Annotated in this window: 59 protein-coding genes and 1 tRNA gene (1 of these 60 running past the window's edge); 44 read left to right on the plus strand and 16 right to left on the minus strand. The window is 65.5% G+C overall.

What is annotated here, in order from left to right; translation table 11 throughout:
* Positions 1–348: 348 nt before the first annotated feature.
* Positions 349–1,251, minus strand: a complete 903-nt coding sequence (locus HMPREF1316_RS11380; protein ID WP_021727188.1) for a hypothetical protein — start codon at positions 1,249–1,251, stop codon at positions 349–351.
* Positions 1,252–1,871: 620 nt separating this feature from the next.
* Here HMPREF1316_RS11380 and HMPREF1316_RS11385 point away from each other — a divergent pair.
* The 12 genes from HMPREF1316_RS11385 (at position 1,872) to HMPREF1316_RS11435 (ending at position 10,540) form a co-directional block, all read left to right on the plus strand.
* A complete protein-coding gene (locus tag HMPREF1316_RS11385; RefSeq protein WP_021727285.1) occupies positions 1,872–3,617 on the plus strand; it encodes an LXG domain-containing protein in 1,746 nt (581 codons plus the stop codon).
* A gap of 57 nt (positions 3,618–3,674) precedes the next feature.
* The gene (locus HMPREF1316_RS11390) at positions 3,675–4,475 is read left to right on the plus strand and encodes a hypothetical protein (RefSeq protein WP_021727204.1); all 801 of its coding nucleotides are present in this window, start codon (positions 3,675–3,677) and stop codon (positions 4,473–4,475) included.
* Positions 4,472–4,897 (plus strand): hypothetical protein, encoded by a 426-nt coding sequence (locus HMPREF1316_RS11395; RefSeq protein WP_021727211.1) that lies wholly within the window; start codon positions 4,472–4,474, stop codon positions 4,895–4,897. Before HMPREF1316_RS11390 ends, HMPREF1316_RS11395 begins: the two co-directional genes overlap by 4 nt.
* Positions 4,890–5,423: a hypothetical protein gene (locus tag HMPREF1316_RS11400; RefSeq protein WP_156901070.1), complete on the plus strand. Its 534-nt coding sequence runs from the start codon at positions 4,890–4,892 to the stop codon at positions 5,421–5,423. The genes HMPREF1316_RS11395 and HMPREF1316_RS11400 overlap by 8 nt, the downstream gene beginning before the upstream one ends.
* A 201-nt stretch (positions 5,424–5,624) precedes the next feature.
* Positions 5,625–5,885, plus strand: a complete 261-nt coding sequence (locus HMPREF1316_RS11405; RefSeq protein ID WP_051333014.1) for a hypothetical protein — start codon at positions 5,625–5,627, stop codon at positions 5,883–5,885.
* 222 nt (positions 5,886–6,107) lie between these two features.
* On the plus strand, positions 6,108–6,701 hold the full coding sequence (locus HMPREF1316_RS11410) for a nucleotidyl transferase AbiEii/AbiGii toxin family protein (RefSeq protein ID WP_021727177.1): 594 nt from the start codon (positions 6,108–6,110) through the stop codon (positions 6,699–6,701).
* 12 nt (positions 6,702–6,713) lie between these two features.
* On the plus strand, positions 6,714–6,884 hold the full coding sequence (locus HMPREF1316_RS13865) for a GH-E family nuclease (protein ID WP_021727321.1): 171 nt from the start codon (positions 6,714–6,716) through the stop codon (positions 6,882–6,884).
* Positions 6,885–6,888: 4 nt separating this feature from the next.
* Positions 6,889–7,431, plus strand: a complete 543-nt coding sequence (locus HMPREF1316_RS11415; RefSeq protein ID WP_021727264.1) for an ankyrin repeat domain-containing protein — start codon at positions 6,889–6,891, stop codon at positions 7,429–7,431.
* A complete protein-coding gene (locus HMPREF1316_RS11420) occupies positions 7,421–7,774 on the plus strand; it encodes an immunity protein Imm33 domain-containing protein (protein ID WP_021727199.1) in 354 nt (117 codons plus the stop codon). Before HMPREF1316_RS11415 ends, HMPREF1316_RS11420 begins: the two co-directional genes overlap by 11 nt.
* 625 nt (positions 7,775–8,399) lie before the next feature.
* The gene (locus tag HMPREF1316_RS14185; RefSeq protein ID WP_156901072.1) at positions 8,400–8,945 is read left to right on the plus strand and encodes a hypothetical protein; all 546 of its coding nucleotides are present in this window, start codon (positions 8,400–8,402) and stop codon (positions 8,943–8,945) included.
* A gap of 186 nt (positions 8,946–9,131) precedes the next feature.
* Positions 9,132–9,554 carry a hypothetical protein gene (locus HMPREF1316_RS14190; RefSeq protein ID WP_156901073.1) on the plus strand — a complete coding sequence of 141 codons (423 nt, stop codon included), beginning with the start codon at positions 9,132–9,134 and terminating at the stop codon, positions 9,552–9,554.
* Positions 9,555–10,327: 773 nt separating this feature from the next.
* Complete coding sequence (locus tag HMPREF1316_RS11435; RefSeq protein WP_021727308.1) at positions 10,328–10,540, plus strand: hypothetical protein; 213 nt, start codon at positions 10,328–10,330, stop codon at positions 10,538–10,540.
* Between the two features lie 367 nt (positions 10,541–10,907).
* On the opposite strand, the gene HMPREF1316_RS14960 is transcribed toward HMPREF1316_RS11435, so the two are convergent.
* Complete coding sequence (locus tag HMPREF1316_RS14960) at positions 10,908–11,324, minus strand: MerR family DNA-binding protein (RefSeq protein ID WP_198009673.1); 417 nt, start codon at positions 11,322–11,324, stop codon at positions 10,908–10,910.
* Positions 11,209–11,496, minus strand: coding sequence for a MerR family DNA-binding transcriptional regulator (locus HMPREF1316_RS14555; RefSeq protein ID WP_051333016.1), 288 nt, complete (start codon positions 11,494–11,496; stop codon positions 11,209–11,211). Before HMPREF1316_RS14555 ends, HMPREF1316_RS14960 begins: the two co-directional genes overlap by 116 nt.
* Between HMPREF1316_RS14555 and HMPREF1316_RS14800 the strand changes: the two genes are divergently transcribed.
* From HMPREF1316_RS14800 to HMPREF1316_RS11460, 3 genes are all read left to right on the plus strand, one after another.
* Positions 11,495–11,947, plus strand: coding sequence for an ORF6N domain-containing protein (locus HMPREF1316_RS14800; RefSeq protein ID WP_084620975.1), 453 nt, complete (start codon positions 11,495–11,497; stop codon positions 11,945–11,947). The two genes, HMPREF1316_RS14555 and HMPREF1316_RS14800, sit on opposite strands and share 2 nt — an antisense overlap.
* Positions 11,948–12,056: 109 nt before the next feature.
* On the plus strand, positions 12,057–12,257 hold the full coding sequence (locus HMPREF1316_RS14805; protein ID WP_232204531.1) for a hypothetical protein: 201 nt from the start codon (positions 12,057–12,059) through the stop codon (positions 12,255–12,257).
* Between the two features lie 191 nt (positions 12,258–12,448).
* A complete protein-coding gene (locus HMPREF1316_RS11460; RefSeq protein WP_021727309.1) occupies positions 12,449–12,994 on the plus strand; it encodes a hypothetical protein in 546 nt (181 codons plus the stop codon).
* Positions 12,995–13,176: 182 nt separating this feature from the next.
* Here HMPREF1316_RS11460 and HMPREF1316_RS14565 read toward each other — a convergent pair whose 3' ends face one another.
* Complete coding sequence (locus tag HMPREF1316_RS14565) at positions 13,177–13,374, minus strand: 4Fe-4S binding protein (RefSeq protein ID WP_021727267.1); 198 nt, start codon at positions 13,372–13,374, stop codon at positions 13,177–13,179.
* Between the two features lie 166 nt (positions 13,375–13,540).
* Between HMPREF1316_RS14565 and HMPREF1316_RS11470 the strand changes: the two genes are divergently transcribed.
* The 5 genes from HMPREF1316_RS11470 (at position 13,541) to HMPREF1316_RS11490 (ending at position 17,309) form a co-directional block, all read left to right on the plus strand.
* Positions 13,541–14,701 carry a hypothetical protein gene (locus tag HMPREF1316_RS11470; RefSeq protein ID WP_198009679.1) on the plus strand — a complete coding sequence of 387 codons (1,161 nt, stop codon included), beginning with the start codon at positions 13,541–13,543 and terminating at the stop codon, positions 14,699–14,701.
* Positions 14,702–14,873: 172 nt separating this feature from the next.
* Entirely contained in the window at positions 14,874–16,040 is a 1,167-nt protein-coding gene (locus tag HMPREF1316_RS11475) for a hypothetical protein (protein WP_156901075.1), read from the plus strand.
* A gap of 49 nt (positions 16,041–16,089) precedes the next feature.
* Positions 16,090–16,272 (plus strand): hypothetical protein, encoded by a 183-nt coding sequence (locus HMPREF1316_RS11480; RefSeq protein WP_198009681.1) that lies wholly within the window; start codon positions 16,090–16,092, stop codon positions 16,270–16,272.
* Between the two features lie 189 nt (positions 16,273–16,461).
* Positions 16,462–16,644 carry a hypothetical protein gene (locus HMPREF1316_RS11485; protein ID WP_156901077.1) on the plus strand — a complete coding sequence of 61 codons (183 nt, stop codon included), beginning with the start codon at positions 16,462–16,464 and terminating at the stop codon, positions 16,642–16,644.
* Positions 16,645–16,721: 77 nt separating this feature from the next.
* Positions 16,722–17,309, plus strand: coding sequence for a hypothetical protein (locus tag HMPREF1316_RS11490; RefSeq protein WP_021727237.1), 588 nt, complete (start codon positions 16,722–16,724; stop codon positions 17,307–17,309).
* A gap of 161 nt (positions 17,310–17,470) precedes the next feature.
* Here the strand turns inward: HMPREF1316_RS11490 and HMPREF1316_RS11495 are convergent, their stop codons facing one another.
* Positions 17,471–18,655: an ATP-binding protein gene (locus HMPREF1316_RS11495; protein WP_021727269.1), complete on the minus strand. Its 1,185-nt coding sequence runs from the start codon at positions 18,653–18,655 to the stop codon at positions 17,471–17,473.
* 934 nt (positions 18,656–19,589) lie between these two features.
* Here HMPREF1316_RS11495 and HMPREF1316_RS11500 point away from each other — a divergent pair.
* The 3 genes from HMPREF1316_RS11500 to HMPREF1316_RS11510 are packed head-to-tail and all read left to right on the plus strand — an operon-like array spanning position 19,590 to position 21,042.
* Positions 19,590–19,895, plus strand: a complete 306-nt coding sequence (locus HMPREF1316_RS11500; RefSeq protein ID WP_021727181.1) for a PoNe immunity protein domain-containing protein — start codon at positions 19,590–19,592, stop codon at positions 19,893–19,895.
* On the plus strand, positions 19,888–20,733 hold the full coding sequence (locus tag HMPREF1316_RS11505) for a hypothetical protein (RefSeq protein WP_021727238.1): 846 nt from the start codon (positions 19,888–19,890) through the stop codon (positions 20,731–20,733). The genes HMPREF1316_RS11500 and HMPREF1316_RS11505 overlap by 8 nt, the downstream gene beginning before the upstream one ends.
* Positions 20,734–20,736: 3 nt before the next feature.
* Positions 20,737–21,042 (plus strand): DUF4176 domain-containing protein, encoded by a 306-nt coding sequence (locus HMPREF1316_RS11510; protein ID WP_040652443.1) that lies wholly within the window; start codon positions 20,737–20,739, stop codon positions 21,040–21,042.
* 102 nt (positions 21,043–21,144) lie between these two features.
* Here the strand turns inward: HMPREF1316_RS11510 and HMPREF1316_RS11515 are convergent, their stop codons facing one another.
* The 4 genes from HMPREF1316_RS11515 to HMPREF1316_RS13430 all read right to left on the minus strand — a co-directional run bounded on the left by HMPREF1316_RS11515 (position 21,145) and on the right by HMPREF1316_RS13430 (position 24,857).
* A complete protein-coding gene (locus HMPREF1316_RS11515) occupies positions 21,145–21,504 on the minus strand; it encodes a hypothetical protein (protein WP_021727197.1) in 360 nt (119 codons plus the stop codon).
* 79 nt (positions 21,505–21,583) lie between these two features.
* Positions 21,584–22,786, minus strand: coding sequence for an MFS transporter (locus tag HMPREF1316_RS11520; RefSeq protein ID WP_021727189.1), 1,203 nt, complete (start codon positions 22,784–22,786; stop codon positions 21,584–21,586).
* Positions 22,779–23,312: a hypothetical protein gene (locus tag HMPREF1316_RS11525; RefSeq protein WP_040652446.1), complete on the minus strand. Its 534-nt coding sequence runs from the start codon at positions 23,310–23,312 to the stop codon at positions 22,779–22,781. Before HMPREF1316_RS11525 ends, HMPREF1316_RS11520 begins: the two co-directional genes overlap by 8 nt.
* Positions 23,313–23,669: 357 nt before the next feature.
* Positions 23,670–24,857 (minus strand): helix-turn-helix domain-containing protein, encoded by a 1,188-nt coding sequence (locus HMPREF1316_RS13430; RefSeq protein WP_021727290.1) that lies wholly within the window; start codon positions 24,855–24,857, stop codon positions 23,670–23,672.
* 144 nt (positions 24,858–25,001) lie between these two features.
* Between HMPREF1316_RS13430 and HMPREF1316_RS11535 the strand changes: the two genes are divergently transcribed.
* From HMPREF1316_RS11535 to HMPREF1316_RS14570, 9 genes are all read left to right on the plus strand, one after another.
* Positions 25,002–26,015 carry an NAD-dependent epimerase/dehydratase family protein gene (locus HMPREF1316_RS11535; protein WP_021727233.1) on the plus strand — a complete coding sequence of 338 codons (1,014 nt, stop codon included), beginning with the start codon at positions 25,002–25,004 and terminating at the stop codon, positions 26,013–26,015.
* A 2-nt stretch (positions 26,016–26,017) separates the two neighbouring features.
* Positions 26,018–27,553, plus strand: coding sequence for an NAD-dependent epimerase/dehydratase family protein (locus tag HMPREF1316_RS11540; RefSeq protein ID WP_021727229.1), 1,536 nt, complete (start codon positions 26,018–26,020; stop codon positions 27,551–27,553).
* A 203-nt stretch (positions 27,554–27,756) separates the two neighbouring features.
* Positions 27,757–29,061 carry an MFS transporter gene (locus HMPREF1316_RS11545; RefSeq protein WP_232204532.1) on the plus strand — a complete coding sequence of 435 codons (1,305 nt, stop codon included), beginning with the start codon at positions 27,757–27,759 and terminating at the stop codon, positions 29,059–29,061.
* Positions 29,054–29,206 carry a hypothetical protein gene (locus tag HMPREF1316_RS14195; protein WP_021727283.1) on the plus strand — a complete coding sequence of 51 codons (153 nt, stop codon included), beginning with the start codon at positions 29,054–29,056 and terminating at the stop codon, positions 29,204–29,206. Before HMPREF1316_RS11545 ends, HMPREF1316_RS14195 begins: the two co-directional genes overlap by 8 nt.
* A 2-nt stretch (positions 29,207–29,208) precedes the next feature.
* A complete protein-coding gene (locus HMPREF1316_RS11550) occupies positions 29,209–31,881 on the plus strand; it encodes a family 78 glycoside hydrolase catalytic domain (protein ID WP_021727193.1) in 2,673 nt (890 codons plus the stop codon).
* 3 nt (positions 31,882–31,884) lie between these two features.
* On the plus strand, positions 31,885–34,245 hold the full coding sequence (locus tag HMPREF1316_RS11555) for a glycoside hydrolase family 3 C-terminal domain-containing protein (RefSeq protein WP_021727286.1): 2,361 nt from the start codon (positions 31,885–31,887) through the stop codon (positions 34,243–34,245).
* 2 nt (positions 34,246–34,247) lie between these two features.
* Entirely contained in the window at positions 34,248–35,150 is a 903-nt protein-coding gene (locus tag HMPREF1316_RS13435) for an alpha/beta hydrolase fold domain-containing protein (RefSeq protein ID WP_021727224.1), read from the plus strand.
* Entirely contained in the window at positions 35,147–36,673 is a 1,527-nt protein-coding gene (locus HMPREF1316_RS11565; protein ID WP_084620979.1) for a family 43 glycosylhydrolase, read from the plus strand. The genes HMPREF1316_RS13435 and HMPREF1316_RS11565 overlap by 4 nt, the downstream gene beginning before the upstream one ends.
* Positions 36,674–37,247: 574 nt before the next feature.
* Positions 37,248–37,394, plus strand: coding sequence for a hypothetical protein (locus tag HMPREF1316_RS14570; RefSeq protein WP_198009683.1), 147 nt, complete (start codon positions 37,248–37,250; stop codon positions 37,392–37,394).
* Between the two features lie 271 nt (positions 37,395–37,665).
* On the opposite strand, the gene HMPREF1316_RS11575 is transcribed toward HMPREF1316_RS14570, so the two are convergent.
* The 4 genes from HMPREF1316_RS11575 to HMPREF1316_RS11590 all read right to left on the minus strand — a co-directional run bounded on the left by HMPREF1316_RS11575 (position 37,666) and on the right by HMPREF1316_RS11590 (position 42,153).
* On the minus strand, positions 37,666–39,570 hold the full coding sequence (locus HMPREF1316_RS11575; protein ID WP_021727179.1) for an ABC transporter permease: 1,905 nt from the start codon (positions 39,568–39,570) through the stop codon (positions 37,666–37,668).
* Position 39,571: 1 nt separating this feature from the next.
* Entirely contained in the window at positions 39,572–40,315 is a 744-nt protein-coding gene (locus HMPREF1316_RS11580) for an ABC transporter ATP-binding protein (protein ID WP_021727284.1), read from the minus strand.
* 165 nt (positions 40,316–40,480) lie between these two features.
* Positions 40,481–41,455 carry a sensor histidine kinase gene (locus tag HMPREF1316_RS11585; RefSeq protein WP_021727245.1) on the minus strand — a complete coding sequence of 325 codons (975 nt, stop codon included), beginning with the start codon at positions 41,453–41,455 and terminating at the stop codon, positions 40,481–40,483.
* A complete protein-coding gene (locus HMPREF1316_RS11590; RefSeq protein WP_021727216.1) occupies positions 41,452–42,153 on the minus strand; it encodes a response regulator transcription factor in 702 nt (233 codons plus the stop codon). The genes HMPREF1316_RS11585 and HMPREF1316_RS11590 overlap by 4 nt, the downstream gene beginning before the upstream one ends.
* Before the next feature lie 445 nt (positions 42,154–42,598).
* Here HMPREF1316_RS11590 and HMPREF1316_RS11595 point away from each other — a divergent pair, with 445 nt between their 5' ends.
* From HMPREF1316_RS11595 to HMPREF1316_RS11610, 4 genes are all read left to right on the plus strand, one after another.
* On the plus strand, positions 42,599–42,982 hold the full coding sequence (locus tag HMPREF1316_RS11595; protein WP_040652448.1) for a hypothetical protein: 384 nt from the start codon (positions 42,599–42,601) through the stop codon (positions 42,980–42,982).
* 145 nt (positions 42,983–43,127) lie between these two features.
* Positions 43,128–43,412 (plus strand): hypothetical protein, encoded by a 285-nt coding sequence (locus HMPREF1316_RS11600; protein WP_198009685.1) that lies wholly within the window; start codon positions 43,128–43,130, stop codon positions 43,410–43,412.
* Positions 43,413–43,489: 77 nt separating this feature from the next.
* The gene (locus tag HMPREF1316_RS11605) at positions 43,490–45,376 is read left to right on the plus strand and encodes a hypothetical protein (RefSeq protein ID WP_021727263.1); all 1,887 of its coding nucleotides are present in this window, start codon (positions 43,490–43,492) and stop codon (positions 45,374–45,376) included.
* Positions 45,377–45,682: 306 nt separating this feature from the next.
* Positions 45,683–46,189: a hypothetical protein gene (locus HMPREF1316_RS11610; protein ID WP_021727206.1), complete on the plus strand. Its 507-nt coding sequence runs from the start codon at positions 45,683–45,685 to the stop codon at positions 46,187–46,189.
* Between the two features lie 250 nt (positions 46,190–46,439).
* Here the strand turns inward: HMPREF1316_RS11610 and HMPREF1316_RS11615 are convergent, their stop codons facing one another.
* Together HMPREF1316_RS11615 and HMPREF1316_RS11620 are read right to left on the minus strand one after the other, a co-directional pair.
* Positions 46,440–48,017 (minus strand): Mur ligase family protein, encoded by a 1,578-nt coding sequence (locus HMPREF1316_RS11615; protein WP_021727260.1) that lies wholly within the window; start codon positions 48,015–48,017, stop codon positions 46,440–46,442.
* Positions 48,018–48,031: 14 nt separating this feature from the next.
* Entirely contained in the window at positions 48,032–48,961 is a 930-nt protein-coding gene (locus tag HMPREF1316_RS11620; RefSeq protein WP_021727207.1) for an HAD hydrolase family protein, read from the minus strand.
* Positions 48,962–49,093: 132 nt separating this feature from the next.
* Here HMPREF1316_RS11620 and HMPREF1316_RS11625 point away from each other — a divergent pair.
* The 8 genes from HMPREF1316_RS11625 (at position 49,094) to HMPREF1316_RS11660 (ending at position 53,426) form a co-directional block, all read left to right on the plus strand.
* Positions 49,094–49,169: transfer RNA gene (locus HMPREF1316_RS11625), tRNA-Val, on the plus strand.
* A 56-nt stretch (positions 49,170–49,225) separates the two neighbouring features.
* Positions 49,226–49,996 (plus strand): ribonuclease PH, encoded by a 771-nt coding sequence (gene rph / locus HMPREF1316_RS11630; RefSeq protein WP_021727288.1) that lies wholly within the window; start codon positions 49,226–49,228, stop codon positions 49,994–49,996.
* A gap of 22 nt (positions 49,997–50,018) precedes the next feature.
* Positions 50,019–50,654, plus strand: a complete 636-nt coding sequence (gene rdgB / locus HMPREF1316_RS11635) for an RdgB/HAM1 family non-canonical purine NTP pyrophosphatase (RefSeq protein WP_021727244.1) — start codon at positions 50,019–50,021, stop codon at positions 50,652–50,654.
* A 155-nt stretch (positions 50,655–50,809) separates the two neighbouring features.
* The gene (locus tag HMPREF1316_RS11645) at positions 50,810–51,436 is read left to right on the plus strand and encodes a 1-deoxy-D-xylulose-5-phosphate synthase N-terminal domain-containing protein (protein ID WP_415752651.1); all 627 of its coding nucleotides are present in this window, start codon (positions 50,810–50,812) and stop codon (positions 51,434–51,436) included.
* A gap of 111 nt (positions 51,437–51,547) precedes the next feature.
* On the plus strand, positions 51,548–52,483 hold the full coding sequence (locus HMPREF1316_RS11650) for an aldo/keto reductase (RefSeq protein WP_021727252.1): 936 nt from the start codon (positions 51,548–51,550) through the stop codon (positions 52,481–52,483).
* Positions 52,484–52,534: 51 nt separating this feature from the next.
* Entirely contained in the window at positions 52,535–52,885 is a 351-nt protein-coding gene (locus HMPREF1316_RS14575; protein ID WP_021727295.1) for an HD domain-containing protein, read from the plus strand.
* 78 nt (positions 52,886–52,963) lie between these two features.
* On the plus strand, positions 52,964–53,116 hold the full coding sequence (locus HMPREF1316_RS14580; RefSeq protein WP_021727270.1) for an HD domain-containing protein: 153 nt from the start codon (positions 52,964–52,966) through the stop codon (positions 53,114–53,116).
* A 37-nt stretch (positions 53,117–53,153) separates the two neighbouring features.
* Positions 53,154–53,426: an NAD(P)-dependent oxidoreductase gene (locus tag HMPREF1316_RS11660; protein WP_198009686.1), complete on the plus strand. Its 273-nt coding sequence runs from the start codon at positions 53,154–53,156 to the stop codon at positions 53,424–53,426.
* 27 nt (positions 53,427–53,453) lie between these two features.
* Here HMPREF1316_RS11660 and HMPREF1316_RS11665 read toward each other — a convergent pair whose 3' ends face one another.
* Positions 53,454–54,590, minus strand: partial view of a cation diffusion facilitator family transporter gene (locus HMPREF1316_RS11665; protein ID WP_084620980.1) — the 3' portion only. 60 nt of this gene lie beyond the right edge of the window; 1,137 of the gene's 1,197 nt are visible here — the last part of the coding sequence; its start codon lies off the right edge, out of view; the stop codon is at positions 53,454–53,456.

Here is a 54,590-nt window from a genome sequence, read left to right on the forward strand (position 1 = left end):
AAAGCTGGCGGCGCGCCGCCTGGGGCGCCCCGCGGACGGCGGCGCGGGCGCGGCGGAGTACGGGTCGCTGCGCCTGGACGCCGCGGTCGACGCGCACGCGCCCGTCACGAAGGAGTACGGGGGAGCGCGGTCGGCGCATCCCTAGGCGTGTGGGTGCCATTTGCGCCGTGTGGGTGCGATTCTCCCGGCCCGGCCCGGCCCCCCGCGACCTGCGGCCCCGTGGGCCGGTCACGGGAGAATGGCACCCACATGTAGCGAATCGCACCCACACGGGTGGGGAACCGCGCCCACGGCGGGATCCCGCGCCGATGGGGCCTCCAGCCTGGCGTGACCGCGCGGCACGCCAGGCTATGCCCGTCCCGCCGCGGCTGCGGGCTCCCGAGCCTGGGCGGGGTGCGCCGCGAGCCAGGCCGCGGCGTCGCGCGCGGCCCGAATGCCCCCTCCCCGGGCCGCCACGGAGGCGAAGCGCTCGCGCGCGAGCGTCAGGTCGCCCTGGGCCGCGGCGAGGCGGGCGGCTTCGACGTCGGGCGACAGCCTCTGGATCGGCGTGATCGCAGTTTCCCGCATCGTGCCGATCGCCTCGTTGCAGCGCTCCCAGTCGCCGGCCTCGAGCGCGAGGCCGAAGTCTATGCCCGCAAGCACCAGCGCGCCCGCCTTGGCCATTCTCCTGCTCGTTTGGAGAAGCGCCTCCACCTGCCCGCGTATGCGGGCGAGCTCCTCGTAGTCACCGCTGTGACGGGCGGCGTTGGCGCGCACGTTGCAGCACAGGACCCTCTGCGCCGTGCGCGGCCTGAGGTCCCGCTCGGCGTGGTCGACCCATTGGAGGGCGACGTCGTCGCGGCCGAGCTGCTGGGAGCATTGGGCACAGATTATGGCGTAGGTGGCCTGCGCCCACTTCCTGCCCTTGCGCCTCTCCATGACGATGGAGATGGCGTCGAGCATCTTCTGGGGGTCGAGGTCGGTGTGGAGTATCCCGTAGAACCCGCTGATGTCGCGGATGAGCAGGAGCGCGAACAAGGCGATGGTAGCCAGGAGGGCCACCACGAAGAAGGCGATGGCCTCGGGGTGCTCGATGTCCGGGCCCGCCCAGGCACGGCATGAGAACGCCAGCACGAACACCGCCACCACGTACGCGGCCACGGTGAGCCTGCGCCGGCCCAGGAACCTTCCCGCCGCCTGCCGCGCGGTCAGGCCGGCGTACCTCGACTCCCCGGAGGGGACCATGAGCCTGGTGAGCCAACCTGAAGCCATGCGGCCTCGCCTCCCCGGGGCCGCCCTGCGGCGGCCTTCGCTCGTCTCCTCCCGCCCGTATGGTACCACGGCCGTACCGTGGCGCTTCCCCACTGTTCGACCGCGAGCAAACGGTGAAGCCGTCCGACTGTCCAACAAAGATGTTGCATGGCTGGTCAGTAGATTTTGGGCAGTATCGTTACAGGTGGCGTCCCGCACCAGCCCGAAGGTCCGGAACGATCCGGGAGGCTCGCGATGATGGCGGACGAAGGCCTGACGAGGGCCATCGAGGGCATGCCCGTGGTCCGTTGCCGAGATGCCGGAGCTCCCGCCATCCTCTAGGCCGCGCTGCGTGACCGACCGGGGCATGTACCAGGGGCCCTCCAGTTTCGCGCGCCGGCCACGCCCAGTGCCTGCCCCGGCTCGCCGCACGTCCGCCACGTCTGCACGGGACCCTACGAGACGAACGACGAGAGGGCGGAGGGATTCCCGGCTCCTCCCGGCGTTCCTGAGCACTACAACGTTCCTGAGCACTACAATGGTGACGGGGCACGCGGTGCCTGCGGGGCCTGTCTCCCGTGTCGCGCGTGAGCGGCGCCCTGACTCTGAGCGACTGGCGTACCGGAGGGCCAAAGGAGTGCATGACGACGAGGGTGACGATAGAGGCCACGGCTTCGGCCCTGGAGGGGGAGTCAGAGTCCCTGTCGGGCAAGGTCGATGCCGCGGAGGAGCAGATCTCGAGGATGTCCAACGCCCTGCAGTCGCCGGAGCTCGCCGGCGAGGGGTACGCGGCGATCCGGAGCGTCGCCCGGGACCTCGCGGTGCCCGCCGCGAAGGCATACTACGTCGCGTTCGATGCCATGAACTCAGCGTGCACGGCCGACGTGCAGGAAATCAGGGGGCTTCCCCAGTCGTCCAGCGGCGTCTGCGACACGGACGAGCTCCAGAAGAAGATAGAGGCCGTCCAGAGCGACATAGAGGAGACCCAGAGGCGGATTGCCCAGAGTCGCGCCAACGCGGGCGGCACGTCCGCGAGCGGGTCCTCCGGCAGCTCGTCCAGCAGCGCGAGCACGTCCCAGGACACCACTGCATACGTCAACACGCAGGTCGACGAGGCCCTGCTGGAGAGCGACAAGGCGGAGAAGCAGGGCTACGAGGACGACCTCAAGAAGGCGCAGGAGTACGACGAGAACAGCGCCTCCACGTACTCCTCCGCCCAGGACGCCGTCTCCACCATGAAGTCCGCAGCCGACTCGGTGTCGTCCTACCTCGCCGGCAACGGCTACGGGGACACCTCCTGGGCCGCGGGAGTGGACGACGCCTACTCCACGGTGTTCGAGCGCAGGGTCGAGGAGTGCGCGCAGAGTATCTACCACGACGGCGGCATCGACAGGGACGCACTCTCCAAGCTCCTCGGAGGGGACGACCTCACCCCGTCCGAGGCGGAGGCCCTCGCGCGCGTGTGGGACGAGCACTCGACTGAGGACGGGGTCGCCGAGGCGTTTTCTGCCGCAGGTATGAAAGACGGGCAGCCGACCGGCGCCTTCAGCATCTTCCTGATAAATGCAACGCAGGGCATATACGACAAAGCTGGAGGCAAGGAGGAGTTTGACAACAACGCCGAAAGCCGTGGGAAAACTCTCGATGCGATTAAGCAGATGATGGAGAGGCTGTTCTCCGCCCAGGTGTCGGGGAAGGCGAACTTCTCCATCACGATCACGCTGCCTGACGGCACGACCGTGACCTGGTCGTGCGAATCGGAGATGTCTGAGGGGGCCAAGGGGCTGATTCAGAAGTTCCTCGAGGAGAACAGGGAGGGTGACGGCTCGGGCTACAGGATAGATGCCGACCTGGGCGACGGGTGGTCCCTGCTCGGGCGCATGACCGGCTCGGGTGCGTCTGTTGTGGGGATGTCGGGCGAGGTCGACCTCGGGAACGGCTGGAAGGGGTCGGGCTCTGTCTCGGAGGACGGGTGGGTGTGGCTCACCGTGACCCACACGGACGACAACACGCCGGATGGCGTGACGAGGACCGAGTCAACTTCCTCTGGCAGAAACTCCGAAACAGGGCAGACGTCCGCGAAGGAGACGTACGAGACGAGCGTGAAGACGGACTCCGCGAAGGGGACGACGACGGAAACGGTGCAGGTGACGACCACAGGGGCTCAGCCCGCGCCGCCGCAGCCGGAGGTTGTCATGGAGGGGGTGGGGGAAGTCAGCGTGACTCCTGTCACGTCTCCCTCGTACAGCAAAAATGTAGATCTAGGGAAGGTGATGGATGACGTTGCGATAGGCGCCACGCTCGCCGTGACGGCCATCGTCGGGTCGGAGATGGCCGCGGACTTCATGGCGTTCATAGAGTTCCTGCTTACCATTCTTGCTCTTTGAGTGTCAGTTGCGAGCACGGGCCCGTCCCGGGGCTCGTCCGATGGATGGGGGAGAGAAATGAGGGAGTTCATCAGGCGCCCGTGGCGGGTCGCCGCAGCCGTGTTGGCTATAGCGCTGCTTACCGGGGGCGGCGCGCTGCTCGCTGACTGGGCACGTGCCGTGCAGGGCGGCGAAACCGCTGCCCAGGGCCAGGCCCGGCCCGACGACGCCCAGGGCCAGGCCCGGCCCGACGACGCCCAGGGCCAGGACGCGGACTCCGACGAGCAGGGGCGGGACGCGGACGCCACCGGCGGGGACGCGGAGCCCGATGGGGAGGACGTGGAGGCGCAGCCCATCGTCCCGGAGTCGGGGCGCGTCGCGCCGGAGGGCACCGTCGAGGTCCTGTGCCCCCGGATGGTCGTCGCGGCGTCGGGCATGACCGCCCGAGGGTTCGCCGCCTCGGTCCGGGGTGGCGCCCGGTTCTGCGAGACGGCCTACGCCAACGAGGACGGCACGGTCACGGCCTACGCCACCCCGCGGCAGGTCGAGGACCAGCTGGCGTGGGGGAAGGAGGAGCTCCGGGGGGCCATCGACAGCGTCGGGAGGCGCGGCGTCGCCGCGGAGGTGTCGGACGACCACCGGCGCGTCACCCTCACGGCGGGCGACGGCGCCACCGCCTCGTCCCTGCACGACGCGGCCTTCAACGTGACCTTCGACGCGGCGGTCATCCAGATGGACGAGACCCACGGCGAGGGCTTCACGATGTCGGTGGACATCGTGGACGGCGCGACCGGCACGGTCATGGAGCACTTCGACCAGGACAGCTTCTCCAGCTGGCACAGCGACTTCTCGTGGCTCGGGAAGGAGGGCCAGGCATGAGCGGCAGCATCCGGATCGGCGGCATCGGCCTGACCGTCCCCGATGGGGCGAGCGCGAAGCCCCTTGCGGAAGCCATGGGCGTCGGCACGCTCATCAAAGGAGCCAACTGGTTCGTGGCGGCGACGCTCGTCGCGCCGCAAGTCAGTCCCCCGGAGCTCCTCGCGCTCATCGAGGCCAAGATGGGCTCGCAGGGGGCCGGGGTCGAGTGGGGGCAGGCGCTCGGTCCGGACGCCGACGGCATGTCGGGCGTCTCCGCGGAGTGCTCGCTGCCCGAAGGCGCGCGCGGCATAGCGCAGGTGGCGCCCGTCCCGGAGGGGCTCCTGGTCCTCTTCGGCAGGATGGGGGCCGGCTCCGGCGACGGTGCCGTCCGCGCCGTGAGGTCGGTGCTCGAGTCCGTGCTCCCGGGGGTGCGCCGTGGGTAGGCGCGCGTCGGCGTCCCTGTGCAGGGCGCTGGGGAGGATGGCCTCCGCGGCCGTCGCCGCGTGGGTGCTGTCGGGGCTCCTGCGGGCGCACGGCACCGTGGAGGGCGCGATCGTCCTCGCGGCGGTCGCCCTGTCGGCCCTGTCGCTCCCCGTGGAGGCGCTCGCCGCGTCTGGCTGGGGGCGCGACAGGGTCGCCGCGTGGGAGCGCCCCGGCGGCGAGCGCCACGAGCCGGCCCCGTCCTCCCCGGTCGCCTACACGAGCGAGAGCGGGATCCTCTCCCCGACCTCGAGGGTGAGGGTCTCCATCGGCCCGCGCCTGCCCGGCGAGACCCGGGGGGAGCTCGACCTGGGCATCCTCGACGGGGCCGACCCCTCCGCCGTGTCCGCGTCCCTGCGCGAGCTCCGGGAGTCCGGCGAGTGGACACGCAGGCTGGGGGACGGGGAGACGGAGCTCGAGATCGCATGCTCCGTCCCGCCGGTCCGCTGGGCGCGCGAGCGCGGCGAGAGGTGGGCGCGGGGAGGGTGACCTGCGGGCGGCCCCGACGCCGCCGCATGAGTTGGGAGACACGACACGAGAGGAGCGATCGGCGATGCCAATGACGATGAGCGACGGGGATCCCGGAGGGGTCGGGGGCGGGAAGATAAGGACCCTGAGCAGCGCGGCTAACCAGGAGGCATGGGAGCTGCGCAGGGGCCTCGACGACTACTCCCGACCGACCCCTCCCGGGTGTTCGTTGCGACTTCCCGGAGGGTGCGCAGGTCGCTTCCCGACGGCCTCCGCGTCGTGCGGGTGCCGGGCGGCGGGCCGGGCGCCCTCTATGACGGGATTTCCTCCCAGAGGGCCGCGGACGCGATACGCTCCGCGGAACCCGTCGTCGGCAGGACGCGCCTCGTCGAGGCGGCGCGCGAGGGACGCAGGCTCGGCTACCTGCGCGGCGGCGAGCTGGAGTCCCTGGAGGAAGAGTACGGAGATGGCGAAGAGGCCTAACAGCAGGCGCAACCTGGACATGGCGATACGGCGCGCGTTCGGGGACGACCGGTTCGTGCGCATGAGGACGCTCATCGCGAACACGGTCGTGGCCCGGATGCTGCCCGACGGGGTCGTGAGGGGCGGGAGCGCCCTCAAGATGAGGCTCGGGGACGAGGGGACCCGCTTCACGTCCGACCTCGACACCGCGACCGCGTCCCCGGTGGAGGCGTACGTCAGGGGTTGGAGGAGTCCCTCGAGGAGGGTTGGGAGGGCTTCACCGGCGTCGTCGCGCCCAGGGAGCCCGCACACCCTAGGGGCGTCCCCGCCGAGTACGTCATGTGGCCGTTCGACGTGAAGCTGAGCTACCGGGGGCGGCCGTGGTGCACGGTCCGCCTGGAGGTGGGCTACGACGAGATTGGCGACGCGGAGCAGGCCGACGTCGAGCTCGCCCCGGACGTCGCGGGCGCCTTCGCCAGGGTCGGCCTTCCCGCGCCCGGCCCCGTCCCCCTCATGGCCGGCCCGTACCAGATCGCCCAGAAGCTGCACAGGGTGAGTGCGCCGGGGAGCGACCGGGCGCGCGACCTCGTCGACCTGCAGCTCGCCGTGGGAGAGTGCATCGACTACGACGCCGCTCGCAGGGTGTGCGAGCGGCTGTTCGCGTACCGCAGGCTCCAGGGGTGGCCGCCCACCGTGGTGAAGGGCGAGGGCTGGGACAGCATCTACGCCGCCGAGTCGGAGGGGCTTGACGTGCTCCCTACGGCGGACGGGGCGGTCTCCTGGGTCAACGGCCTGATAGGGCGGATCGCCGGGGCGGGCGGCGCTCCGGGAGCGTAAGGCCCCCTGGGCGTGGTCGGCTTCGGGCATGTGCCAGGGGAGGAGTACTGGCGAGGCTTCGAGGGGCACGGATCCGGGGAGTGGTCGCTCGAGCAGCTCAGGGAGCACGAGCTCGATCCGGACAACTTCCAGCTGGAGGCACCGAGCGCCAACAGGAGCCACCGGTACGAGGCCAAGGGGTGATGACATGGGGTCAGTTGATCAGTTTGATTCCGCCAAGTATGACTCTTACGACGACTTCCTGGTGGCATATGGCGGCGACCCCAACGCCGTGCCTGTCGTTCCGAGCGTGAACCTGCTCGGGATGGCGGTGTCCCGGGGCGCCCAGGACGAGCGGGAGCGCAGGCGCATCGTCGAGCGGCTCCTGGCCGACGGCGGCGACCCCAACTTCGCCACGCGCAACGGCGAGGACGCCTATATGCTGTGTCTCAAGCAGGGGGCCCACAACTGGACGGCGGAGGGTCTGGCGTGGCTCACCGGCAGGCTCCTCGCGGCGGGCCTCGACGTCGGCCGCCGCGACGCCTGGGGCAACGACGCCCCCATGCTCTCGGTATGCAACGCCAAGAAGACGAGCGAGGAGCTGGCGCCCGTGTGGCGCGCCCTGCTCGCGGCCGGCGCCGACCCCACGGTGCCGGGCCCGCAGGGCAAGACCTCGCTCGACTGGGCACGGGAGTTCGGATGGAGACATGGATTCCTCGACGTGGCAGGGGAGTATGGCTATGGCGAATAGGGACGCCGCCTACGGCGGGTTCGTCGTGTCAGACAGGGTGCTGGAGGGCGCGCCCATAGGCTACACGTGGCGCGAGCGGAGCCGTATCCCCCAGCTCAACGGCTGGACGGTCTACTCCGTCGCGGACGATGACGACTACGTCTCCGAGCCCGCGAACTTCCAGGTCGTCTCCGCGTCCTCCCTGCTCGCGTGCTCGCCGCTCGCCGGGGCGCTGCTCGAGGTCTTCGGCGCGCCCTACGGCACGGACCTCGCCTGGGTCTACGAGGAGGGGGTCCTCACGGGCTTCTGGGACGTGGCCCGCGACCGCGCGACGACCGTCCCCGAGATCCTCGGCGGGGAGTAGGCTGGCCTGGGCGGCGCCTGTCCCGCCGCCCGCACCCGCCCCGGGCGGAGGCGTGTGTGGGTGCGGTTCTCATCCGTGTGGGTGCGATTCGCGGCGTGTGGGTGCTAATCTCCCGGGATCGGCCCACGGAGCCGCAGGTCGCCGAGGATGACTTCGGAAGAATCGCACCCACACGGAGCATATGGCACCCACACGCAGTAAATCGCACCCACATGCGGCAGTCATCGGTTTCTCCGCAGGGAAGGGCCCCCAAGCGCCCGGGACGTTCCCCGGCTCTTTTCACATGCAGGGGAGAGACCATTGCTAGTGAGCTCGGCCGCTCCCTGGACGACGTCCCCGATAGATCCGTGGACTGGCGCGGCAGCGAGTTCCCCAGGAGGTCGAAAGCCTACGATAGGGAGGGGACGAGACCTTGTCGATCGGCAGGCTGACGAGGTGCAATGCGCACGCTTCCGGGTTCACGATTACGCTCGATACGTCCGAAATAAGGAAGGCGGGGAACATGGCGCATAGATACAGCTGCTGACCCTCGGGGACGAAGGCGGCCGACAGGGAATTCCGATCGGCTCTGCGTGACATCGCAAGGGCGAGGGGCTGGAGACTGACGGGGGATGATGTGTGGAGGGTGGATGGTCCTTTCTTCGAGGACGCGTGGTTCGCTCTCGTGCCGACGCAGCCGGCCGTGGACTTTTGCGCCTACGTGAAGACCTTGCGGATGGATGACGTGCTGTGGGACATCCTGGGTATGTCGTCCAACAGCGACGAGCGCATGAGCCTGAGGGCCACAGGTGCGTTCACCGCTGGCGGTTATTCGACTGTGGACCGGGAGACGGTTCGCCTCGAGTCACCCGATGAGGCGGCGCTGCCTGGCCTTGCGGCCTCCGTGGCCGACAGGGCCCTGTCGGCCACGGAGGCCTTCCTCGGCTCCATAGGATTCGACGAGGACGAGCTCTACAGGAGGATTCTGGAGCAGGGCGTCGGCCTCACGGGCTGCATCGCGAGCATCTGCCTCGGGGACCTCCGGGGCGCGATGGGCATCGCCAAGGGCTACAGGGAGAAGTTCCCGGATAAGTACGACGGGTTCTCGTTCAGGATTGGGGAGCGGAGCGACGTCGAACTCGTGATCGACTGGTGCGAGCGGAGGCTTGCCGGCAGAGGGGAGGGCGCGTGATGGCGCTCGAGGACGCGGGCCACGTGGACGGCATGACCCTGGGCGAGGACGGCGCGCTCGACCTGCTGATGGAGGACGCCCTGGGCTGGCAGGAATGAGACGATGGCCTGTCGCGTCCCTCGGGGAGAGAGGCCATGGCGGCCATGCGGCGAGCTCGGTCGTCTGCGAGGGGCGCGCAGCCCCTGCGTGCCGGAGGAGTACGTCATGCGGCCCTTCGACGTCCGGCTCGCCTACCTCGGCAAGCCGTGGTGTACGGTCCCGCTCGAGGTGGGGCACGACGAGATCGGCGACGCGGACGCCGCGGACTGGGTCGACCTCGAGGACGCCGCCGCGGCATTCGCGGCGCTCGGCTTCTCCAGCCCGGGGAGGGGGCAGGCTGCCGCAGGAGTCCCCAGGGCAGGTTCTTGCGGAGGCAGATGGCCTCGTCGGTTCTGTTGCCCCGACGAAGCCCTGCTCGAGGAACAGCGCGATGGCGGGGTTGTCCGGGGCGATGCTGTCCCACAGCACGCGGACGCCCCTCTCCCTCGCGGACTCGCAGAGGGGCCGCGGCCCCTCCTCGACGCTATGACGATGACGCCGGCGAGGTGCATCCGCCCCGACTCGTCGTAGTGATAGGCGACCTCGCCGACGAAGTCGCCGCCCTCCGCATCCACGAGGTAGCGGTGGAAGCGATCGCCATCGTGGCGGGCCAGCCACCAGTCGTACCAGCCGTCCCACTCCTCCTCGGGGAACGGTATGGTCCCTCCCCACGCGTCGTTGTACGACATGTCTCCGGGTCGGCCATGAGAGCCTGCCGGAACCACAGGTCATCCCTCGTGGGCTCGTAGAGTTCGGTCACCTTCACCTCCGGCATGTGCGATCGGACCTTCCCCACGATTCTACTTCCCCCACGACTGCGTCGGGCTGGGGCTGTATGTGGCATACATGCTCACGGGGAAGTCGGCGATCGACCCCACGTCGGAGGCGGGCATGTGCGCCACCCTCCTCGCGTTCGGTGCGCCGCTCGCGGCGCGGGGACCTCCGCGACCGGATCGGCGGGCTCCCCGCGTGGAAGGCGACGCTCCTCGTCCTGGCGCTCCCGCGCCGCATTCTTTCTGATCATCGTGCTGCTCATGCGGTAGGACGCCCGTTCTGGCGCCCCCTGCCCAGTGCTATGTCAGCGTCACACGTGGCCTCGGGCGTCATGGCATGGTGGGTTGGACGTTCGCCCCGATCTTCTCCTGGACCTGTGCGGCTGCGCGTGCAGTGCTATCCTTCCTGCTACATGCATTCGTCGGCGAGCGAGCGCCGTCGCCAGCCTCGCAGAGGCGGGGTCATCGCTGGATTGGACTGGCCAGCTTACCCATGGCGGGTGCGCCTAAAGTAGGGAGCGCGAGGGAGCCATGCTGCTCATTTCGACAGGGGTTGTGGTCTCCATCCTGACCCTCGTGACGGTGCTGGCCCGCCGCGAGAGACAGGGCGAGTCCCCGGGGGACCCGGACAGGCCCTCCTACAGGATGCCCCGGATCTACCCAACGTCGTTCCACATCTTTGCGGTGATCTTCCTCCTCGGTGCGGCCCTTCCCTTTGCCGTCATGTTCGTTTTCTGGTGGTAGGGACAGCTCTCGGGCGAACTCCGGTTGACTCCTCCTGAAATCGAGCCAACCGGGGCTTGCGTGCAACGGTTCAGTCCTCGGGGAAAGGACCTCTTCGAAGAAGACCTCCTCTACCGACATCCGGAGCAGCCTTGCGATCTTGATCGCGAGGACGAGAGAGGGATCGTACCTGTCGTTCTCTATGGAACAGCGCGCGACGATTGCTCAACATCATATGGATTCAGGCAGGATCATCCGGACAATGCTGGCCATTGAGCATGAGAATCCATCGGGTGGGATCATCGGGTGAGTCGTTTAGACTGACCTACCCAGCGCGTACGCCCTCCCGGGGTAGCCCGACCGAGCGGTCATGCCAGGCGTGCCGTACCTACCGTGCCTCTCTGTGCCTGATGTCGTCGGGCGGCTCGTCGTAGGGCATGGTGCGTGGCGTGTCGCACGTGCCCGACTCGCGTGCCACGTCGTGGAACCAGCACTTGTACTCGATGAAGTCACGAGCCAGCTCCAACTCATTGAGCTGCCTGTCGATGGCATCGCGGCGTTCGCAGACAATGCGGCGGCACTCCTCGATGGTGGAGTCTCCAGCCATGTAGAGCCTTACGTACTCGCGAATCCCCCTTATGGGCATCCCCGACACCTTCAGCCACTCCACGAAGCGCATCCACTCAAGGTCATCCTCGTCGAACAGGCGCCTTCCGTCGCTCGAACGCCACTGGTTTGGGTATGAGCCCGTTCTTCTCGTAGAAGCGGATCGTGGATGCCGGCATCCCCAACCCTGCCGCAGCATTGCCTATCGTGTACGGCCTCTCCATGGCATACAGCTCCTCGACCAGCTCAATCACGCGCTCAGCCTGCGCTCGGCCCACCGTCGCGATGTCCTTGCGGGTGGCGTCGTCCACGCGGCTGGCGTAGGACACGCCGCAGGTGTGCTCGTACACCGTGCGTGACACGCAGGTCATGCTCGACAGCGACCTGGCGAGGCTGTATGGGGTGGAAACTAGCGCGCTGAACCGCGCGGCCAAGCGCAACGAGAACCGGTTCCCCGAGGACTTCCGCTTCCAACTCACGCGAGACGAGCACGAAGATTTGAGGTGCCAAATTGGCATCTCAAGCGATGACCTGCGGAAATTCGCGACTGGCGGTCGTCGCTACCTACCTTACGCATACACCGAGCAGGGCGTGGCCATGCTCTCGGCGGTCCTCAGGAGCGACACCGCCGTACGCGTGAGCGTGCAGATCATGAAGTCCTTCGTCGAGATGCGCCACTTCATTGCGGACAATGCCGCCATGTTCGAGCGGATCCGCGCAGTGGAGCTCCGCCAGCTGGCGTACCAGAGGACCACCGACGCTTGGAGCGTTAGGAAGACGCCCCTGTGGGGCGTCTTTAGCGACAAGGCGCGAGCGTCCTAGCGAGCGCATGCAAAAGGTCTTCGACTACATGGGGATCCATGAGTCGCCGCGGCAGAGGGTCTTCTTCGACGGCTAGGTCTGGGACGCCTTCGAGCTCCTGGTGTCCCTCGTGCGGAGGGCCAAGGGCAGCATCATCCTGGTGGACGGCTACGTTGACGCCGGCACCCTCAACATCCTGGCCAAGAAGACCGAGGGGGTGAGCGCGACCGTCTGGACCCACCCGCGCACGTGCCTCACCCGGCGCGACGTGGACGCCTTCAACGCCCAGTACCCCAGGCTCACGGTGGAGCACACGATTCGCAAGGCCTAGCAAGGCCTAGCGAGAAGGGCCCGTTGCCTCAGGGGTATGGTTCGCCCGGCTCGCTAAGGTCCTTGCACCGCCGTGCCGTCCGGTCGGTGCGGCGTGCCACCTAGGACAGGCCCCTGCCCGCCAGGCATCACGACCGACGGGCGCGTACAATGACGACACACCAGAGGCTATGAGGAGGAGGGTTGCTGGGCATGAAGAGGAATCCCAACGCGCAGCCACCGCTCAGCGCGTGGTCGATCGCTCTGTCGTTTGTCCTGTACGGTGGCATTATGGGCCTTTGCTATGGGGCCATCATGTCGAGCCTTGCGGTGGGACTTGCCACGGGCGCCCTCGCCGGCGCGCTGTTCACGGGTATCCTGACGCTGTTCACCGTGCTCATGTCGAACAAGATGGAGCGCGACATGCCGGCAGACGCCCTGTACGCGGGACCCGCCAACCATCGCGTGGGGCGCTTGAAGACGGACGGGGGGTACCTGATGCTCACGCCGGAGGTCCTCCTGTTTCGGGCCCATGGGGTGAACCTGCACCCCAACAGCAGGCTGGAGATCCCGCTGCGCTCCATCACGGACTGCCATGCTTCCGTTCGATGGCTCATCGTGCGGACGGACTCGAGCCAGGAGCGCTTCGTGGTCAGCCAGAAGGCGCGCTGGGTCGAGAGGATCGTGGCCGCCCATGACGCATGGCAGCGGACCTCCCTTCCTGGCGGGCCCTCGGAGCAGCAGCGGGTAGCCGGTTGATCCGATCGAAACGAACAGCACCGTGCAGATGAGCACCGCCCATTTGTGCAGTACCTCCCGTACGTGCCTCTGATGTGACGTGAGCCATGGCACTACCCGTTTGTGCGCACGATGTCCGTAATGCTCACGTGCTCATTGCGGAAATGGACGGTGTTCGCCTCGACTGGCAGTTGAATCGCGCCCTAAGGGCAGTTGTGCAGGCAGGCGTAGCAGACCTCGCAGTGGTCGGAGAACTCCACCGTGTCCCCTACGACGATGTTGTTCGCCGGGCAGACCCGTGCGCAGGTTCCGCACAGGATGCAGTCATCGCTCACGGTGTATTCCCATGCCGCGTCCCTCCTCAGGATCTTGGCGGCATGCGTCTCGTGCCACGTCTTCATCTGGGCTATCTTCGCAGCCGTGACCGCGACCTTCGCGACTCTGTGGGCCGTTATGTCCGCGCATACGCGCGCAAGGTGCCCCTTTTGGTAGGATGGGCGCATTGGCCTCTGGCCAGGTCGCTTTGGGCAAGGCAGGTGGACGCTCATGCTCTGGGTCGGCATAACGGTGGCAGTAGCTGCGGTCCTTCTGTACCTTTTGGTGCGCCGTGCGCCACGAATCTGGTTCGCGGGTCTCACGAGGGATGCCCCGAGCGCTCTGAGGGACCTGCTCTCCAAGGCCGGCTGCGACAGCTCGTCGAAGGACGCCAGTGGGGTCGTGAGCACACCCGAGCGTGGCCTGTGTTGCGCTGGGTCGGGCCTGCTTTGCACAGCGTTTGTATGCGGCGTGTTCTTCCTGTGCGCCTCCGTTCTCGCTATCCTGCTTGACTTTGCACTGATATCGGGGGCCCTGGTCTTTGGCGGGTTCATGGTCGCGATGGCAGTTGGCATGGGCGCCCAGGCACTCAACTATCGACTCGTCTGGGATGGGGACAAGGTCTGGTACCGCAACTCGTTTGGACAGAGCCATGAGTTCACCTGGGCGGATGCTACGGCCGTCTCGCGGTGCCCTAAGGAGCTCGCCATACGCTTTGGCAAGGTGCGGGTGGAGTGCTGGGGCCCGTTCGCACGGCGGGCCTACGAGGAGTTTGCCGCACGCAACGATGGGGACCTCGTCTTTGAGCGTCCCCATGCCTACTACACCCGTTCCGGATTGGGCTCGTACCTGCTGGCTGTCGCGATGTCCGTGGCCTTCGTTCTTGCCTTCACCCTCCCGCATCCTGTTCAGAGCCTTGACAGGCAGGGGGTGGGGCCCTACGAGGTCACGCCCACCAACGTGCACGTGGAGGATGGCACCTACCACATGACGGTCCCCGAGCATGACACCCGCGAGGAGTGGCGGTGGGACGATGTCATCATCGGCCGGGCGGACCAGGTGGACGCAGGCAGGCTCTATGAGGCCGAGCGGTCGGGCACCACGGTGCTGGTCTGGGGAAGGGCGTCGCACACGGATGGCAAGATAAGCAATTTGCTCATCTGCTGGCAGGTGCTTGACAAGGACGGAGGCGTGATCTTCTCCTATGACGACTACCTGGCGGGCCAGGAGGCCCTCATGCCGACCTTCATCGTGGTCGAGACGGGCATCATAGGGGTCATGCTCCTCATCATCGGCGTCGCATGCCTGCACGAGTACCTCAAGCAGAGGAGGCTCCCACAGACGCAGGCGCTCGAGGACTTTGTCGCTGACGTCGAGAAGGCCAAGCAGAAGCGGGCCCAAGCGAGATGGTGACGCAGCGTGGGGTGGGCGCATGCCCCTCTCGATGCGCCGGTAAGGGGGAGACCTAATGCTCTGGGCGGCGCTCTTTGTAACCGCGGCCTTGGCCGCTGTTCTTGCCTACGTGACCATGCGTGTGGTACCCAGGCTGTGGCTTGCGCGTTTTGAGAAGGATGCGCCCGAACCCTTGAGGTCCATGCTCGCCCAGCGGGATGATCTTGGCACCTCCCCGGCGGAGGCCTCCCACGATGGGGGAGGCCTCGCCTCCGTCGTCGCGAACTATCGCAGGTGGGAACGGAGGAACAACCCATTTGCGATGTCGCCCCAAGGGGTCTCCGGCATCGAGAACACCCGTCAGCGTGGGGTGCTCTGCCTGAGGCCATACTTTCTGCGCGTCGCCTTTGGCTGCGGGTCAGCCTTCCTGTGCGGGATAGTCCTCTTCAGCCTCTGGGACGTAACGCTTATGGCTCCTACGCTCGTCCTAGGCGGTGCCCTGCTCCTGCTTAGCGCTGCCTCTTGTATCGAGGTGGTCAACTACCGCCTTGTGTGGGAGGGCGACAAGGTCTGGTATCGCGGCGCGCTCGGCAAGAGCTACACATTCACCTGGGATGAGGTGACATGCGTCTCGCGGTGTCCCCAGGAGCTCGCCGTGCGCTTTGGCAAGGTGCGGGTGGAGTGTGTGGACGTCTTTGCCGATCGTGCCTATGAGGAGCTCGCCGCCCGCCATGGCGGCAAGCTCGTGTTTGAGCCGCCCCACGGCTACTACTCGCGCACCGAGCTAGTCTCCTTCCTGCTCGTTATCCCCCTCCTGCTCGCGGCCCTTGTCGCTGCCTTCCTCTTTGCTCCCTTCCGGAACATTGACAGCCTGGGATCGGGCCCCTACGAGGTCACGCCCACCAACGTGCACGTGGAGGATGATGTCTACCACATGGCGACTCTCGAGCACGGACCAGGGACCGGGTGGGTGTGGGACGATGTGCTGCTGGGCAGTGCGGACTTCGTAGACGTTACGAGGCTCCGCGAGATCGAGCGCACGGGAGGGAAGGTGCTGGTGTGGGGATACGGCACGAGCATCGGTACGGGTACGAATAACAGGTTCTCCTGTGAGCAGATACTCGACCAGGACGGCAACGTGATCCTCTCCCATGACGCGCTCGTGGCCAGCCGGAGGGAGGCGGAGTGGTTCATGGCGGCCACCGGGGGGCTCCTCATAGTGTTCCTGGCCCTCGTGGACGGCATCTACGCCCTCTACCACTACGCCAAGCAGAGGAGGTTGCCACAGGAGCAGCCACTCGAGGACTTCATCGCCAGCGCGACGGCGCAGAGCTTGTCGCCAAAGAGGCGGCTCCTCTGAGGGGGAGCCAGGGCGGGGGTCTGTCATGAGGAATGCGACGCTAGTGGTCATGAGGCACGGCGAGTCCACATGGACGGACAAGGCCGTCAACGTGCCCACCGGCGTCCCGCGCGTCTACGAGTTCGAGAGCGACGCGTTTGGTGGCCTGCGCGTGCGGGGCGTCGGCCGCTACCTCGACCCCGAGGCCGCCGCCGCGGGCATCGCCGAGACGAAGAAGCTGGGCAGGGCGTAGCCGCGGGGCCCCTGTAGGGGCAGCGGGCACAGACGGCGGCACGGGCATTTCTCTTCTGGAAGGTGGGCACATGAAGGCAAAAGAGCCCCCAGGTACATAAAACCCGTCATCGTGCTGCCCTTGGTCGTCCTTGTCCTGTTTCTGGAGGGGAGAGGCCTCCAGCTATACTTTGGCGAGGAGTTCTCGCAGATGGCAGCGCTTCCAAACGGTGACGTTGGTGGATACGCAAAGCTCTTTGGGTATCCCCTGCTTGCCGGGGGATGGTTGTTTGGTGGGATCTTGGTGCGCGTGTCCGTCCTGGTTCTTATGGCGGCGGGCGTCACGGCGTGCGCCAAGCTGGCTCGCTATGTGTGGAAGAAGAGGTTCGACTGACGGGGGCCTGACGGGCGGCTTGGTCGCCCGGATCGGGTCTGCCCTGATGGCGGCCTCGCAAGACGTGAGGGGGCTACATGATGTTTGAGAAGTGGAGAAAGAAAAAGGGCAACGCGGCGCATGACCAAACGGACGTCGCGGCGGGCTTTGACCCCCGCCCCGCGGAGAGCAGCGCGGGGCTGGGATATACCGATATGGATGGCGGGCAAATGCGCATGGTCGAGTTCGCGAAGCGAACGGCGGGGCAGCCGGAGGCGAGCTATGTCCCAAGCGATCACTCCCTCCTTGCCGATTTGCACGCTGCGGACGAATGGGCCACGGACAACCTGAACAAGACTGGATACAAGGCGGACCACACCTTGGAGTCCATGAGGGAGGTGGAGCGTTTCATTGACGAGAACCCATCCCTTTTTGCAGGCAAGAGCGGCTCCATCGTCTTTTCCCTGGGTGCCTATGTTGGGGAGACGATCAAGCATCTGTGCGGGGGCCGCTGGGTCACGGATGACCAGGACCCGCAAGGCGAGCTGTACTGTACGGTCGAATATGGGGGTACGAGCTTCTGCTGGCCGGTGATCAGGGTCATGAAGAGGGTTCATGAGGGCTGGGAGGAGGGGGACCTCTATGGCTATGTGCTCTCCATGCAGAGGCGAGAGCCCTCTGAGTGAGAGAGGCGCGTCCATGGGCTGGCCCAACAATGAGCTGCCCCATGGGCCGAAGGCCTGTGGTCGAGATGGGCGGCCGGCCCCGCCGAGGCCCAGGGGAGACCCAGGGAAGCGGTGGGAGCCGCTCTCGGCCGGCGCCAGGCGCGGAACGATCGAGGTCTGTGTCACGGGAGCAGGCCGACGTCCCCCATGAGGAAGTCCCCCACGCCGCACGCGGCGCTGCCCACCACCAGCGTGCGCGCCTCGGGATACTCGAGGCAGAAGGCCTCCAGGCCCCCGGTCGACTTCACGCGGCCGCTCTTCACCTCGATGGCGGTCACGTGGCGGCCATCGGACACCACGAAGTCCACCTCCTTGTTCCCCTCGCGCCACCAGCAGACCTCGAAGCCGTCCGTCGCGGCCCGCGTGAGCAGGTACGCCCCGACGGCGCTCTCCACGAGATGCCCCCGCTTCGAGGCATCCGTGAGCAGCCCCTCGCGCCCGCTTCCGTAGGCGGCCGTCATGAGCGCGGTGTCGTGCACGAGCAGGCGTGGTGAGCTGGCCCTGCGGCGCAGCAGCTTGGGGTCGTACTTATGGAGGCCGCTCATCAGCCCCGCGACCTCCAGCAGCCCCAGGTAGTGCGCGATGGTCGCCGTGTTGCCCCGGTCGTCGAGCTGGCCGATCAGCTTGCGGTACGAGACCTCCTGGGCGGAGTAGGGGGCGCCCAGATAGAACAGCCTCCGCAGGAGCGCCGGGTTGCGGACCTGCTCCATGGCGACGACGTCGTTGTCGATGCTGGCGTCTATGATGGCGTCCTGCAGGTAGGCGAGCCAGCGGTCCCCGTCGCCGCGCAACGACGCCGCACCAGGGTAGCCGCCGAAGAGCAGGAAGTCGTCCAACGAGTAGCCGAACGCCTCGCGGCACTCGGCGTACGTCCAGTGCGTGCAGCGGATGAGCTCGAAGCGCCCCGCCAGGGAGTCGCCCAGGCCCGTGCGCAGGAGCGTCGCGGACGAGCCGGTGAGCACCACGCGCAGGTCCACGCCATTCCAGGCGTCCTCGTCCCACAGCGCCTTGACCGTGTCCGACCAGCCCCTGACGAGCTGGACCTCGTCGATGACGAGCAACGCGGCGGCGCCCTTGGAGCGGATCAGGTTGCGTGCGCGCTGCCAGTGCGCGCGTATCCAGTCGCCCGTCTGGGCGCGGTCGGGCACCTCGGCATAGTGGTAGGGCACCTCGACGTGGCCGAGCGCCTGCCTGATGGCGGTGGTCTTGCCGGTCTGCCGCGGCCCTATCAGGATCTGCATGAAGCGCCGCGGCTCACCCATCCGCCTGGAGAGGGTCTCCACGATCTTTCGCTGATACTCTTCCAACCTGTCCTCCGACTGCCGATGACATGCCCCATTGTCTCCCAGTTCTTAGGAGGTAGCTACCAAAAATTGAGAGCTATCTCCCAAAAACTGGGAGATAGCTCTCAGATCCCGGTGGTTCCGTGCGGGTGACGGGCATGCGCCCGTCGTGAGGGGCCAGGCTTACACCGGGCGCCATGGGCTGGCGCCCGCGTATGGCGGGCCGTGCGACGGTGCCCTCTGGCGCGAGCGTGGCGGACGGGTTCCATCCAGCGTGGGGCAACCGCCTGCCGGCGGAGCCCGCGCTTCTTCCAACGGTTGCCCGGTTGGAGGCGGGTGCATCGCCGACCGACCGGTTGGCAGAAGAGCGGTGGCGCCACCGTCACGGCTGTGCACCGCCCGCCGCCCGTGTGGGTGCGATCTGTCCCGTGTGGGTGCCATATGGTTCATGTGGGTGCGATTCTCCCGGCCCGACCCCCCGCGACCTGCGGATCCGCGGGCCGATTCCGGGAGATTGACACCCACATGAGGAGAAAGGCACCCACACGGGTGGGAATCGCGCCCACACGCGAGCAGAAGGCACCCACGGCGTCGGAACGTCCGCGGCCGGTTTCCCGGCTCTTGGGGTCGGCTGTCGCGCGGCGGGCATGTACTCGGGGTGTGCCGCCCAAAGTGTACGTTTCCGTTGCCTCGCGCGGCGTTTCCTCAGTTGGCATCTTCCGCGCATGCGTCAAACGCGCACTTTTGGCGATGCCTCCGGATGTCGGCCCCCTCTGGAGGGGTTAGGGGAGGCGTCGGTTCGCCCTTCGCCCCTAGTCTCCGGGGCGTGGCCCGCGCCCGTTCGCGGCGCTAGAATGATGATGACACACCTGCGATGTTTCCGAGGTCTAGCAGAGGGGGGACCCACCATGGCGGGCAGGCCGGCCGGGGGACGGTATGGAGAGGACGGGAACGGGCGATGGTCAGGGACTGGAACAGGGACGAGGCGTACTTCGACCGCTTCATCGAGGGCAGGGGAAGGCTCGCGCGGGAGGCGGAGGGCTGGCTCGAGCGCGGCGAGGTCCGCGAGGACCGCGTCGCGTCGGTGAGCGGGGGGCTCGTGAGGGACCTCCTCGAGCTGACGCTGGCCAGCTACTCGCGGGGCGACCCCATGCCCGAGGTAGCCCGCCGCCTGCGCGTCGACGACTCGGCGCTCGAGGGGAGGAGGTACTACCCCTACGAGCTGACGCGCTGGCTGGACGGCGGGGAGGGGAGCCATGGGTAGTGAGGCTGTCTGGTCCGAGTCCTTCGACTACGACGAGGCCACGTTCTACCGCTACTTCGCCGTGCACATGGGACCGCACGCGGGGCGGATGGCGGGCGACCTGGCGAGCAACGGTGGGGCCTACCTGCTGATCGCCCTCCCGTTCCTCGTGCCCATGGGGGCCACGCTCTCCCGGGCCCGCGTGGCCACGCCCGCCGACCTCGTGGGCTTCCTCGCCTCCGACCGCGTCGCGGCGGCCGCCATGGCGATCGGCGCCCTCGAGCTCCTCGCCGCGCTCCTCTGCGCGGTCGGCGTCGCCCGCGCGCTTCGCGGCGCGCACCCGGACCCCTCCTCGCCCGCGTGGCGTGCGCGCGCGCGGCTCTCCCTCGCGTGGGTGGCGTCCGGGCGGGGCGGGTCGCCCTACGACCCAGCCATAGAGGAGCACCCCTGGTGGGCTGGCGTGCTCGCGCTCAGGGCCGGGAGGGAGAGGTGGCACGACCGCTACCTGGTCCCGGCGAGGGTGGCCCCGCCCGGCGGCGACGGCCCGGCCGCCGGGTCCGTCCCCCTCTCGGCGGCCGTGTGCGCCGACGGCGTCCGGCGGGGCCCGTCGGGGGAGCTCGTGCCCTGGTCGGAGGTTCACGACCTGCTGGAGGACGGGGACCCCGGCGGCGTGGCCGTCCTGCGCAGCGAGCGGCTGGGCGAGACCCTGCTCCTGAAGGGCGGCTTCGGCGCCCCGTGGGGGGAGGTCAGGGCCTACATCGAGGGCGCCATCAGGCGCAGCCGCCCCAGGCGGAGGATCGGAGGCGCCATCCGCAGGGCCGGCGAGGTCCTGTCCGGCAGGAGGTCGATAGGGGAGTGATTCATGATGAGTATGGTAAGGATCGGCTGGCTTCCGCTGGGCCCTATTGTGATGCCCAGGGGTGAGCGGCTCCCGCGGATGGTGGTGGCCAGGATGGCCGGGGACGCACGGGAGGGCGTCCCCCATGAGTACGCGGGCTGCCTCTACCCGCTGGGTGACGTGGACGACGAGCACCGCCGGTACTTCGACGGGGACGACGTGGAGTCGGTCGCCTTCCTGGGCTACAAGGGCGCCGCGGAGGTTGACTTCGAGAGGCGCATGGACGCCGCCATGGCCGATTATCAGGGAAAGACAAAAACGCACCACTGATTACGGCGAGGGCGATTCACAGCCTATCGTGGCTGAGACGGCTGAAGATGCCGTCTTCGAAATGCTGCGATGCCACTTCACGAGGGGTATTCAGGCTGAGCCTTAGGGGTTGAATCTCGATCGTGCAATGAGAGGTCCTACGTTGCCGCAATGCAGGCAGGATGGCTCTGGGACCCGCGGTGTTCGGTAGGGCGCCTGAATCTGCCTCGTTTTCGTTGACAGGTCCCATGCCGCCCGTGGGCGACTCTTTCCCACGTTGGCGGCCTCGAACTCGGCAGGGCTCATGAGGTCCGGCGCCGAGTGCATCCTGCGCCTGTCATAGAGGGTTCCCATGCACTCGAGGATCTCGGCTTGGGCCTGCTCGAGGTCCGCGGACACCTTGCGACGGACGCACTCGCGCCTGTGGATCCCCATGAGGCCCTTCGCCAGGGCGTTGTTCTGGGGGTTGGGGACGGATCCCATGGCTGGATCCCACAGAGCTGACTCGACTAGGATCCCGTCATAGTCGTACCGGGATTCCTCAGTGGCCACCGAGGGAAACTCATCGGATGTCACCCATGACATGGTAAGACCTCCGTATGGAAAAGAGGTAGGCTCCCGTGACTCCCGCGGCGCACGCGACGACGAGCGCGAGGGTCGCACCCGCTCCGGCACCGTCCAGCAGGAGTCCCGCCCCGACGAACAGCAGGGAGGACGCAAGGGAGTTCATGAGGGACATGAGGGACAGGGAGGTGCTTCGGTATTCGGCCGGGGCCCTCTCCTGTACGTCGGACTCCGCCAGCACGTAGATCATCTCCGGCAGGGCGCACGCCACGAAGGCTGCGGCGACGAAGGGCAGCGGGTGGCGGTGCAGACACAGGGCCAGGGCGAGCAGGGCGAGCTCAAGGGTAACGAGGACCCTGAGGAGGCGGCCCCTCCCGACCTTCGCCGCGAGCCGCTCCGCAGCGAGGTATGACACAGAGTTGACGAGGTATGACGCCGAGAAGAACCCGCCGATGGCGGGGGTCGCGATTCCCAGGCCATCGAACAGCAGCTGGTTGAGGGAGTAGAAGCCCCCGTAAACCCCGTCGAGCAGCCCGAACATGACGATGACGAAGCCGGCGGAGGAGGCGATCGGGGCGAGCGCGCCCCTCAGCCGGCTGGCGAGTGTCCAGCCCTCTCCGCCCCCGACCCGCTCGAGCGCGAGCGGGTCGTGCTGTTGGATCGACGCGGCGATCACCAGCTGCGCCACGCAGGCTGCTGCCGACAGCACGAAGGGGAGGGACCAGGAGATCTCCGTGAGCAGGGAACCGGCCGCGATTGAGGCGCCCGAGACGAGCGACTCCGCCGCCATGAGACGAGACGAAACCTGGAGGTACCTCCCCTCGCTTCCGGAACCCTGCATGGCCTCGTACAGGAGGGCCCTATCGGATCCCGAAATGAACGCGTAGGCAGTAGCCTCGACGACGGCCGCGGCGACGTAGGGAACGACGGGCACCGCGAGCATCATGAGCGCGTGGGACGCGAGCAGGAGCGACCCCAGGCGCAGCGCCCTCCTCTTGCCGAGCCAGTCGCCCGCGAGTCCCGTCGGCACCTCCAGAATGGCGGTGGAGGCCGAGAATGTGGCCTGGTACACGGCGACCTCGGTAAACGAGAGCCCCACCCTTGCCAGGTAGACCAGATAGATCCCCCTCGTGAGGCACATGCTGGACACCAGGCAGAAGGCGACTATTTTATGGAGCTCGGGCCTGCCAGGGCTACTCATGGCTCATCATGCGTACCGCTACGGGGCGAGCGTTGTAGAGCACCAAGTCTATTCCCATCGTGTTCAGGAAGTCACGATAGGCCTGCTGCACAGGAAAATCGTAATGAAATATACAGGGCGCTCCATTGTCGTGGGACCTGTGACGATCGATTTCAAACTTCACAATAGATGCTGATAAGGCATCTATTGTATTAGACTGCAGAGAACTCTCTGCAGGTGAGGCGCAGTCGGAACAATGCCGCTCAATGATTTCTTGAGTGGTAAGAGAGCTTCTTTGGGGCATGCAAAAGAAAGTGAACTTGTACTCACTGATTAAATCGAAGTACTTGTCAGCCTTAGGTAGTAAATCACATATATCGTAATTTTGATTTACAGCAGTAAAAAGGTGATTGAAGTGATGAGGTCCCATCACTGCCACATCGATACCCGCCGCGATAAGGTCCTTATATATCGGACTCTCCTTCACCAAACGATAATCGATGATATTGCTGGCTCCCGCAACGTCAGTCTTAGGCTCAAGGCTCATGTATGACAGTCCCACGTGTGCTGAGCTGTGTCAAGATTTCGGACACAAAAAGTTGAGCCATCGCTCAGCAGCCACCTTCCCCACGAAAGCCGGATTTGGCACTGCGTTCTCCACAGCCGGCCTGGTCCCTTCGAAGGGGGCGTCCATCGCCTGCGCGGGCACCTGTTAGCCGATCGTCGTGTGCGGGCGGTTGCGGTCGTGGAGGCGCTCGATGCAGTCGATGGCGGCGTTGCGGGCCTCGGCGCGCGTCGCCCACCTGCGCAGGGAACTCTGCTCCATGCCACGCATGGATCCTCCCGTGCCAGTCGCGGCCCAGGACTCCCGACGCAGCCCCGAAGAGTGCTGCACATCCGTTGCCTATCCGTGCGACCGCCACGCACGAGGGGTCATGCCGGTCTCGCGTCGAAACACCTCGCTGAAGTGGCTCTGGGAGCAGAACCCCAAATAGGTGCTGATGTCGAGCAGCGATTGGTCGGTGTTTGCGAGCAGCGACTTTGCCTCTTCGACCTTCTCGTGCCGTATGTAGTCTGCAAGCCCCATGCCCGTTTCCTGCTTAAAGCGCGTGGAGAGAAACCCACGGCTCACAAAGAGCGCCTTGGCCACGTCCTCGGTGCGGATGGGCTCGAAGATGTGCGCACGAACGTAGTTTGTGGCGCCAAGCACGAGCTCGGAGGGGTTCTCGCCCAGGCGCAGGCGACCCACGCGCTCGGCGTACTCGACGGCCATGTGGTAGCCAAGCTCGCCCACCCGTTGGGTGTCTCCGGCAAGCTCGCAACGGTTGATGTAGGAGTCGCTGAGCGCAAGCGCCTTGCACGGATCCATTCCGCCTGAGATTGCCGCTCGAGAGATGACCGTTGTGGCGGCAATGAAGGTGTCCTTGGCGTTGCGCAGGGGGTTCGAGGAGAGCACGCCTGCCCTGAACGATGGGAGCCGCGAGAAGTACGCGCGCAGCTCGTTCGGGCGGCCCTGCCGCACGAGGGCGCATACGACCTCCTCGATCTTGAGCGAGGAGTTTTCTGGTCTCTCGTGTGTGGAGAACTCGTTTGCCCGGAACTCCTCCTTGGCGAGGTTCGAGTCGAGCACGCGCTGCACGTCGTCGTGGACCATCACCTGGTCGATGTCGACCCTCTCGCCGCTGGTGGCAAACGCGATGGCGCAGAGCACCTGCACGGTGGTGAGTGTCGGCAGCGTGGTGAGCGAGCGCATGCCGGCCGTGAACTGCGGCAGGTCGGCGGGGGAGACGCCGAGCTGGGCCGCCATGGCGGTGATCTGGGCTCTCGGGAGGGGAGCCTCGGGTATGGGCCCAAGCACAAGCCGCGCGTCTCCGGCAACGACAACGCCGAGGTAGAGATTGTCGTCGACGGGAACGTAGCCAACGGGGCCGTCGACGTCGAGAGCCTGCTCTTCCCACAGGGCGAGCGGGTCTGCGGGAAGCCTCACGGGGATGTGTGCCGAGGCCAGGGAGTTTCGCTGATAGACGTGCGCGGGCACAACGGCGATGCTCGCCATGAGCGTTGCCAGGTAGTCGATTCCCTCGAGGTCCATAGGGCTTCTCCGCCAATCGTGGTCGCGGCCGCTGGATGAGGACAAACCTACAAAACGATGACACAAAAGATATCCCTGCTGCACGGGCATGGCTACTCTTGGTGAAGTTCGATGATGCTCGGCAAAGTAAGGAGAAGGTGCTCCATGAAGGCTTTCATGATTGGCGGAACGGGACTTCTGGGAAGCGAGGCGGCGCGCGAGCTTATCGCACGCGGTCACGAGGTTACGGCGCTGGCGCTTCCGCCCGTGCCCAAGGGGGCCACGCTTCCGCCCGAGATGAAGATCGAGTTTGGCAACTACCTCGGGATGAGCGATGACGAGATGCGCTCCCACCTGCGCGGCTGCGACGCCTTTGTCTTTGCCGCCGGCGTCGACGAGCGCGTGGAGGGGCCGGCCCCCATCTACGACCTCTACAAGAAGTTCAACATCGATCCCATCAGGCGCCTTCTGCCACTCGCCAAGGAGTGCGGCGTCAAGCACGTTGCCATCTGTGGCAGCTACTTCGCCTACGCTGCCAAGAAGTGGCCACAGATGCAGCTCACGAAGTGGCACCCCTACATCAGGGGCCGCATCGACCAGGAGAACGCCGCCATGGACGTTGCCGGGCCCGACTTTGACGTCGCGGTGCTCGAGTTGCCCTACATCTTTGGCACGCAGCCCGGCCGAAAGCCTGTGTGGGTGTTTCTCGTCGAGCAGGTCCGCAGCATGAGGGGTGCCACCCTGTGGACCCGCGGCGGTACGGCCATGGTCACGGTGCGCCAGGTGGGGCAGGCCATCGCCGGTGCCGTCGAGCGCAACCGTAGCGGCAACTGCTATCCCATTGGCTGGTGGAACATGACGTGGGAGGAGATGCTGCGCCATGTCCACAAGTACATGGGCTGCCCCGAGAAGCCCGTTCGCACCATTCCCACCTGGATGTACGCCATCGGCGGCTGGAAGCTGCGCCGCGACCAGAGGAGGAGTGGCATCGACGGCGGCCTCGACATGGTGAAGTTCGCAGACATCCAGACCTCCGAGCTCTTCATCGACAAGAGCCTGGGAGCCGTGCCCCTGGGTGTGACCGACGACGACATCGATGCCGCCATTGGGGACTCCATCCGCCTCTCGCTTGACGTTGCCGACGACAAGGCCGACGTCATCTCGATGAAGGGGGAGTAGCCATGGCAACTGCAGGGCAGCCCGACACGCCGAGAAAGGCGCGCGTCCTCATGACGGGAGCCTCGGGCGGCATGGGCATGGCGTCGCTCAGGCAGATGGTGCCGGAGCTCGGGGATGCCTACGACCTCGTGGTCTTGGTGCGTGACTCCGAGAAGAACCGTGGCGAGATGGCACCGTTCGAGGGAACGCGCGGTCTTGAGGTCGTGTGGGGCGACCTCGACGACGACGCGGCGCTGCGTCGCTGCCTTGAGGGCACAGACCTCGTCCTCCACATTGCGGCGTTTGTCTCGCCGGCGGCCGACTACCATCCAAAGACCGCCATGCGCGTGAACTTCGGTGGCACCAAACGCCTCATCGACACGATCCACGAGCTGGGGCAAGACGACGCCACGGCCTTCGTCTACATCGGCACCGTGGCCGAGACCGGCGACCGCATGCCGCCCATCCATTGGGGTCGCGTGGGCGACCCGATCAAGCCCAGCATGTTTGACTACTACGCCGTGTCCAAGGTGGCTGCGGAGCGCTACGTGATCGAGTCTGGCCTTGCGCGCTGGGCGAGCCTTCGCCAGACGGGCATCATAGGGCCCGCGATGGTGCAGGTACGAGGCGCGATCCAGTTCCACAACTGCCTCTTCAACGTGCTCGAGTACTGCTCGGACCGAGACTCCGGCCGGGCCATGGCGCACCTTGCCTCCTATGACGCCAAGGGTACGCTCGATCCCTCGTTCTGGTGCCACGTCTACAACATCGGCGGCGGCGAGAGCTGCCACGTGAGCACCGTCGACATGTACCGCAAGCTCTACGGTGAGCTGGGCTTCACGAGCCTGGACCCGGTCATCGACAACAGGTACGTTGCCACCCGCAACTTCCATGGCCAGTACTACCTCGACTCCGACAGGCTCGAGGGCCTCCTCCACTTCCGCAGCGACTCCATGCAGTACTTCCACGACGAGTACCTCAGGGCCATGGGGCCCACTGCCATAGGGTTTGCGCGCCTTCTCTGTCGAATCCCCGGCGGGCAGCGCCTCATGGGCTCGATCATCAAGAAGTCGACGTTCGACAAGCTGCTCGACGCCGACCACGGCACGCGCCACTTCATCCAGGCGGGGATGGAAGACAGGATCGATGCCTACTGGGGCAGCAGCGCCGCCTGGGAGGCGCTGCCCGAGAGGGTGAGCGGCATGCCCGGGTTCACCGATTGGGACCACGTGGTCCCAATCGACCACGGCTACGACGAGTCCAAGCCCGAGGAGGAGCTCTCGCTGGGGGACATGCGTGGCGCCGCGGGGTTCCGCGGTGGCAGGCTTCTCTCCACCAGCATGGAGAAGGGCGACTGGCGAGCAAAGCTGCGCTTCCGTTGTGCGTTTGGGCACGAGTTCGAGGCCAGCCCGCGCCTCGTGCTTGAAGGTGGCCATTGGTGCCCGGCCTGCGAGGCCAAGAGCTGGAACTACGGTGCCCGTGCGAAGGTTGACCCGTTCTTCGCACAGGTGTGGAACCCCCTGCACTCCCCGGACGAGATGCGCGAGTATCCAAAATGAGACAAAGGGAGTTTCCCCTTGTCTCGCCCTTGTCTCATGACAAAACGGATAGCTACAACACAAATACGTAAGAATTTGGTTCTCCCGCCCCGTACAGTACGGATAACGAGATGAAAGCCCATAAGGGCGCAGAGAAGGGGAGGAAACACGCCATGGGAGGCCTGCGACTGTCATTTGCCAACAAACCGGTCTTTGACTCTCGGGTGAGGTCAGAAGAGGTGCGGCCGGCCGAGAAGATCTTAGGCTACCTGGTGGGACCCGTTGGCCCGGCACTCGTGAATTCGGTTCTCGCCAGCTACCTCAACGTGTTCTACACCGACGTGCTGGGGCTCACGCTGCTCTGGGGAGGGCTCTTCCTCCTCATCTTCCCGATTGTCTCCAAGGTTGCAAACGCCGTGGTGAACCTTTGGGTGGGCAAGCTCATCGAGCGCACGCACACGCGCCAGGGCAAGGCCCGCCCGTACCTGCTCGTCTCGGCCCCCATCTTCCTTGCGACCACGGTCCTCTGCTTCACGGTGCCCAACCTGGGCCTTGTTGCCGAGGTCCTCTGGGTGGTGGTGAGCTACAACCTCTTCTACCTGTGTGCCAACTCCCTCTACACCATGGCGCACAACCTCATGGTGCCGCTCTCCACGCACGACTCCGAGGCGCGCGGCTCGCTCTCGGTGATGAACAACATCGCGCAGACCATGGCCACGGGCATCATCATCGCGATGCTCTTCCCCATGCTCGTGCTGCCGGTGATCGGTGCCGACCAGGCGGCATGGGCCGTGATGGGCTGGATCTTGGGCGCCGTCGCACTGCCGCTCATCCTCATGGAGTACTACTTCACCCGTGAGCGCGTGACCGAGGAGCAGGGCGAGCAGGTGGCAGAGGAGCCCGTGCCCTTCCGCGAGCAGGTTCGCACCGTGATGGGCGACAGGTACTGGGTCATCCTGATGCTCTACCTCCTCATCTACACGCTCTCCCTTAACTTCAAGAACCTGTCGCTGCTCTACTTTTGCAACTATGTGCTGGGCTCCTACAACGACGGCATCACCCTGACGCTCATCAACGTGATCGGCGGCGTCCCCATGGGCCTGGGCATCTTTGCCGTGTGGCCCGTCGCCAAGCGCGTCGGCCTGCGCAACTCCACGCTCTGGGGCTTTGTGGTCATGGCCGTGGGCTCGTCCGTCTGCGCGCTCTTCCCCACGAGTATGCCCGTGGTCCTCGTGGGCCAGTTCATCAAGAACGTGGGGTGCCTGCCGGCCTCCTACGTCTTCATGGCCCTCTTTGCCGACGTGCTTGATCACTGCGAGTGGCGCTTTGGCTTCCGCTGCGACGGTCTTTCCAGCGCCACCTACTCCATCATCCAGACCGTGTGCGTGGGCGTTGCCAACGGCGTCTTCAACCTCATGCTTGGCGTCACGGGCTACGTGCCGCCCTCCGTCGTGGACGGCGTCACCGTTGCCGCGCAGCAAAGCGACGTCACCAAGGCCGTCTTCGTCTTCTTCTTTCCTGGTGCTTGACATCATCACGTCCATCGTGATCGTGGTGCTGCTCTCCCGCCTGAACGTCGAGAAGACCATCAAGCAGGAACAGGAAGAGATCAAGGCGCGTCACGAGACCTCTGGCGCGGCCGATGCGCCAGCCGTCACCGCCAAGGGGGGCTAGCCATGCGAGCCACAAACCTCACCGTAGCGTGCCTCACGAATCCCCTGGGCATAGACGTCAGGTGCCCCGAGCTTGCCTGGATTGACGAGGACGGTCTTTCCCAGAGCGCCTACCAGGTGGAATGCAAGGATGGTGCGGGTGCCACGCTCTGGGACACGGGCAAGGTCGCAAGCGCCTCCATGCGCATCGCCTGGCCCGGTGCCGCCCTTGCCAGCCGCGAGCGCGTCACGTGGCGCGTGCGCCTCTGGGACGACGGTGACGCCTGCGGTCCCTGGTCCGAGTTTGCAAGCATCGAGGAGGGGCTTCTCTCGGCAGATGACTGGTGCGCCCGTTGGATCAGCGGCAACTACGACGTTCCCACCCCACGCGCAGGTGCGTTGGGCAACTTCAGGCAGATGGTCGCCGCCATGCGCCCCGCGAGCCCCGACCAGGTGGTGACCGAGCCCATCCTCGAGGGCCGCTACCCCGTGGACTGCTTCTGCCGCGCGTTCGTCGTGGGCAAGGCTCCGGTGCGGGCACGTCTCTACATCACCGCCTGCGGCCTCTACGAGGCACGCATTGACGGCGAGAAGGTCGGGGACCTCTGCATGGCTCCGGGCCACACGGACTATCGCAAGCGCGTCCAGTACCAGACCTACGACGTCACTGCCGCGCTGGCGACTGGTGCGCACGAGCTCACGGTCCAGCTTGCCGATGGCTGGTATCGCGGGTCCTGCGGCGCGTGGGGACTTCTCAACCAGTATGGCACCCAGACGAAGCTTCTGGCGCAGCTCGAGGTGACGTATGCCGACGGCCACGTTGATTGTGTTGCCACAGATACGGACTGGCAGTGGTCAGGTGACGGCCCCATCCTCTTTGCCGACAACAAGGACGGCGAGATGGTCGACGCCACGCGCGCCCCCAGCTACGCCGGGCATGCCCGCGACGCTCGTCATGACGTTGCCCCCACGGCCTCGAACAACGTGCCGATCACGATGCACGAGCGCTTCTCGCCTGCGCCCGCCCTGGCGCCCAACGGCAGGCTGCTCTTTGACCTGGGGCAGAACATCGCCGGCTGGGTAGAGCTGGACTTTGACGCCCACGAGAGCCAGCACGTGCTCCTGCGCTGTGGGGAGATGCTGGACGCTGACGGCAACCTCACGCTCAAGAACATCCAGTGCTCGCGTGAGGGCTTTGCCACGCCGCTCCAGCAGGTGGAGTATGTGTGCCGTGAGGGGCACAACCACTACCGCACCACGTTCTGCGTCTTCGGCTTTCGCTACGTGGAGGTCGAGACGAACGTGCAGCTGGGAGAAGGCTCGCTCACGGCCATTGCGCTCTACTCCGACATGCGCCAGACCGGGAGCTTCGAGTGCTCCAACGAGCTCTTGAACCGCTTCTTCGAGAGCACCGTGTGGTCCACGAAGGGCAACTCGCTCGACGTGCCCACAGACTGCCCCACGCGCGAGCGCCACGGCTGGTCGGGCGACGCGCAGATCTTCTTCGAGACCCTCTCGTACCTCTTCGACTGCCGCTCGTTCGAGCGCAAGTGGCTGCATGACCTCTTCGACTGGCAGAAGAGGGATGGCAGGCTCCCTCAGGTGGCACCTGCGGGCGGCGTCGACTCCTACATGCGCTTCCTTGACGGCTCGGTGGGATGGGCGGATGCCGGGATCCTCATCCCGTACCGCTACTGGAGGCATTACGGCGATGCCTCGGTGCTGGCGGAGCTCTACGACGGGATGCGCCGCTACGCGGAGTTCATGATCCGTCGCTGCGGGCGGCGCGGCCCCTTCTCCAAACGCGTTGGCATCCATGGCGAGGCAAAGAAGTACCTGGTCAACATGGGTCAGTGCTATGGGGAGTGGGCCGAGCCCGCAGACGTCCACAAGATGGACTGGAAGGACACCGTGGCGCCGCACCCCGAGGTGGCAACCGCCTACACGGACTACGTGCTGGGATGCATGGCCCAGATTGCCCGCGAGCTTGGGCATGAGGAGGACGAGGCCAGGTATCGCCAGTATTCCGAGGGCTGCAGGCTCGCCTACCAAGAGCTCTCACGGCTGCCCGAGTTCTCGCTCGACACGGACAGGCAGGCGCGTCTGGTGCGGCCTCTGGCCTTTGGCCTCCTGGACCCCCAGCAGACCGCATATGCGCGCAAGCGCCTGGTGAAGGCATGCGAGAGCTACGGGTGGCGTCTGGGCACGGGCTTCCTCTCCACGCCGCTCATCCTGGACGTGCTTGCCAAGTACGACCTGGATGCCGCCTACCGCCTGCTGGAGAACGAGGAGATGCCAGGCTGGCTCTTCATGCCCAAGATGGGTGCCACCACGGTGTGGGAGTCGTGGGAGGGCACACAGGCCCAGGGAGGCATCGCCTCGCTCAACCACTACTCCAAGGGTGCCGTGTGCGCGTGGCTCTTCCGCGTGATGTGCGGCATCGCGCCCGACGGCGAGCGGCACGTCACGGTGGCACCGCGTCCGGGAGGCCGCTTCGCGTACGCAAAGGCAGGCTACGAGAGTCCCTGCGGGTTTGTCGGCTGTGGCTGGCAGCGTGTGGAGGACGGCTGGAGGTTCGCCGTGGAGGTGCCTGCCAACTGTGCGGCTACGGTGGTATTGCCGGACGGGTCCACCCGCGAGGTGGGTGCCGGTGTTCACGAGTTCGAGTGCGTCGCGCGTGCGGCAAGGGAGGGCTAGAAGATGGATTCCAAGTACACCAGGGCTGCCGAGAAGGCCGTGGGCGCACTGAGCGAAGAGCAGCTCGTGGACCTCGGCGTGGGCGCGGACTTCTGGCGCACGAAGGCGTACCTCGAGGCGGGGGTGCCAGCCCTCACGGTGAGCGACGGCCCCAGCGGGCTTCGCTACCAAAAGCCCGGCACCGACGCCAAGGGCATGACCGTCTCGGAGCCGGCAACCTGCTTCCCCGCGCTGGCGACGCTTGCCGCCACCTGGGACGCAGACGTTGCCGGGCAGGTGGGGCGCGCCATAGGGGCCGAGGCTCGTGCGCTTGGCGTGGGCGTTGTCCTGGGGCCGGGGCTCAACATCAAGAGAAGCCCGCTCTGCGGCCGCAACTTCGAGTACTTCAGCGAGGACCCGCTTTTGACGGGCACCCTGGCCACGCGCTACGTGCAGGGCGTCCAGTCCACGGGCGCGGGCTCGTGCATCAAGCACTTTGCCGTGAACAACCAGGAGTACAAGCGCTTCTCCAACGACTGCATCGTGGACGAGCGGACGCTGCGCGAGATCTACCTGCGTGCCTTTGAGATGGTGGTCCGCGAGGCCGAGCCCCAGATGGTCATGAGCGTCTACGTGATGCTCAACGGCATCTACTGCAGCGACAACAGCCACCTTCTGCGCGACATCTTGCGTGACGAGTGGGGCTTTGATGGCGCCGTGGTGACCGACTGGGGTGGCATGCACGATCGCGCTGACGCCTACGAGGCCGGCTGCGACCTGGCCATGCCCGGCGGTGGCAGGCACCTGCAGGGACAGGCGTCTGCTGCGCTGGCCTCGGGTAGGCTGCGCCGCGAGCGCGCGCTCGAGTCTGCCAGGCGTCTGGCCGCGCTGGCGATCGCGCATGCGAACGACGCGGAGGGAGCGCCTGCCGTGGACGTTGCCGACAACCGTGCGGTTGCGCGTCGTGCTGCCGCCGAGGGGCACGTGCTTCTCGCCAACGATGGCGTGCTCCCGCTTGCGGCGGGCGCGAGCGTGGCGCTTGTAGGGCAGCTGGTTGAGAAGCCCCGCTATCAGGGTGGAGGCTCCAGCCACATCAACGCACGGCATGTTTCAAGCGTGCGCGAGCTGCGTCCTGGCTGGGCGTACGCCGCAGGCTATGACGCCCGCACCGGGGAGACGACGGATGAGCTGGTAGAGGAGGCCGTGCGCACGGCCGGTGAGGCGGACGTGGGCGTTGTGGTGGTGGGACTGCCCGAGACCATCGAGTCCGAGGGCTACGACCGAGATGACATGCGCCTGCCCGAGGGGATGGACCGGCTCGTGGCCGCCGTGGCCGCCGTCAACCCGCGCACCGTGGTGGTGCTGCAGTGCGGAAGCCCTGTCGGGATGCCCTGGGAGAAGGACGTTGCCGCGGTGCTGTACGCAGGTCTTGGCGGCGAGGCGGGTGCCGAGGCGACGGTCGACGTGCTCGAGGGCACGGTGAACCCATCCGGCAAGCTGCCCGAGACCTGGCCGCTGTGTGCGGGAGACGCTCCGTGCATGGGGTGGTGGGGCAACCCGCATCGTCAGTCGCAGTACCGCGAGGGCGTGTTTGTGGGGTACCGCTACTACCAGACCGCAGGCGTCCCCGTTGCGCACTGCTTTGGGCACGGGCTCTCATACACGAGCTTCTCGTACGGTGACCTTGAGGTGGATGCCGCTAGCCGCACGGCGAGCTTTGCGGTCACGAACACCGGGAAGCGTGCTGGCGCGGAGGTGGCCCAGGTCTACGTTTACGCGCCTGCGGATGGGGTGCCCCGGCCGCGCGTCCAGCTCGCGGGCTTTGCACGCGTGCCGCTTGCGCCGGGTGAGACGCAGCGTGCGAGCGTGGCGCTGGACGAGAGGTCCCTCTCCGCCTGGGATGGTGGCTGGAAGATCTCCAGTGGCATTTACCAGGTGTTTGTTGGTTCCTCAGTTGAGGACGTGCGGCTTTCGGGCACGCTGGAGGTGACAGGTGCCGGGGCCACTGCTCCCGATGCGCTTGCCGGCACGTGGTACCAGGCGCCCAAGGGAAAGCCCACCCAGGCAGACTTCGAGGCTCTGCTCGGGCACGCCGTTCCCCCCGAGGCACGCCACACCAAGGGCAGCTATGACGAGACGGACTCCCTGCTCGAGATGGCCGAGACCTCCGGTGCCTGCCGCTTCTTCGCCGACCAGATCAAGGGCGCCATCGAGCGCGACTATGAGGACAAGACCGACCCGCAGTGCCGCATGTCAATCATGTCCAGCGCGGGATGTGCGCTGTTTGGCCTGGTGAACTGCTCGGGTGGTGCCATGCCCGTGTGGCTGGCAAACGCGCTCCTGAACCTGGCCAACGGCCACGCGCCCTGGCACAGAAGGGGCTAGCCATGACCAGCGCGTTTGCACACCTGATGAACGTGGTCTTCCGGCTGATGCCGCAGGATGAGCCCGGCCAGTCCCACGATTACGTGGCCGAGAGGCAACGCAACGACCGCAAGCCGCCTCGTCCTCCCAGGGGCGTGGTGGTCGAGCAGATTGACCTTAACGGACTGGGTGGGGAGCGTGTCACGAAGCCCGGCAATCACCACGGTTGGGTGCTCTACATCCATGGTGGTGGCTTTACCGTGGGGTCCGCACGCGAACGTCGCGAGATATGCCAATACATCGCCGACCGCCTTGGCTACAACTGCGTGAGCTGCAATTATCGGCTGGCACCAGAGCATCTGTGGTCGTCACAGATGGACGACGCGTTTGCGGCGTGGCAGGGCCTTCTCACCCTAGGGGTCGATCCCAGCGAGGTTATCCTGGCAGGCGAGAGCGCCGGTGGCACGTTGGCGCTGTCGTTGGCGTTGTTGCTCAAGCAGCGGGGAATGGCACAGCCCAAGGGCATCGTTGCGCTCTCTGCCTCGGTGACGCAGGCTGAGGTGCTTGCCTCGCACAGGGCAAACGCGGATACCGACTACATGCTGCGGCACGCTGTCGAGCAGGGGCAGCTGCGTCTGGTCTACGGGAAGCACCGAGACGACCGGGCATTCCTGCGCGACCCCATCGTCTCGCCCCTGTACGGTGACTATGCGGGCTTGCCGCCGGTGTTTCTCAGCGCGTCAGACACCGAGGCTCTGCTGGATGACTCGCGCGAGCTGCACCAGCGACTTTGCGACGCGGGGCACCCCTGCGCAATCGACATCCAGCACGGGTGTTGCCACGCGCTCCAGGTTTTCACCCGCATGCCCGAGGCACGTGCGGCGCTGGCTGCGGCGTTCGCGTTCATGGACGGCGGCGGCCGATGAGTACTGGCTTGCGTGAGTTCGACGGGCTGCGGGGCCAGGCGGTGAACCCCTTCCTGCCGCAGGACGTCTACGTGGCCGACGGCGAGGTGCACGTCTTTGGCGGGCGCGCCTATCTCTTTGGCAGCCACGACGTCGAGGGCGGAAATGAGTTCTGCATGGGCGACTACGAGTTCTTCTCGGCACCGGTAGATGACCTCTCGGCTTGGACTAGCAGGGGCGTCAGCTACAATCCGCGGCAGGACCCGCTGTGGAGCCCTCGGCGTCGCTACGCCTATGCCCCTGACGTAGTGCGTGGCAACGACGGCCGTTTCTACCTGTACTACCGTCTGGCCGGCTATCAGGGGCCAATCAGCGTGGCAGTGTGCGATGAGCCCGACGGCAATTATGACTACCTGGGGTTCGTTCGAAACGAGGATGGCTCGCCCCTGCGGCGCTTCGTGCCCTTCGACCCGGCGGTCATGAACGACGGCGGCACCATCCGCCTGTACTACGGCACGTGGTGGCCATTCGACCAGATGCCTGTCGTGCTGCGCCCGATCTTCCGTCGCGTGGAGGCGGGCATGTTTGGCAAGACGCCACAGCAGATAGCCGCGCAACCTGGTGGCGTCATGGGGCCCGTCACCTGCACGCTGCAGGATGACATGCTGACGGTGGCCACGCAGCCCGTCCGGGTGCTACCCACAGACACCAGACACACGCCGTTCGCCAGCCATTTCGCCATTCCGGCGCTGTCTGCGGGGCACGGCATGGTGGGCCACGGGTTCTTCGAGGCGTCCAGCATACGGAAGGTGGGGGAGCGCTACGTGTTCGTATACTCCTCGGTGAACAACCACGAGCTGTGCTACGCCACAAGCGACCGCCCCGACGGGGGCTTCACGTATGGTGGAGTGCTGGTGAGCAACGGCGACGTGGGCGTGGACGGCCGCGACGAGTGCGACCGCGCCAATGCCACGGGCACCACGCACGGCTCCATCGAGTGCATCGGCGACCAGTGGTATGTGTTCTACCATCGGCTGACGCACGGCACCGATTGGTCTCGCCAGATGTGTGCCGAGAAGATCTTTCCACAGGCAGACGGCTCGATTGAGCAGGTACCGCTGACCTCGTGCGGACTTAGCGAAGGCGACCTGCGCGGGCGGGGCAGCTATCCCGCCACCATCTGCTGCCACCTCACGAACGGGCACATGCCGCATACGGGCAACCGGGCAGTGCAAGGCATCCCCATGGTGACCCACGAGGGCGAGGGGTCAGATGCGGTGCGTTTCGTGGGAGGAATGTCTGGTGGCTGCTATGCGCTCTACCGCTACTTCGACCTGACGAGAACCCGTGGCGTCGGAGTCGTGGGGCGCGGCAGCGGATCGCTGGAGGTTCGGATGGATGGCACAATGGTGGGCAGGCTCCAACTAGACACCAGCGAGTGGCAGGGCGCCCGTGTGGACGTGCATGGTCTCAGCGTGCATGCATCGATCGAGCTTGCATGTCATGACGGGCGCCTGGACCTGCTGACGTTGGAGCTGGCCTAGGCAGCCAAGGCTCTTTGTGCGCGGTTATCGAATGAATCGTTCGCCTTGGAGTTCAGCAGGCATATTGGGAGCCGGACCCTACGCAAATCTCACGTGGGGGGCATAGGGGAGGCTCTTACGAATGGGATGAGCCAACGCTCCTGTCCGAGCTTGGACTGAGGATTCTTCTGACGTCGTAAACGACGTGACTCGAGCAGAATGCGCTTTGGCCGAGCTGCGATGACAGACACATGCAAATACGGAAGGAATGGCTCGTCTCCTGCTTCGCACTGACGCCGTCGCGTCAGGCAGGACTGGGGGGCTTGAGATTGGGGCCAGGCGACTCGCCCGTGCTGAGCTTCGCGAATTCGATCCCACGAACCTCCGGAGCGGTTGGCGTGCCGCTGTCGCGCCGGAAAACATCCATCCTATGAAACGCAGCGTGAGGCTGGCGAGCTAAGTGTCGTCCCTCGACATTGAATCCCTCCGCGTTATCCACAGGGAGCTCTGCAGGGGTGCGGCCCGGGGGAGTGTCCCACCCATCTCCCTGGTGCTTGCCACGAACGCCGGGGAATGTCATACCTGCCTGTGCGACATGCAGTACTGGGTGAGTCAGGAGGACGGCGTTGAGGCGTTGAACCACTGGGTCTCGACCTTCAGCGCCGCCGTCATCGATGCCTGTCGTGACGCTGACGCGATATCCAGGGAGATGGGGGCCATCAGAGACAGCTGGGTGAGGTGATTGGGGCGCGAGCCACGTCGCCGCAGGTCATCTCGACTTGGAAGGTTCCGTCCTTCTCGTCCATCAGAAACTCCATGGGGGACGAGGGGGAAGGCGCGGGCGAGGGACGACCTTCACGTCGTGACCGCGGAGGGGATGCTCGGCTGACGGGGACGCTCCGCCGGCGGGACCCACGTCTTGGCGTGACCAAGTGGAATCGGCACCCACAGCCAGCGAAAGGCACCCACGGTGCCCCTTGGCTGTGGGGCACCGTGGGACACCGCGGGGATCGCTAGTCCTGTGGGCGGATGAAGGCCCTCACCTGGTTGCTGAAGCGGGCGTTCAGCACGGCGAAGAGCACGACCTCCAAGGCGAGCAGTGGTACCATGGTCGCGGTCATGCGCACGAAGATGTGTGCGCTCGCCGACCCGATGCTGATGAGGAACGCCATCGCGAAGCCCGTCAGCACGACCGCGAAGCCTATCGGCAGCGAGAACAGCACCTGGAGCTGGCGCTTTTGGATGCGCAGCACCTGCGCGACGGATAGCCCCATGCGGTTCAGGTTGCGCATGACGGGCAGGCTCTCGCGCACGTCGGAGAGCAGCCTGAAGTAGATGAGGCTGATCGATGCCACGATGAAGATGACCGAGAGCATGAGCGCGATGTAGGTGTTCATCTCGTAGGCGTATTCCTGCAGGACGATGGTCTCGATGCGGGGGATGAAGAGGAAGTTGTCCCCGTTGGCGAGTCCCACCCCGATGGTCTCGCGCACGCTCTCGCATGCCGCGCGCACCTCCTGCGCCTGGCCCTCGTCGTCCACGTCGAAGGTGAAGACTCGCACGTTCACGAACCTACCCGCATCGTGCAGTCGCTGCCAGTCGGCATCGGTCACGACGTAGCTGCCGAAGCGCTTCGCGTTGTCGAGCACGGGTGCGGACGTGCCGATGACCTCGAACGATCGACCTTCCGGCCCCTCGACCGAGCCCTCGTGCTCGGACGCTCCGGAGATGCTGACCGCTTGGCCGTCCTCGATCGAGAGCGTCGCGCCCGACTGCCGCTCGTACGCGCTCTGGGCGATGAACTTGGTCCCGAAGATGGTCTTCTCAGCCTGCAGCATGTCGTAGGAGTCTTCCGCATACGCTACGCCATTCGCATCGAGCTGCGATTCGATCTCGTCGATGTCCGATGCCTCGCGCACGTTGTCGCCGTACGAGAAGTACCCTATCGCGAAGGGAATGCCCTGTGTGATGTCCGCACGCACCGTCGTGACGAGCGCGAGCGAGACGATGATGGCGCTGAACGACATCGCGAGCATGACGGTTGACACGAACATCGTCATGACCGATCCCCTGAGCCTGTCGCGCAGGCCGGAGACCCAGATGGCGTTGCCGTTCTCCAGGTAGTAGCGCGAACGTGCGACTCGTGCGAGCGCGAGGAACGAGAACTGGCGGTACACGAGGAAGAGCCCGGTAAGCGTGCTCGCGATGATGAACCAGGGAATGACGCTCGCGAGCACGTCGTAGGGGTTCAGGAACATGCGCACGGGCGGGATGACACCAAACAAGCAGGTGCCACAACCGCAGGCGAGCAGGATGATGCCCAGGATGGCAAGGGGCTTCGAGAAGCGCATGTCGCGGCTCTCGTCAGCCTTGGCGGCGAGCAGCTCGACGATGGGGCGCTTGCATATCCCACGCGCCTGCATCGCGCTCGCCACGAGGAAGATGACGGCGAACGTGACGGCGGTCTGTACGATGGACGTTGCCGGGAACTGGTACGCGACGTCCTCCACGCGGATGATGCGCGCCATCAGCATGACCATGAGATGCCCGAAGACGAGCCCGATGACGAGGCCTGCGGCGATGGCGCTTGCGCCGATCAGAAGGCTCTCGAGCACGATGGACAGCTCAACCTGGCGCCTCTTCATGCCCATCGTGAGCAGAGCCCCGTACAGGCGGCGCTTGCGCTTCAGGAAGGCGCTCAGAGAGAGCCCCAGGAACCCGAGCGAATACACGGAGATGAAGGAAATCGCGAGACGCATGATGTCCTGCACGCTCTCGCTCTGCGCGAGCTGGGGGTGGTTCATGTTGGCCGAGAACACGAAGAAGACCACGACCGAGAACACGCTGCTCAGCCAGAACGCGACGTAGCTCTCCTTGTCGCGCAGGACGTTGTTGAGGGCGAATCTGAAGAAGCTCATCTCACTTCGCCCCCATGAACTTGAGGACGTTCAGGATCTCGTCATAGAACGCCTGCCTGTCACCTTCGCGGTACAGCGCCTCCAGGATGCGGCCATCCTTGATGAAGATGGCGCGCGTGCAGAAGCATGCGGTCTTGGCATCGTGCGTGACGACGATGGTGGAGGTGCCACGCGATGCGTTGAGGTCCGCGAAGATGTGCATGACGCTCTCGGCAGCAGCCGAGTCGAGGTTGCCCGTGGGCTCGTCGGCCAGGAGGAGGTGCGGGTTGTGGATGATGGCGCGGGCGATGGCGGCGCGCTGGGCCTGGCCTCCCGACACCTCGTACGTCCGCTTGTCGAGGACCTCCCCTATGCCAAGGCTCTTGGCGATGCTCTCTGCCACGGTATTCATGCGTGCGGGCGGGATGCGGCGCATCATGAGCGGGAGCATGATGTTCTCGCGGATGGTCAGCGTGTCCACCAGGTTGAAGTCCTGGAAGACGAAGCCGAGCTCGTTGCGGCGGAACTCGGCGGCCTCGGACTCGCTCAGATGCGAGATGTCGCGTCCGCCGATGCGGATCTCGCCCGAGCTGAGCGGGAGGATGCCGGAGATGAGGTTGAGCAGCGTGGACTTCCCCGATCCCGAGGCGCCCATGATGGCGATGAACTCGCCCTCCTCCATCCTCATGGACAGGTCGTTCACGGCACGCACCTGCACGTTGGTGCCGTATATCTTGCTTGCATGGTCAATGGTGAGGATCGTCATGATTGGTCTCCCTTCTGATCCGATGCAAGAAGCGTACGGAACGGGACGTGGCGCTGCCATCGAATGACGTGACAAAAGATGACGGGTCCTGTCACCTTTACGATGTCACCTTTACGGCTGCCGATGCGACGGCATGACAGCGACCTCGCGCGCACCCAAGGGCCGTCAGAGCGTGATGCTCACGCGGGTTCCGCGGCCAACCTCTGACTCCACCTCGATGTGGTGCCCAAGCCCATCGAGCACGCGCTTTGCCACGTAGAGTCCGATGCCTGACGACTGGTCGTGGTCGCGTCCGTTGCTCCCCGTGAAGTACAGGTCGAAGATGCGCGGCAGGTCACGCTTGCGGATGCCGATGCCGTGGTCCGTGATGTGCAGGGTCACGCCGTCCGCCGTTGCCTCTGCCCCCACCTCGACCGTGGACCCCACATCCGAGTACTTCACGGCGTTGTGCAGTGCCTGCTCGACCACGAACGCGAGCCACTTGCCGTCGGTGCGCACGTGCAGCGACGCGTCCACGCTCGACGTCGGGAACACCTCCCTCTGCACGAAGAGGCGGCGATCCTTCGCGATGACGCCATCGACCAGGTCCTTGAGCGAGACCTCCTCGACGGCGAGGTCCGATGCGAGCCGGTCCATGCGCACGAGGCCCAGGATCAGGTCGAGCTGCCCCTGCAGACGGTCGAGCTCGCACAGCGCGTCGAACGAGTCGGTGCGCCCGGGATCCTTCTGCACCATCAGGCGCAGGACGCTCACCGGCGTCTTCATCTGGTGCACCCACTGCATGACGTGCGTCCGCCAGCGGAGCATCGCGTCGTCCCGCTCGTTCAGGCGACGCTGGTAGCTTCGATACGCGTCGCGGCTGCGTACGATGTACGCCTCGGCCACGGGGTCGGTGCTGTGCCGGTCGATCAGGGACTCCATGTCATCGAGGTCCCCCTCGAGGCTCTCGTAGAGGGCGCGCTTGCGCAGGAACCTCACAGTGAGGAACACGACGAGCACGAAGGTCGAGACGAGGAGGAAGTACGCGACGCCGCCCGCCGTGGCGAACCCCTGGGCAAAGTGGAACGCGAGCGCGAGCGTCACGGACTCGAAGGCGAACAGGGCGATGACGTCGAGATGGTCCCTCAGGAAGAGCCTCATGACCGGTCCCTGCCGATGATGAGCCGGTAGCCCACGCTGCGCACGACCCTGATCTCGACGGGGATGTTGGCCTCGGCGAAGCGGTCGCGCAGGCGGCGGATGTTGACGTTCAGGGTGTTGGTCTCCACGAAGCCCTCGTCGTCCCAGGCGGCCATGTACAGGTCGCCGCGACGTGCCGTCTGCGGGTAGGACCTCAGCAGGCATTCGAAGAGGCTCGCCTCGATGGCGGAGAGCTCGACCGAGACGCCGTGGTACTCGGCCTTGAGGAGCCCCGGGAAGAAGGCGAGCCCATCGCGCTCGATGGATGCCACCTCCGATGTGGCGGGCGCGAGCTCTCCGTAGTTGCGCCGCAGCTGCGCCTGGACCTTGGCGAGCAGCACGTCGAGGTCGAAGGGCTTCGTCACGTAGTCGTCGGCGCCGGCCTCCATGCCCCGCACCTGGTCGGAGGCGGCATCGCGCGCCGATACCATGACGATGGGGACGCGAGAGGACTCGCGGATGCGCCGGCACCAGAAGAAGCCGTCATACCTCGGCAGGTTCACGTCGAGCAGGATGAGCGCGGGGTCGATGGTGCGGGCCTGGGCGTCGATGTCATCGAACGACTCCGCGACGCGACATGCGTAGCGGTAGCGTTCCAGCAGGCCGGAGACCTGCCGTGCGAGGGCGGTGTCGTCTTCTACGATGAGGATGGGGCGCATCGGCAGGCCTTTCGTTCGCTTGACCCGTCAATTCTCGCCGGTGCGCGGGCATTGGGCAAGGGTTAACCAGGGGCGCGGTTGGCGGGTGGAGACGAGCGATGCTATTAGGAAACGCTTAAATGTTATGCGAAATATAAGAATACAGATGACTTAGAAACATGCGACAGCTCAGACGGTGAAGATGTGAGCAAGTAACATATCAGAAGAGGCGAGGTCCTCATGCCAACGGAGAAGAGCCCCCTCTGGTGGTGGCATGACGGCGGTTGGACCGGTCGGCATGCCGCATCGCAGGACCTTGGGCGTAGGTGCCACCATGTTCGTCGGGAAAAGGAGTGTGCTGGGTCCATCCCAACTCTCGAAATAGTGAGAGCACATCATATTCCCTGTCTGCTTTGCACTCTGTCCAGTTAGGAATGAGGTTCTACGGACAAGGGAGGAGGACGTCGTGGAATTGCATGATGTACGGTCCATATCTGAACTCGAAAGACTGTATCGGTCGCAGCGTGAACAGCTGAGTATGGGAGTGCGGGAGAAGCACAGACGTCAGGAGGAGCTTCTAGAGCAGACATACCGCATGGACGCCACTGGCCGTCGCACTGAGGACGATCTGTACTACACCATGAGGAACCTTTCCGGCGACACAGCCGTCGAGCTGGGACAGACACTATGGAAGATAGAGATGGAAGGTGCGGCGGCAAGGCGGAGCATGCAGTCCGAGATCGTCAGTCTCGAGGAAGAGGAGGTGGCTGACCGGAGGAGCATCGATCGTCTGGATGACGAGTACGCCCTTAGGAAGCGCGCGCTTTTCAGATCTGAGGAAGGGCGCTGAGGTCGTGACGTTGTGGCAGGTTCTATAGGTGTATGGGCTAGCGCAGTGTCGCACGAGAGCCACGCGTCGAGAAACGGAGCCTTGGGGAGAAAGGTGAGCAGTCATGTGCGGAGGAATCAACTCGAATGGCGTGTCAGCTGACGATGTGGCATCGACCTTGCGAAATAGTCTCGGTGACTACCTCGACTTTTCCCTGCAGAACCTGGGGGAGGGCGGCAGTGATGGCAGCGGTCTGGGAGATGGTGCCGTCGCGGCCCCTGTGTCGGGGAACGCTGATCATGATGCCCTCAATGGAACAGTGACCGATGCCCTGCACGCATGGAGCGATTTGATTGATGCCGATGCCGGGGCGGTTGTTGACGCGGCCTCCGCATTCGAGGATGTCGATGCGCAGGCGGCAGCCCGCATGCTTGGCGTGGACAGCGGATAAGACGGAGGCGGCCACATGAACAAGATAGGTTCGGCATGACCAATCTGGGGCTGTCGTAGGTTGATGGGGGTCTCTCAATGGGAGATGGAATAAGAATTGATAAGAACGAGTTCAACAATCGCCTAAACACCGAGATCAATGCGCTGAATGATGAATCATCCAAGGCTGAGAAGCAGGTTGACACCATGGCAAACTTCTCTCCCGAGGGCTTTGGCCTGACTGGCGATGGGTACCAGGCATTTCGTGATCTTGTGAACGGTAGGGCGACCATAGCGAAGGCGCACTACGTGTTCTTCCAGCGGATTATTGCTGCCGATGAGGCAAACCGTGGTGCGATGACGCAGGTCAAGGATTTTGCGGATGACAACACGGTTAATACTGCCAGGTGTCAGCAACGCATAGATGATGCTCGAAGCGAGATAACAAGCATCAACGGGGAGCGGTCGCAAGCTTTGAGTACGTCTGGAGGCGGTACTACCGGCAGCAATTTTGGAGATTCGCAGCTACAGGCTACAGAAGATTACTACCAAGGGCTTATCGACGCTCAGAATCAAATTATCCAAGCCAACCAGGAGGCCATCGATAGCGTGGCGACATACCAGACGGCTGTGAATGAGATGTATGGAGAGGCCGAGACGCTTGCCAACAGTATGCTACAAGCGGCAACCAATGCCATAGCGAATCGCATCTCCAATGGTAGCTATGGGGATATGTCGTGGGCCGATGGCCAGGATGGCCGCTACAGCAACGTGAACGATGCATATGATGCAGCACAGATTCGAGCTGACCTCATGCCAAACGGGGAGATCAATGCCGATAAGGTCAGGGAGTTGTTCGGCAAGGACAATCTCACGGATGCCGAGAAACGGGCATTGGGGATGATTTATGCAGATCTCATTTCAAGGGCCCAAGCCGGCGACAATGGACCGCTCAACGCATTCTTGAATCTTGGGTATCAACAGACAGGTCAGGATATAAGCCATGATGTAATGCCACCATATAGTGGAATCAGCGGTGCGACAACATATACAGCAACCTTTACACAGCTTCCTGGTTTCAAAATTGCGCTTGCTAGCTGGGCAGATGATAGCTATTTGCCTGTTGGTATCCCGAGGGACAGAATAAATTCCTGTGACGCTACTGCCATGGCACTTATAATGAGTCCCGCCTATACCAGGTCCGCTGAATATGATGCCATGTATGAACAGGCCCCGCACTTTGATTCGAATATCCAGGTCTCCTTCTCAAGGTATACGCCAACCCACAAACAGCAGGATAAAGCTATACCTGATTCTTTTCATTTGGAGACAATCGCGTTTGGCAATGACTACGAGTCGCATGCCACATATGATTCGAGTCCTGATGTCAATGCCGATGAAATGTCAGTCTATCTCGCTGAGCAGGGACTTGAAGATCCGAAGGATAAGGCTATTGCCAAAGCGGGCAAGGGAATTTTTTCAGGGATTACGGGCTTTGGTTTTCCTGTTGATGCCCAGTCTTCAGCGGATAGTATCTTAAGCGCTCTTGGCAAGGGGGTATCCAGTACGAGTATGGCAGGAATAGGTCTCACTTTTGCCAAGGCGGGTGTAGATGGGCTGGCAGAATATTATAAGACCCAGGATGCCAATAAGGAACTTATCACTATCGGAAATGTGAATGATCTTTCCACAGACGCTGACGTAACCTTCCGTGACGGTGCTCATGGTGGTAGGGGTGGCGTCGTGGCCAATGGTGATGGCGTAGCTGTACAGGCTGGCTCGCCAACGCAGGAACAGCAGCGTGCGTATGCGAAGGCATGGGAACAATATGAGGCATGGGCAGAGGATCATTCTCAGCCTGACCCCTCCAATCCTGGTAGTTCCAAGCCAGATAAAACATATACGGACTGGCTCAACGACGCGGCCCCTGGTTCCTCGGCGAACAACATGCAAAAGATATGGGACGACGTGAAGAACGGCGGATGATGAGGCTGGGCAAGAAGCACGATGTCGTTCTCTGCCATTCAGGATGTGTTGGGTTTCCTGATTGAGAGCATCCCATATGCTTACCACCTTCCGCTCGTCAGACAGAGTCGCAAACGGCCCCGATGCGGTCACGGAGATATCCAACGCCTATAATGACGGATCGTCACTATTGTTATCGGATTCTCCAAGGTGGCGCGACGGACAGGGACGCTTGAGTGCGGACGCGTGCGCTCGCGGTGCGATGCCCTTGTCACCGTGCGGCAGCGTGAGCACTGCGGGATCCGACTACCATGGAAAGGAAGCGTCATGATGATAGGCACCAGTACAAGGCACGCGAGGATCGGCAGGCTGGTGGCCACCCTTGCCGCGCTTCTCCCGCTTGCGTTCGTCGTCGTCCTTCTCGCGGGCTGCCACTCCTCCAAGTCGTACTCGTTCAACGTCTCCACGGGCGACAGCATCAAGGTCGAGCTGGACACGTCGAAGGGCGGGCTCGACCTTCAGACGAGCGACGACAATTCCAAGTTCACTATCGCGAAGGACGGTGACACGGAGACCCAGGGGCTCTTTGCCGAGGAGAGTGCGTACGACCACTACCAGGAGCTGGGCAAGCGCTCTGCTGGCGGCACCAGTGACTACCAGGCGGGCACGACCAAGGACGGCAACGAGTACTTCTCGTATACGGTCAATGGCAACGAGTGGGACTACTTCATCAAGGTCAAGGACTCGCACACGGTGATCGTGCTGACCAACACCGTCTCGCAGGAGTCCGCCCAGGAGGCGTTCGAGCAGTTGAGCCTCTCCTTGGACAAGTAGCTGCACGACGAACCTGCGGCGTCTGCGGTCGTTCGGTCGCTTGTCGGGACGTGTGGGTGTGATTTTCGTGTGGGTGCGATTTGCTTCCCTGTGGGTGCCAATCGATTCGTGTGGGTGCCTTTCTCCCGGAGCCGTCTCCAGCGACCTGCTGTTTTGTGGGCCGTCTGCGGGAGAAAGGCACCCACACGCAGCGAAAGGCACCCACATGGCGTCGTTATGGTGCACGAAACGTACGTCGCCGCGCGTCGGTCTACGCCCGCCGCCTGGCCTCGATCGCCGCGGCCAAAAGGTCCGCGTCCAGGGGCGACGGCACCAGCCTGCCGCGCTCGTGCTGGGACCCCTCGGTGCCGCGCGCCAGCACGCAGACCACCACGTGTGTGGGGTCGTCCGCCGCAAGGTCTACGGCACGCCGCACGGCCTCGGCACGGTCGGGCACGATCTCGTAGGGCGTTCCCGCGGGCGTGGACGCCGCCATCTCGCGGCAGATGTCTTCCACGCGCTCGAACCCGGGATCATCCTTCGTGAAGATGAGCCGGTCGGTCCAGCGGGCCGCCTCGGCGGGCAGCTCGCGGCGGCGTTCTACGGCCTTGTCGCCCGTGGCGCCGAACACCGCGATGACCTTGCATCCCGGGAACTCCTGTCGCACGGCCGGGAAGAGGCGCGAGAAGGCCATCTTGTTGTGGGCGAAGTCCACGATGCCCGTGAGGCCCAGCTCGGGCGCGTCCACGATCTCCATGCGGCCGGGCACACGCGTGCGTGCGAGTCCCCGCACGGTCTCGTCGGCCGGGATGCCCAGGTACTCGGCGCAGCATATGGCCGCCAGGGCGTTCTCCACGTTGAACGAGCCGGGCATGCCGAGCTCGGCCTTGCCCTCCCAGCTGGGGGTATGCACCCAGAAGTGCAGGTGACCAAACGAGGGTTCGACGTCCCGCGCCCACACGTCCGCATCGCGCCCCCTCAGGGAGAAGGTCAGGAGCCTCTCGCAGCCGTGCGCCGCCGCAAGGATGCGCTCCACGTGGTCGGCATCCAGGTTGACCACGGCGCGCCGCGCCTGCTCGAAGATGCGCAGCTTGCTGGAGAAATAGTCCTCGAACGTGGGGTGCTCGAGCGGCGAGATGTGGTCCTCGCCGATGTTGGTGAACGCGGCCACGTCCAGCCTGAGGCAGTCGACGCGATGGTACTTGAGCGCCTGGCTGGAGACCTCCATCACGGCATAGCGCAGCCCGGCATCGCGCATGGTGGCAAGGTGCCGCCACAGGTCGGGCGCCTCGGGCGTCGTGTTGACGGACTCGCCGCTCCCGACGCCGTCGATGGTCTCGATGGAGCCGATGAGCCCCACGCCCTGGGCGGGCGGCGTCGCACCGCACACCCTTGTGGCCACGTGCTCCGCCAGGATGGCACGCAGCAGGTAGGCCGTTGTGGACTTGCCCTTGGTGCCCGTGAGCCCCACTACCGTGAGCGCGCGGTCGGGGTGGCCCCAAGCCTCCGCGGAGGCGACGGCCATGGCACGGCGGAGCCGGTCATCGGGCGCGGCGAGGGCGGGCACGCCGGGCGCGGCGGCCGCCAGCTCGTTCGCATGCGACTCGTCGCACAGGTAGGCGCAGGCGCCCGCCTCGAGCGCCTTGGTGAGGTACGCGGTCTTGAACTGGGTGCCCTTGCACACGAAGAGATGCCCCGGACGGATGACGCGGGAGTCGCAGTCGGCACCCGTCAGCGCCAGCGCCCGCTCCTCGGCGGAGAGCGCCGTGCGCGGTGTCGCAAGCCCCTCGTCCGCCAGCTGGCGTGCCAGGTCGCCCAGCGTCGTGTGAGTCCGTGCCATCTCACCCATGGACGGCCCTCCCGCTATCGCAGCGCCACGAGCGTGCGGGCAGCCTCGCACCAGCCGTCGACGGACGGCGCGCTGGACACCCAGGCGTTGCCTGCGGTGGCAAGTGCGGCCTGCACCTTGGGGTTCCTGATGCCGTTGCTCATGATGAGGAAGGTGCCCACATACGGTGCCATCGTGCAGTCCGCCGGCGAGTCGCCGCAGGCCATGACCTCGGCGGGATCCCAGCCCATGAGCTCGATATAGCGCTGGAGCGCCGTGCCCTTGTCCAGCCCGCGCGGGTTGAGGTGATAGGTGTGGACGTCCTCCACCGTGCCGTCCTCGAAGGCGGGCAGGATGGTCGGGCCCGTTATGGTGGTCACGAGGCCGTTGTCCACCAGCTCGAGGGGTAGGCTCGTCTCGTCGAGCATGGCCTGCGCCTCGTCCTCCACCACGGCGCCGCGCAGCGCCACGGACACCTCGCGATACTGGTAGCCGATGCCGTTGTCGTTGTAGAGCTCCAGCGAGTCGAACCAGCGCGCGAGCAGGCGGTCCACGATGCCCGTCTCCATGATCAGGTCGTGGGGCGTCAGATCGCAGTCGGGATCGTAGGGCATCTCGGCCGTGAAGTACTCCCACGTTGCGTTGGCCCCCTCGTGCGTGCACAGGACGCCGCCCATCTCGCCGATCCAGCTGGTGAGGCCCAGCATGCGCGCATCCTCGCGGATCATGGCACGGTTGCGGCCCGAGCAGGGTGTGACGTCGATGTCCGCCTCCCTGAGCGTCATGAGCGTCTGGGGCAGCTCGAACGAGGGCTGGCGATCGGCGTTGGTCAGGGCGGTGCCATGGCTGACCATGGTGTTGTCCAGGTCGGTCACGATGTGGCGCACCCTGCCCAGCTGCTGGCGGAGGTCGTCGGGCAGCGCGCTCGAGGAGCGGGGGAACGTGGGAAGCGAGAGTGCGGGCATAGGGGTCCTTTCCTGAGGGGCCAGGGAACCAGGTGCGTGGCGAACGTCACAACCTTTCTTATAGTACGACACCGTGCCCCTGCGGGCCTTCGTGCGGACCTGGCGAGGGGCTGTGATACACTCCATCTGCACGGGCGGTTGGCGCAGCGGCGAGCGCAGGTGCCTTACACGCACAAGGTCGGGGGTTCGAATCCCTCACCGCCCACCACGTTCACCCATCCGGACGTCACGGCCGTGGCGTCCTTTTTTCAAAGCGAGGAGCCCATGCCAACCAGCCCAGACGCCTCCGGACGACGCGAGCGCAGCCGTGGTCGCGCGGCGGACGAACTGCGTCCCGTCACGCTTACCCCTGGCGTGATGAAGAACGCCGATGGCTCGTGCCTGGCAGCGTTCGGCGACACGCGCGTGCTGTGCAGCGCCACGGTGGAGGAGGGCGTCCCCGCGTGGCGGAGGGGCCAGCGCGCCGGCTGGGTGACGGCCGAGTACGCCATGCTGCCCGCCTCGACGAACCGCCGCAGCCCGCGCGAGCATGCCAAGCGCAAGGGTCGCTCCATGGAGATCGAGCGGCTCGTGGGGCGCAGCCTGCGCGCCGTGGTCGACCTGCGAAGGCTGGGGGAGCTCACCATCATCTGCGACTGCGACGTCATCCAGGCGGATGGCGGTACGCGGACCGCGGCCATCACCGGGGCATGGGTGGCCCTGCACGACGCCGTGGCGGCGCTGCTCGAGCAGGGCGCGCTCAAGCGCAGCCCGCTCACGGGACAGGTGGCGGCCATCTCCATGGGGTACGTGGGCGGCGAGGCACTGCTCGACCTGGACTATCCCGAGGACTCCCATGCCGAGGTGGACATGAACCTCGTGGGCTGCGAGGACGACCGGATCGTGGAGGTGCAGGGCACCGGCGAGCGCGCGACGCTGGGTCGCCCCCAGCTCGACGTCCTGCTCGACCTGGGACAAGAGGGCATCCGCCAGCTGCTGGGGCTGCAGCGTCAGGCGGTCGGGCACGAGGGCGAGCGGGCACTCGGCGGACGATAGGGCATAGGACCAAGGAGCATCCATGGCACACGTCGACATCAACGAGCTCGACCCCGCGCACACCGTGGTGGTGGCCACGGGCAACGCGCACAAGGTGACGGAGATAGAGGCCATCATCACGCCCGTGATGGAGGGCGTGCGCTTCGTTGCCCTCGGCGAACTGGGCGACTATCCCGATCCGGTCGAGGACGGCGAGACCTTCCACGACAACGCCCTTATCAAGGCGCGTGCCGCGCTGGACGCGACGGGTCTCGTCATGGCCGTCGCCGACGACTCGGGCCTCTGCGTGGACGCGCTCGACGGCGCGCCGGGAATCCACTCCGCGCGTTGGGCGGGCGAGCATGGCAACGACGGCGCCAACAACGAGAAGCTCCTGCGCGAGCTGGCCGACGTTCCCCCGGAGGGCCGCGGCGCGCACTTCCACTCGTCCATCGTCCTCGTCGAGCGCGACGAGGACGGCGAGGAGGTGCTGTCCGGCGAGGGGGACTGCCTCGGTTCCATTGGCTTTGCGCCCGTGGGCACGAACGGCTTTGGCTACGACCCACTGTTCCATCCCGACGACACGCCCGGCAAGGCCATGGCCGAGCTTTTGCCGGCGGAGAAGAACGCCATCAGCCACCGCTTCCACGCGCTGCAGGACCTCGCGGCCAAGCTGTAGGCGCCAAGACGTTGTGACACCTCAGGCAGCGACGCCCCCCACGGGGTTGCCTTCCCGCTGTGCGGCGCCCTCGCCAAGCGGCGCGCCTCGGTAGGCTCGTGCCTGGAGTCCTGCGCGTTCCCGGTGCTTCGGTATGGCGCCAGCCCTCCCCGGGCATGTCACGCCCGTACTTCCGTGAAGAGACTCGGGAGGATGACCATGTACCTGGAGAACGTGAACTCCCCCGAGGACGTCAAGAGGCTCGACGCCACTGGCCTCAAGGGCCTGGCCGACGAGCTGCGCTCCGCCCTGCTCGTGCGGCCAGCAAGCATGGCGGCCACTTTGGCGCCAACTTTGGCCTCATCGAGGCGACCGTCGCCCTGCACGTCGTGTTCGACTCGCCGCGCGACCACGACCTCCTCGAGGTGGGCCACGCCTCCACGTCGGTGAGCCTGGCGCTGGGCCTGGCCAAGGCCCGCGACCTGACGGGCGGCACCGAGAACGTCATCGCCGTCATCGGCGACGGTTCCCTCTCTGGCGGCGAGGCGCTCGAGGCCCTGGACGTTGCCGGCGGCGAGCTGAACAGCAGTCTCATCATCGTGTTCAACGACAACCAGATGTCCATCGCGGAGAACCATGGCGGCATCTCTCGCCGCATGGTGCGGCACTGCCTGTTGCCGCTCCGGGAAGACCGATACGTGGCCCCACCCTTCCAAAGTGCGCACGCAATGCATCTCATATGCATTCCGCGCGGCGTTTGCCCAGTTGGAGGCCTCCAGAATCCCATTGCGTGCGCACTTTGAGCGACATCCCTCAAGTACAAGCCCCCTGTCCGTCACTCCCGGGACTTGAGTCTGCGAGCGACGGGACCTATGCTTACGTCAACAGGTCCTACGGGCCAGGGAGGAGGGCTCATGCGGTACGTAGCGTTCGGTACGCGAAGGGTGAAGGTGTCTGAGGTCATCCTGGGTCTCATGCGCATCGGCGAGATGACGCCCACTCAGGTGGCGGAACTGGTGCAGACGGGCTTGGACGCAGGTGTCAACGCGCTCGACACCGCCGACATCTATGGGGATGGCCTATGCGAGGAGATCCTGGGCGACACCTTTGCCGCCAACCGTGGCCTGCGCGATCGCGTATGGCTGCAGACCAAGGTGGGCATCCGCCGTCACGAGGATCCCACGTTCACGTACTTCGACTTCTCCAAGGAGCACATCATCGAGGGCGTGAATGCAAGCCTCAAGCGCCTCCAGACCGATCACGTCGACTCGCTGCTGCTGCACCGCCCCGACGTCCTCATGGTGCCCGAGGAGGTCGCCGATGCCTTTCAGACCCTGCACGACCAGGGCAAGGTCCTCGACTTTGGCGTCTCCAACCAGAATCCCGCGTTGATGGGGCGCCTGCAGCACTACATCGGATTTCCGCTTGTCGTCAACCAGGTGCAGCTGTCCGTGGCATTCGCGCCCGCGTTCGAGGGCGCGTTCAACGTCAACATGGAGAACGACGCCTCGCCCATGCGCGACGGGGGCATCTTCGAGTATGCCTGCCTGCACGACCAGGTCATCCAGGCATGGTCGGTCATGCAGCACGGCTACTTCCAGGGCGTCTTTCTGGGCGACTCCTCCTATGCCGCGCTCAACGAGAGCCTCGAGCGCATCGCCGGCGAGCATGACACCAGCCCCACGGCCGTGGCCATCGCCTGGGTCCTGCGCCATCCGGCAAAGATGCAGGCCGTCATCGGTACCACCAAGCCCGAGCGCGTGCGGCTCTCGGCGGCTGCCTGCGACTTCGAGCTTACGCGCGAGGAGTGGTACGAGCTCTATCTCGCGGCGGGCCGCCAGCTGCCGTAGGCCTTGGGGGTACCGGTCAGGCCGAAGATAGTCGTCACGGACGGAGGCAGGATGGCTGACCATATCATCGACGAGGCCATCGACTATGCAAGCAGGCTGTTCGAGGAGGATGCGAGCGGCCACGACCTCGGACACTCCCTGCGTGTATGGAGAGGTGCCATGCTCATCGCGAGGAATGAGCCTTCGAGCGATGCCTTTGTGGTGGCGCTGGCGGCCATCCTGCATGACGTCGACGACCACAAGCTCTTCCTGACGAGGGGCAACGCAAACGCCCGCGCGTTTCTCGATGGGGTGCAGGTGGACCCGGACAAGGTCGAGCGCATCTGCGAGGCCATCAACTCTGTGTCGTTCAGCCAGAACAGGGGGAGAAGGCCGAGCACCATCGAGGGGAAGATCGTCTAGGACGCCGATCGGCTTGACGCCATCGGTGCCATCGGGATTGCCAGGGCATTCGCGTACGGCGGCGCACATGGCAGGGGCATGGAGTCCTCCGTTCGGCACTTTCACGAAAAGCTCCTGCTGCTGGTGGACGAAATGAACACCGACATGGGCAGGAAGCTCGCGGAGTCGCGCCACGCCTTCCTTCTGGCATTCCTGGACGAGTTCTCGGAGGAGATGAGCCTCACCGTCTGAGCGTGCCTCCTACCAATTGCACGGTGCATCGAGCCTCGTGAACGCGGGGAGGGGGGACCTGGTCGATCAGGAGGCCCTGTGCGAGGGGCTGGACGCGGGCCATCTTGCGGGTGCGGCGCTCGACGTGACCACCCCGGAGCCGCTGCCCGAGGGCTCCCGCCTGTGGAGCACGAGGAACCTCGTCGTGACGCCGCATGTGGGTGGCTTCTTCCATCTCCCCGTCACCAGGGAGTATGTGGTGCGCATCGCCCTGGACAACGTCGCCCGCTACAGGGATGGACGGCCCCTGCGCAACGTCGTCGCACGGTAGGTGTCCCGCGCCTGCGTGATGGCGGGGCTACCTCCCCTGTGCCTCGGTGCTGATGTCGGAGTCCAGGGCCACCTGGAACGTGTAGTTGGGATAGCGGCGCTTGAGGATGTCCCTGACCTTGCCGACGACCTCCTCGCGATCCGGCGCGTCAAAGCTCACCACGAGGTCGAAGCGGATGGACTTGGCCTCCTCGTCCACGTAGAAGCCATGGACCTCGAGCACGTTGTCGTTGGCGTACGCGATGTCGTAGACGTCGTGGCGGATCTTGGTGGCCAGGGCACCGCCCTCGTTGCGGGCGTAGATGCCCACCGTGTGCAGCACGACGCCGCACTCGCGGTAGACCTTGCTCTCGATCGTGCGTGTGAGCTCGTCGATCCGGTTGGCCGTCAGCTCGTCAGGCACCTCGATGTGCACGCTGCCCCAGAGCGTGTCGGGGCCATAGTCCTCGAGCAGGAGGTCGTAGGCGCCGTCGACGCCGTTGACGGACGCGACCGTTTGCTTGACCGTGCGCGTGAGATCGGCATCGACGCGCTCACCGATGATCTTCGAGAGCACCTCGCGCAGGATGTCCACGCCCGCCTTGATGATGACGATGGCGATGACCAGGCCCAACCACGCCTCCAGGCTCACGCCCGTGAAGACGAAGACGAGCGCCGCGACCAGCGTGGCCGCGGAGAGGATGGAGTCCGTGAGGGCATCGGTGCCCGAGGCCACGAGCGAGCCGGAGTTGATGCGGCGGCCGACCCCGCGCGTGTAGAGGCCCAGCACGACCTTGGCCACCACGGCCACGGCGACGACCACGAGCGTCATCGCACCGTAGTCGGGCAGCTCCGGGGAGAGGATGCGCTGGATGGACTCGGTTGCGGCGGTGATGCCCGCCCACAGCACGATGACGGCGATGATGACCGTCGTGAGGTACTCGACGCGCCCGTAGCCAAAGGGGTGCTTGCGATCGGGCTGCCTGCCGGCAAGCTTGGTGCCCACGATGGTGATGATGGACGACGCGGCATCCGACAGGTTGTTGACGGCGTCGAGCACGATGGCGATGGAGTTTGCGATCAGGCCAAACGTCGCCTTGAAGGTCGCGAGCAGGAGGTTTGCCACGATGCCGACGACACTCACGCGCACGACCTGCGCGCCGCGCGACGCGGCGCCCTCCTCGAT

The organism is Olsenella profusa F0195 (assembly GCF_000468755.1).
Classification (GTDB): Bacteria; Actinomycetota; Coriobacteriia; order Coriobacteriales; family Atopobiaceae; genus Olsenella_F; species Olsenella_F profusa.

What these genes read in the sequence shown, in the direction of transcription:
- HMPREF1316_RS11555 (WP_021727286.1), top strand. Translation starts at nt 31,885, where the DNA reads ATGGATTCCAAGTACACCAGGGCTGCCGAGAAGGCCGTGGGCGCACTG.
- HMPREF1316_RS11460 (WP_021727309.1), top strand. Translation starts at nt 12,449, where the DNA reads ATGAAGAGGAATCCCAACGCGCAGCCACCGCTCAGCGCGTGGTCGATC.
- HMPREF1316_RS11505 (WP_021727238.1), top strand. Translation starts at nt 19,888, where the DNA reads ATGGGTAGTGAGGCTGTCTGGTCCGAGTCCTTCGACTACGACGAGGCC.
- HMPREF1316_RS11420 (WP_021727199.1), top strand. Translation starts at nt 7,421, where the DNA reads ATGGCGAATAGGGACGCCGCCTACGGCGGGTTCGTCGTGTCAGACAGG.
- HMPREF1316_RS11645 (WP_415752651.1), top strand. Translation starts at nt 50,810, where the DNA reads ATGTCACGCCCGTACTTCCGTGAAGAGACTCGGGAGGATGACCATGTA.
- HMPREF1316_RS11480 (WP_198009681.1), top strand. Translation starts at nt 16,090, where the DNA reads ATGAGGCACGGCGAGTCCACATGGACGGACAAGGCCGTCAACGTGCCC.
- HMPREF1316_RS11415 (WP_021727264.1), top strand. Translation starts at nt 6,889, where the DNA reads ATGGGGTCAGTTGATCAGTTTGATTCCGCCAAGTATGACTCTTACGAC.
- HMPREF1316_RS11540 (WP_021727229.1), top strand. Translation starts at nt 26,018, where the DNA reads ATGGCAACTGCAGGGCAGCCCGACACGCCGAGAAAGGCGCGCGTCCTC.
- HMPREF1316_RS11395 (WP_021727211.1), top strand. Translation starts at nt 4,472, where the DNA reads ATGAGCGGCAGCATCCGGATCGGCGGCATCGGCCTGACCGTCCCCGAT.
- HMPREF1316_RS14555 (WP_051333016.1), bottom strand. Translation starts at nt 11,496, where the DNA reads ATGACCTGCGTGTCACGCACGGTGTACGAGCACACCTGCGGCGTGTCC.
- HMPREF1316_RS14960 (WP_198009673.1), bottom strand. Translation starts at nt 11,324, where the DNA reads ATGCTGCGGCAGGGTTGGGGATGCCGGCATCCACGATCCGCTTCTACG.
- HMPREF1316_RS11380 (WP_021727188.1), bottom strand. Translation starts at nt 1,251, where the DNA reads ATGGCTTCAGGTTGGCTCACCAGGCTCATGGTCCCCTCCGGGGAGTCG.
- HMPREF1316_RS11605 (WP_021727263.1), top strand. Translation starts at nt 43,490, where the DNA reads ATGGGAGATGGAATAAGAATTGATAAGAACGAGTTCAACAATCGCCTA.
- HMPREF1316_RS11650 (WP_021727252.1), top strand. Translation starts at nt 51,548, where the DNA reads ATGCGGTACGTAGCGTTCGGTACGCGAAGGGTGAAGGTGTCTGAGGTC.
- HMPREF1316_RS14800 (WP_084620975.1), top strand. Translation starts at nt 11,495, where the DNA reads ATGCTCGACAGCGACCTGGCGAGGCTGTATGGGGTGGAAACTAGCGCG.
- HMPREF1316_RS14565 (WP_021727267.1), bottom strand. Translation starts at nt 13,374, where the DNA reads ATGAAGACGTGGCACGAGACGCATGCCGCCAAGATCCTGAGGAGGGAC.
- HMPREF1316_RS14575 (WP_021727295.1), top strand. Translation starts at nt 52,535, where the DNA reads ATGGCTGACCATATCATCGACGAGGCCATCGACTATGCAAGCAGGCTG.
- HMPREF1316_RS13430 (WP_021727290.1), bottom strand. Translation starts at nt 24,857, where the DNA reads ATGGACCTCGAGGGAATCGACTACCTGGCAACGCTCATGGCGAGCATC.
- HMPREF1316_RS11510 (WP_040652443.1), top strand. Translation starts at nt 20,737, where the DNA reads ATGATGAGTATGGTAAGGATCGGCTGGCTTCCGCTGGGCCCTATTGTG.
- HMPREF1316_RS11615 (WP_021727260.1), bottom strand. Translation starts at nt 48,017, where the DNA reads ATGGGTGAGATGGCACGGACTCACACGACGCTGGGCGACCTGGCACGC.
- HMPREF1316_RS11610 (WP_021727206.1), top strand. Translation starts at nt 45,683, where the DNA reads ATGATGATAGGCACCAGTACAAGGCACGCGAGGATCGGCAGGCTGGTG.
- HMPREF1316_RS11390 (WP_021727204.1), top strand. Translation starts at nt 3,675, where the DNA reads ATGAGGGAGTTCATCAGGCGCCCGTGGCGGGTCGCCGCAGCCGTGTTG.
- HMPREF1316_RS11525 (WP_040652446.1), bottom strand. Translation starts at nt 23,312, where the DNA reads ATGAGCCTTGAGCCTAAGACTGACGTTGCGGGAGCCAGCAATATCATC.
- rdgB (WP_021727244.1), top strand. Translation starts at nt 50,019, where the DNA reads ATGGCACACGTCGACATCAACGAGCTCGACCCCGCGCACACCGTGGTG.
- rph (WP_021727288.1), top strand. Translation starts at nt 49,226, where the DNA reads ATGCCAACCAGCCCAGACGCCTCCGGACGACGCGAGCGCAGCCGTGGT.
- HMPREF1316_RS11590 (WP_021727216.1), bottom strand. Translation starts at nt 42,153, where the DNA reads ATGCGCCCCATCCTCATCGTAGAAGACGACACCGCCCTCGCACGGCAG.
- HMPREF1316_RS11575 (WP_021727179.1), bottom strand. Translation starts at nt 39,570, where the DNA reads ATGAGCTTCTTCAGATTCGCCCTCAACAACGTCCTGCGCGACAAGGAG.
- HMPREF1316_RS11485 (WP_156901077.1), top strand. Translation starts at nt 16,462, where the DNA reads ATGGCAGCGCTTCCAAACGGTGACGTTGGTGGATACGCAAAGCTCTTT.
- HMPREF1316_RS11620 (WP_021727207.1), bottom strand. Translation starts at nt 48,961, where the DNA reads ATGCCCGCACTCTCGCTTCCCACGTTCCCCCGCTCCTCGAGCGCGCTG.
- HMPREF1316_RS13435 (WP_021727224.1), top strand. Translation starts at nt 34,248, where the DNA reads ATGACCAGCGCGTTTGCACACCTGATGAACGTGGTCTTCCGGCTGATG.
- HMPREF1316_RS11585 (WP_021727245.1), bottom strand. Translation starts at nt 41,455, where the DNA reads ATGAGGCTCTTCCTGAGGGACCATCTCGACGTCATCGCCCTGTTCGCC.
- HMPREF1316_RS11500 (WP_021727181.1), top strand. Translation starts at nt 19,590, where the DNA reads ATGGTCAGGGACTGGAACAGGGACGAGGCGTACTTCGACCGCTTCATC.
- HMPREF1316_RS11435 (WP_021727308.1), top strand. Translation starts at nt 10,328, where the DNA reads ATGCTGCTCATTTCGACAGGGGTTGTGGTCTCCATCCTGACCCTCGTG.
- HMPREF1316_RS11520 (WP_021727189.1), bottom strand. Translation starts at nt 22,786, where the DNA reads ATGAGTAGCCCTGGCAGGCCCGAGCTCCATAAAATAGTCGCCTTCTGC.
- HMPREF1316_RS14570 (WP_198009683.1), top strand. Translation starts at nt 37,248, where the DNA reads ATGCAGTACTGGGTGAGTCAGGAGGACGGCGTTGAGGCGTTGAACCAC.
- HMPREF1316_RS11385 (WP_021727285.1), top strand. Translation starts at nt 1,872, where the DNA reads ATGACGACGAGGGTGACGATAGAGGCCACGGCTTCGGCCCTGGAGGGG.
- HMPREF1316_RS11550 (WP_021727193.1), top strand. Translation starts at nt 29,209, where the DNA reads ATGCGAGCCACAAACCTCACCGTAGCGTGCCTCACGAATCCCCTGGGC.
- HMPREF1316_RS11580 (WP_021727284.1), bottom strand. Translation starts at nt 40,315, where the DNA reads ATGACGATCCTCACCATTGACCATGCAAGCAAGATATACGGCACCAAC.
- HMPREF1316_RS11535 (WP_021727233.1), top strand. Translation starts at nt 25,002, where the DNA reads ATGAAGGCTTTCATGATTGGCGGAACGGGACTTCTGGGAAGCGAGGCG.
- HMPREF1316_RS11565 (WP_084620979.1), top strand. Translation starts at nt 35,147, where the DNA reads ATGAGTACTGGCTTGCGTGAGTTCGACGGGCTGCGGGGCCAGGCGGTG.
- HMPREF1316_RS11515 (WP_021727197.1), bottom strand. Translation starts at nt 21,504, where the DNA reads ATGGGATCCGTCCCCAACCCCCAGAACAACGCCCTGGCGAAGGGCCTC.
- HMPREF1316_RS14580 (WP_021727270.1), top strand. Translation starts at nt 52,964, where the DNA reads ATGGAGTCCTCCGTTCGGCACTTTCACGAAAAGCTCCTGCTGCTGGTG.
- HMPREF1316_RS11490 (WP_021727237.1), top strand. Translation starts at nt 16,722, where the DNA reads ATGATGTTTGAGAAGTGGAGAAAGAAAAAGGGCAACGCGGCGCATGAC.